Raw genomic sequence first — 56,367 nt, forward strand, 5'->3', positions numbered from 1 at the left:
AGCGCAAGGATGCCGCGCACGCCTTCCTGCGCGACGGCTACTGGGAATTGCAGGACGTCAAGGTGTTCAAGGACGGCAATATCCGTCCCGAGGCCTCCGACCGCGTGCCCACCAATCTCAAGCCGGAATTCGTGCAGGAGCGCCTGGCGCGCCCGGAAACCATCCCGTTCTACGAACTGCCCAGCAAGATCGAGGTTGCCCGCTCCTTCGGGCTCAAGGCAAATGCCTTCGCCATGCAGTTTGATTCGCTGGTGGCTCTGCCGTTCCTCCTCGTCGCCATGACGCTGATTGCGGCAACGGTTTCAATGAGATTTGCGCGAATGGGGCAGTCGGCGACGATGATTCTGGGTGGCGTCCTGGCCGGCTTTCTGCTTTATGTCGTTTCGGTACTGGTCAAGGCATTCGGGGTCGCCGGATTCGTGCCTACAATGGTGGCTGCATGGGTTCCGGTTGTCGTGGCTATGTTCTTTGGGGTGACTTTTCTGCTATACAAGGAAGACGGCTAGTGAGGGAGGCTGGTTTGCGCAGCCATAGGCAGGCCGGTTTGGCACGCCTTTATGGGGCGACAGCCTTGGCATGTCTGTTTGCCTGCGTGGTACCGACGGTACCGGCGCTGGCGCAGACTATCACGGCGAATCCCGTGCCCTCGGGCACGCAGATGCTGCTGGCCGCCGACACGCTCGTCTACAACAACGACAACCACACCGTGACCGCCGTCGGCAGCGTGCAGATCGACTATGGCGGCAACAAGCTCGTCGCCCAGCGCGTCGAATACAACCGCGACACCAAGCGGCTTGTCGCCAGCGGCGCCGTCGAGTTGATCAACAGCGACGGCACCAAGATCAACACCGACCATATCGACATCACCGACGACTTCGCCGACGGTTTCGTCAACGCCTTGCGCGTCCAGACGGTCAACGATGCCTATTTCGCTTCCGAGAGCGCCGAACGCATGGGCGGCGTTCTGACGACGTTCCACAACGGCGTCTACACCGCCTGCGAGCCTTGTGAGGACAAGCCCGATTCGGCGCCGACATGGCGCGTCAAGGCGAGAAAGATCATCTGGAACGGCGAGAAGAAGACGGTTCGCTTCGAGAACGCGAATTTCGAGTTCTTCGGCTTTCCGCTTGCCTATCTGCCGGCCTTCGAGATCGCCGACCCGACGGTCAAGCGCAAGAGCGGCTTCCTGATCCCGGGCATCGTCTACAACACCCATCTCGGCGTCGGCGTCAAAGTCCCCTATTATTTCGCGCTCTCGCCGACCTACGACCTGACCGCCACCGGAACCGGCTACACCAAGCAGGGCTTCCTCGGCGAGGCCGAATGGCGCCAGCGCTTCAACAATGGCGAATACAGCCTGAAGATCGCCGGCATCCAGCAGCAGGATCCCGACGCCTTCATCGGCACGGGCAATCGCTATACCGTCGATTCGGGCGAGCCTAACGATCCCAACAAGTTCCGCGGCATGATGGGCACCAAGGGCCAGTTCGCCATCAACGAGCGCTGGAATTTCGGCTGGGACGTGCTGCTCCAGACCGACAAGAACTTCTCGCGCACCTATAACATCGACGGCTACAACGACCTCGTCCACCAGTCGTCGATCTATCTGACGGGCCTGAGCGACCGCAATTATTTCGACGTCAGGGCGATGCGCTTCGAGGTGCAGGAAGACACGCTCTCCAGCGATCCGACGGCGCGCGCGGCCAAGCAGCCCTGGGTGCTGCCGTCATTCGACTACGCCTATATCCCCGACACGGCGGTGGCCGGCGGCCAGTTGTCGCTCAATGTCAATGCGCGCGTCATCAGCCGCGACCGGCTGGATGCAGTGCTGGCCGATCAAACCGATAAAAACTCCATCAACAATGTGCGCGGCCTCGAGGGGCAATCGAGCCGATTGACGGCCGAAGCCGAATGGAAGCGCACCTTCACCACCGATGGCGGCCTGCAGCTGACGCCGTTGCTCGCCTTCCGTGGCGACGCAGGCTATGTGTCGACCACATCCGAATCGCTGGCCGCGGTCAACCAGATGGCGGCGAATCTCGGCGAGAACGTCGACATGCGCTCGTCGCTCGCCCGCTACATGGCCACGCTGGGCCTCGAGGCGCGCTGGCCGCTCCTGTTCTCGATGCCGAACTCCAGCCACATACTGGAGCCGACGGCGCAGATCTTCGTGCGTCCGAACGAGCAATATGTCGGGGGGCTGGCGGTTCCGAACGAGGACGCGCAGAGCTTCGTCTTCGACGCAACCACGCTGTTCGAACGCGACAAGTTCTCGGGCTACGACCGCATCGAGGGCGGCACGCGCGCCAATGTCGGCTTCCGCTATTCGGGCGCCTATGACAACGGCTGGGGCACCAACGCCATCTTCGGCCAATCCTATCAGCTGGGCGGCGAGAACTCGTTCGACGCGCCGGACCTCGTCAATGTCGGCGCCTATTCGGGACTGCAGACCGCGAAATCCGACTATGTCGGCCTTGTCGGCTTCAACAGCCCGAGCGGCTTCTCCGGCTCGCTCAGCGGCCGTTTCGACGAGCAGACCTTCGAGGTCAGGCGCGCGGAGATCAAGGCCGCCTATTCCGGCCTGCCGGTTTCGCTCAGCGCCAAATATGCCTTCATCCAGGCGCAGCCGCTCTACGGCTTCACCACGGACCGCCATGAGGTGACGCTCGGCGCCTCGACGCATCTGGCCCAGAGCTGGCGAGTCTTCGGCACCGGCACCTACGATCTGGAGACAAGCGTCCTGGTCAAGGACGGCGTCGGCTTCGCCTACAACGATTCCTGTTTCACCTATGTGATGACGTTCTCGCAGACGCGCGACACGGTCACCAAGGAAGTGTCGCAGAATATCGGCTTCAACCTGTCGTTCCGCACCCTCGGCGATTTCGGCACCTCGACCAGCGCCGTCGACACGATCCAGTAAGCGGGGGAGCCAGTAAGCGACGGCAGGCACAGGCTGCGGCGTTGCGTGTCGCTTCGGGCGCAGACGATCGCGTGGACCTTGATTTGGCGCGCGAAGCTTCGAAAATGGGGCCGATTCTCGGGGACATGTGCCGGCGACATTGTTTCGCCGCATAGGACGGGCATGGGGTCGACCACATAGCGCATGCGTTCGGAGGACGTGCGGCGCCGGCGTGGCGGGTAAGAATTGGGAAGGTGAGATGAGGAAATACCTGTTTTCGGCAGGATTCGCGCTGCTGGTGGCGGCGACCTCGGTTTCGATCACGGCGATGACGCCGCCGGCGTTCGCCAGCCAGATCAAATATGTCGTCAACAACATACCGATCACCACCGGCGACATCGCGCACCGCGCCGCATTCTTCAAGCTGCAGCGCAAGAAGGGCGATGCGGCGCAGGAGATGATCGACCAGACGCTGCGCCTTGCCGAAGCCAGGCGGCTCGGCATCCGCATCACCGACCAGCAGGTCGATGCCGCCTATCAGCGCTTCGCCTCCAACAACAAGATGCCGCTGGCCAAGCTCGACGCAGTCATGTCGCAATCAGGCGTCACCAAGGAGCATTTCAAGGAATTCATCCGCGCGCAGATGGCCTGGAACCAGGCCCTTGGCGCGCGTTACCGTTCCGGCGAGGGCGGCTCGGTGACCGAGCAGGATGCGGTCCGCCGCATGCTCGACAAGGGCGGCTCCAAGCCGACCGCCATGGAATACATGCTGCAGCAGGTGATTTTTGTGGTGCCGGCCTCCGAGCGCGCCTCGACGCTCGCCAAGCGCAAGCGTGAGGCCGATGCCATGCGCGCCCGCTTCAATGGCTGCAACACCACGCGCGAATTCGCCAAGGGGCTGATCGACGTCACGGTGCGCGATCTCGGCCGGGTGCTGGCGCCGCAATTGCCGCCCGACTGGGCCGAGCAGATCAAGGCGACCAAGGTCGGCGGGGCGACGCCGACGCGCGAGACCGAACGCGGCGTCGAATTCATCGGCATCTGCTCCTCGCGCGAGGTTTCCGACGACAAGGCCGCGCAGATGGTCTTCCAGGCCGAAGGCGGCAGCAACGACAAGGACGCCGACGAGCTCAGCAAAAAATATGTCGAGGAACTGCGCAAGAAGGCCACCATCGTCGAGCGCTAGGCCGTCTCGGCGAATGACAGAGCAAGGCTCGATCCTCCCGCCCTGCCCCGAAGCAGGCAGGGCATGCCTCAGGATGCCATGAACATGCGCAGGACCGATGCGCCGCTGGCGCTCAGTGTCGGTGATCCCTCCGGCGTTGGGCCTGAGATCGCCATCGCCGCCTGGCAGGCGGGCGACAGTGCCGGCGTGCCGCCTTTCTACCTGCTCGCCGATCCAGCCCTGATCGAGGCCCGTGCGCGCGAGATCGGCGCCACCGTGGCGATCATGGAGACAGTGCCGGGGCAAGCGGCGCATCATTTTCCCCGCGCGCTGCCCGTCGTTCCGCTCTACGCCCGCCACCTGGACAGTCCCGGAAAGCCCAATCCGGCCAATGCCGCGGGCACCATCGAAGCGATCGACCGCGCCGTCGCCGACTGCCTCGCCGGCCACGCCGCTGCGGTGGTCACCTGCCCCATCGCCAAGAAGCCACTCTACGACGCCGGCTTCCGCTTCCCCGGCCATACCGAATACCTGGCGCATCTGGCCTCGCGCCGCACGGGCATCGAGGTGACACCGGTGATGCTGCTCGCCGGACCCGAGTTGCGCACCGTTCCGGTCACCATCCATATCCCGCTCGCCGAGGTGCCGAAGGTTCTGACAACGGAATTGATCGTGGCCACCGCCCGCATCACCGCTACCGATCTCAAAAGCCGCTTCGGCATCGCTCGGCCGCGGCTTGCCATTGCCGGGCTCAATCCGCATGCCGGCGAAGGCGGCGCGATGGGCTCAGAGGACCTTGCCATCGTCCTTCCGGCCGTTGAGGCGCTTCAAGCGGAAGGCATCGATGCGGTCGGACCGCTGCCGGCCGACACCATGTTCCATCCGCGGGCACGCGCCGGCTATGACGCGGCGCTCTGCATGTATCACGACCAGGCGCTGATCCCGGCCAAGACGCTGGCTTTCGACGAGGCCGTCAACGTGACGCTTGGCCTGCCCTTCATCCGCACCTCGCCGGACCATGGCACGGCCTTCGACATCGCCGGCAAGGGCATCGCGCGCGCCGACAGCCTGATCGCGGCGCTGAGGCTCGCGCGCCGGCTTGCCGACAGCGGCCGCCAGGCCGCGGCCGCATGAGGCTCGATTGAGCGGGCGCGTGACCATCGACGGATTGCCGCCGCTGCGCGAGGTGATCGAGCGCCATGGCCTGCAGGCGAAGAAGGCGCTCGGCCAGAATTTTCTGCTCGACCTCAACCTGACAGCCAAGATCGCGCGTGCGGCCGGTGACCTCGCCGAGGCGACGGTGATCGAGGTCGGCCCCGGCCCCGGCGGACTGACCAGGGCGCTGCTCTTTAACGGCGCGCGGCGCGTGATCGCCATCGAGCGCGACGAGCGCTGCCTCGAGGCGCTGGCCGAGGTGTCCAGCCACTATCCCGGCCGGCTGGAAGTCATTCCCGGCGATGCGCTGAAGACGGATTTCGCTGCCCTTGCCAGGACCGCGAATGGCGGCCCGGTGAAGATCGCCGCCAACCTGCCTTACAATATCGGCACGGAGCTTCTGATCCGCTGGCTGACGGTGGCCGACTGGCCGCCCTTCTATCAATCGATGACGCTGATGTTCCAGCGCGAGGTGGCCGAACGCATCACCGCCAGCCCCGGCAGCGACGCCTATGGCCGGCTCGGCGTGCTTGCCGGCTGGCGCACGGAAGCAAAGATCGCCTTCGACGTGCCGCCGCAGGCTTTCACCCCGCCGCCCAAGGTCACCTCCTCGGTGGTGCATTTGGTGCCGCGCGCATCGCCGCTTCCCGCCGACGGCAAGAGGCTCGGCCGCGTCACCGAAGCCGCCTTCGGCCAGCGCCGAAAGATGCTGAGGCAAAGCGTGAAAAGCCTGGGCGGCGAGGCCTTGCTGGTGCGAGCCGGCATCGACCCGACGCGGCGGGCGGAAACGTTGAGCGTGGAAGAGTTCGTAAGGTTGACGAACGCGGTGTAGCTGCGCCCTTCCCTTCTCCCTTGTGGGAGAAGGTGTCGCCGAAGGCGACGGATGAGGGGTGCTGGACGGAGTGAGGCGGGTAAATATCTAGGCGCCTCGAACCCCTGATCCTCAGACGCCTCGTTTCTTCCAACACCCCTCATCCGTCTCGGCGCTGCGCGCCGAGCCACCTTCTCCCACAAGGGGAGAAGGAAAGGCGCATCGCCCTACTCCGTCTTCTCGTCCAGCAATCCCGAAATGAAATCGAACAGGCCCGGCCGCCTATCGCGGCGCAGGCGCTCGGAGGTGACGATGGCGCGCACCTCGCCGAAGGCGCGGTCGAGATCGTCGTTGACGATGACGAAGTCATATTCCTTCCAGTGCTCGATCTCGACGCGGGCATTCTTCAGCCTGGTCTCGATGACGGATTCCTGGTCCTCGGCGCGGCGCTTCAGGCGCGCCTTCAATTCCTTCATCGAGGGCGGCAGGATGAAGATCGAGACGATGTCGGCGCGCATCTTCTCCTTGAGCTGCTGGGCGCCCTGCCAGTCGATGTCGAACAGCATGTCGCGACCTTCGGCCAATGCCAGTTCCGCCGGCTCGCGAGGCGTCGCATAGAAATTGCCGTGCACCTCGGCCCATTCCAGCAGCGCATCGGAATCGCGCAGTCGCTCGAATTCGCGCATCGTGCGGAAATGGTAGTGGACGCCTTCGATCTCCGAGCCGCGGCGCGGCCTGGTGGTGACGGAGACCGACAGCTCCAGGCTCGAATCGCTTTCCAGAAGATTGCGCGCGATCGTCGACTTGCCCGCGCCCGACGGCGACGACAGCACCAGCATCAGCCCGCGGCGGCGGATGCGGGACCCCAAATCCCTGGCAGCCGTCGGCTCCTTGGCAACCATCCCCGTCACTCCAGATTCTGAACCTGTTCGCGAAACTGGTCGACCACCGCCTTGAGCTCCAGCCCGATCGCGGTGACTGCGGCGGCGTTCGACTTCGAGCACAAGGTATTCGATTCGCGATTGAATTCCTGCGCCAGAAAATCGAGCTTGCGGCCGACGGCGCCGCCGCTTTTGAGCAGCGCACGCGCGGAAGCGACATGCGTCTTCAGCCGGTCGATCTCCTCGCGGATATCGGCCTTGGTGGCGAGGAACGCCGCTTCCTGATGCAGCCGACTGGCGTCGAGATTGGCCGACGCATCCATCAGCAGGCGGACCTGCTCGGCCATGCGCTCGCGGATCGCCGCCGGCTCGCGCGACGGGTCGGCCTCGGCCTTCAGCGTCAGCGCCTCGATTATGTCGATGTGGCCCGACAACAGCGCGCGCAATGCGGCACCCTCACTCTGCCTTGCCTGCTCCAACCCGGCAAGCGCCAGGTCCAGCGCCGACAGAATCGCGGCGTCGAGAGCGGCCCGCTCCGCCTCGGTCTCGACGGCCTCCGGAATGTCGAGCACGCCGCGCAGAGCAAGCAGCCCGTCAGCGGTCGCGGGCTGAGTGCCGAACTGTTCCTGCAAGCGCTTGGCAAGGCCCGCCAGATCCTTCAGGAAAACCTCGTTGACCACCGGTTGCACCTGCTGCGCGGCAGCGCGGCCAACGGTCAGCGTCGCCTGGAAATTGCCGCGCGCGAAGCGCTTCTGCACGGTCTGCCGTACAGCGGTTTCCAGCCGGTCGAAACCTTGCGGCAGCCTCAGCCTCACCTCGACGCTCTTGCCATTGACCGATTTCACCTCCCAGGCGACCGACGTGCCGTTGCACTCGGCAATGGCACGCGCGAAACCGGTCATGCTCTGCACGTTCATGATGCCGTCACCCCCTGTCGCAGGTCCGGGCGCGATTGCCCGAACATGCGCACCCTTGCAAGACGCCTGACCTTCGGCCGGGCGCCGGATATCCCCTCAAAACATGAATACGGCCCGGCGTCAAAGGAGGCGTGACAGATCCGGCAACCGCCGCCTACTGGCCCGCGTCGCCGCCCGCGTCGCCATTCTCGCCGCTATCGCCGGCATTGTCATCGGGAGCGGCCGGCGTCGTCGTCTGACCGGGGGCCTTGGCGGCGGCGTCCGCCTGCTTCTTCTGCACCGCGCGGTAGCGGGCCACGTTCTGGTTGTGCTCTTCCAGCGTCGCGGCAAAGACATGGCCGCCATTGCCGTCGGCGACGAAATAAAGGTCGCCGGTCTTCGACGGATTGGCCACCGCCTCGAGCGCCGCGCGGCCTGGATTGGCGATCGGCGTCGGCGGCAGACCCTTGATCAGATAGGTGTTATAGGGCGTCTGCTTGTCGATGTCGGACTGGTAGATCGGCCGGTCGGCCGGTTTGCCCTTGCCGCCGAACAGGCCGTAGATGATGGTCGGGTCGGATTGCAGCCGCATGCCCTTGGCCAGCCGGTTGAGGAAGACGGCGGCCACGCGCGAGCGCTCGTCGCCCCTGCCCGTCTCCTTCTCGACGATCGAGGCCAGGATGACAAAGTCCTCCATGTTGGCGATCGGCAAGTCGGGCGCGCGATGCTCCCAGACGTCATCGACCAGCTTCTTCTGATCGGCGACCAGCTTGTCGATCATCTGCTGCCGGGTGGCGCCGCGGGTGAAGCGCAGCGTGTCGGTTGCGATGCTGCCTTCCGGCGGCACGGCCGCCGGCATGTCTCCGGTCAACGCATCCTGCTCGGCCACGCGCTGCAGCGCCTGCTCGACCGTCAGCCCCTCTGGGATGGTCAGCGAATACATCACCGACTTGCCGCTCTTGAGCAGTTCCATGATGTCGCGCATCGAGGCGCGCGGCTTGATGGCGTATTCGCCGGCCTTCAGCGCGGAGTCATTGCCGGTGGCGCGCACGCCAAGCCTGAAGATGCGCGCGTCGCTGACCAGGCCGCGACGCTCAAGCTGGTCGGCGATCTCCTGCACGCCGGTGTTCGGCTTGACCATGAAGGTGTCGCCGTTGGCGGACGGGCCCGGCTCGACGAAGGCCTGCATGCCGAAATAGAGCGCCACGCCGGAGGCGAGCACCACCAGGATGACCAACGACAGGAAGAAATTCAGGAACACGACGACCTGGCTGCGCGAGGCGCGCGAGCGTTTCGACGGCGGCGGCGTGCCGGCCTCGGGGCGCAGCGCTTCGGCGGCTGTCTTGGGCACGATCGGTCCTTGCGTCTGACGCTGTCCAAATTCCCCGCCGCCCGGATTTGTATTCATAGCGCCCTACCGTCTCATCTCGCAAGGAATCCCCCAGTGGAAGCTAGGGGAGAATTTGGCAAAAATGACGGCAGATGGCGGGGCTGCCGGCTAGCTGTCTGTTTCTGAGCAATCCCGGACGAAAAACCGCTGCGCACTTTTCCTGGGATTGCCCTGGCAGGCCTTTCAGCCATTATAACGTTGGAAGACGAGCGAGGCGTTGGTGCCGCCAAAGCCGAAGGAGTTGGACAGCGCTACATCGATCTGGCGCTGGCGCGGCTTGTTCGGCACGAGATCGATCGCCGTCTCGCGTTCCGGATTGTCGAGGTTGATGGTGGCGGGGGCGATGTTGTCGCGGATGGCGAGGATCGAGAAGATCGCTTCCGCGGCGCCCGCGGCGCCCAATAGATGCCCGATCGACGATTTGGTCGACGACATCGAAATCTTGGAGGCGGCATTGCCGACCAGTCGTTCGACAGCGCCGAGCTCGATCGTGTCGGCCATGGTCGAGGTGCCGTGCGCGTTGATGTAGTCGATGTCGGCGGGCGAGAGCTTCGCCCGGTTCAGCGCCGCCGTCATGCAGCGGAACGCGCCGTCGCCGTCTTCGGCCGGAGCGGTGATGTGATAGGCATCGCCGGTCAGGCCGTAGCCGGTGACCTCGGCATAGATCCTGGCGCCGCGCGCCTTGGCGTGCTCGAGCTCCTCCAAGACAACGACGCCGGCGCCCTCGCCCATTACGAAGCCGTCGCGGTCGCGGTCATAGGGACGCGACGCGGTCTCGGGCATATCATTGCGCTCGGTGGAAAGCGCGCGGCACGCGGCGAACCCCGCCATGGAAAGCCGCGTGACCGGCGCCTCGGCGCCGCCGGCCACCATGACGTCGGCATCGCCCCATATGATCAGCCGGGCGGCATCGCCGATGGCGTGCGCGCCGGTCGAGCAGGCGGTGACGACCGCATGGTTCGGACCTTTCAGCCCGTGCCGGATGGAAACCTGGCCAGAGACCAGATTGATGATCTGTCCAGGGATGAAGAAGGGGCTGATGCGGCGCGGACCGCGCTCCTTCAGGATCAGCGCGTTCTCGGCGATGCCGTCGATGCCGCCGATGCCGGAACCGATCAGCACGCCGGTGGCGCACTGATCCTCATGCGTCTCGGGCTTCCAGCCGGAATCGGCCAGCGCCTCGTCCGCGGCCGCGATGCCGTAAAGGATGAAGTCGCCGATCTTGCGCAGATCCTTCGGCTCGAGCATGGCCTCGGGATTGAAGGTGCCGTTGGAGCCGTCGCCGCGCGGAACGATGTGGGCGATCTTGCAAGCAAGGTCGTCCACCTCGAACTCGGTGACGCGGCGGGCGGCGCTACGGCCGGAAAGCAGTTCTTTCCAGCTATGCTCGACGCCCATGCCGAATGGCGAAAGCAGGCCAAGGCCCGTGACGACGACACGTCTCATCGCAGGTCCTCCCGGTGATGCCCGCGGAAAGCCTCAGGCCGAGGCCTTGTCGATGTACTTTACGGCATCGCCGACAGTCAGGATGGTCTCGGCGGCGTCGTCCGGAATCTCGACGCCGAACTCTTCTTCGAACGCCATGACGAGTTCGACCGTATCGAGGCTGTCCGCGCCCAGATCGTCGATGAAGCTCGCCTGCTCCGTCACTTTGTCGGCATCGACGCCGAGATGCTCGATGACGATCTTCTTGACGCGCTCTGCGGTGTCACTCATTTGGGGCCTCGTCTTACGTTGTGTTGTCTTCGTTAGCGGGCGGAATGCCGCTAATCAAGCTGAAAGATGGTCTTGTGGGAAACGCAACGCCACAGGACCGGTTTTTGCCCGAACCGCCGGGTTGCCGGCCGCATTACACGAAAAAGGGCGGGCGTCCAAGCCGAAATGGCTGTTTTCACAAGCCAACCGGACCTTGGTCGTTTAGATCATCGCCATGCCGCCATTCACATGGATGGTCTGGCCGGTGACGTAGGCGGCTTCGTTAGAGGCGAGATAGGCGACCGCCGAAGCGACCTCGGCGCTGGTGCCCATGCGCCTGGTCGGAATCGCCGCCATGATGGTCTCTTTCTGCTTGTCGTTGAGCTTGTCGGTCATGGCCGATTCGATGAAGCCCGGGGCGACGCAGTTGACGGTGATGTTGCGGGTGGCGATCTCCTGCGCCAGCGACTTGGAAAAGCCGATCATGCCGGCCTTGGAGGCGCAGTAATTGGTCTGGCCGGGATTGCCGGTGACGCCGACCACGGAGGTGATGTTGATAATGCGGCCGTGGCGGCGGCGCATCATCGGATGGGTGAGCTCGCGGGTGAGCCGGAACACCGCGGTGAGGTTCACCTCCAGCACCTGATCCCAATCGGCGTCCGACATGCGCACGAAAAGGCCGTCCTTGGTGATGCCGGCATTGTTGACCAGGATGTCGACGCCTTCGAGGTCGGCCTCGGCCTTCTGGCCGAGCGCCTTGACCGCGTCGCGGTTCGTGAGATCCGCCGGGAACAGTTTCACGCGATCGCCGAGATCGCCGGCGAGCGCTTCCAGCTTCTCCACACGGGTGCCATGCAGGCCGACGATCGCGCCCTGTTTGTGCAGCACCCTGGCAATCGCCTCGCCGATGCCTCCCGATGCGCCGGTGACAAGCGCCTTGCGGCCGGTCAATTCGAACATTTTTTGTCCCCTTTCAGATCGGGTAATTCTGCGATCAGAACTATCTGTAGACGTCGCCTCGGTGGCCTATGGTAACGACTAGAATGACGAGCCGTCTGTCCTGCACATCGCAGATAACGCGATAGTCTCCAACCCGGTATCTCCAGAAAGTCGCCAGAGGCCCTTTCAGCGGCTTGCCTAACTCACGCGGATTGTCGAGAGCGGCAAGGCGGTTTTCGATGAAATCGCGGATACGATTGCGTGTTTGCGGATCCAGTTGTTCGACAAATTTGCGAGCCGAGCGAGCGTACTCAAGCGTCCAGGCCACGCCAGAAATCCTCGCTCTTTACGACATCTTCCTCACCTCGCCTGATCCGTTCAAGTACTTCGGCGGCAAGATAGTAGTCCTCTACATCTTCGAGCCCACGTTCAATGAGTTCGCGCAGATAGTAGGCTTTGCTGCGGCCGGTCTTGGCGGCGAGAAAGTCTAAGCGTTCTTCGATTTCAGGCGCTAGGCGGATGGATGTCGGCATGAGAGCCTCCGGTGAATACATGTATTCATGTATCGCTATGGCCCCAAAAATTCAAGAGAAGAGGGACGACTTCAGCTCAAGGCCGCCAGCGCAGCCTCAACTTCCGCCGCCGTGCCGATGGCGCCGGTCGCGATGTCGCGGTTGATGCGGCGCGCCAAGCCGGACAGCACCTTGCCGGCGCCGACTTCGTAAAGCGTCGCAACGCCGTTGGCGCCGAACCATTCCACCGTCTCGCGCCAGCGCACGCGGCCGGTCACCTGCTTGACCAGGCGGCGGGCGATCTCGTCCGGATCGCCGGTCGGCGTGACGGTAACGTTGGAGACGACTGGGACCGCCGGCGCCTGCTTCGCGACGCCCGCCAGCGCCTCGCGCATGATCTCGGCCGCCGGCGCCATCAGCGCCGAGTGGAAGGGTGCCGAAACCTGCAGCATCAGGGCCCGCTTGGCGCCTTTTTCGGTGCAGAGCTTCGCCGCCAGCTCGACGGCCGCCTTGGCGCCGGAAATGACCAGCTGGCCGCCGCCATTGTCGTTGGCGATCTGGCAGACGGAGCCTTGTCCCGCTTCCGCGCAGGCGGCTTCGACATCGGCCTGTTCGAGCCCGATGATGGCGGCCATGGCGCCCTCGCCCGCCGGCACCGCCGCCTGCATGGCATTGCCGCGAATGCGCAGCAGCCGCGCGGCATCGGCGACCGAAACGAAACCGGAAGCGGCAAGCGCTGAATATTCACCGAGCGAATGGCCGGCGACGTAAGACACCTTGTCCTTCAGCGAAAAGCCGCGCGATTCCAGCGCCCTCAGCGCCGCCAAGGACACCGCCATCAGCGCCGGCTGGGCGTTGGCGGTCAGCGTCAGCGTCTCTTCCGGCCCTTCCCAGATCAATTTCGACAGCTTTTCGCCAAGTGCGGCGTCGACTTCCTCGAAGACGCGGCGCGCTTCGGGGAAAGCGTCGGCGAGGTCCTTGCCCATGCCGACGGACTGGCTGCCCTGTCCCGGAAAGGTGAATGCGACGGCCATTTCAAGGTCTCCAGAGGCTCACTTTTCCCTGCCTCTGACGCAAGGCGGACAGCCAAGTCAAGCCCGCAGGCGCCCGTTCCGCGTCCATTTCGGCAGGGAAAACCGGTCCGAGTCCCTGTTCCGAACAGGCTTTTTGGCGATCACACCTGATGAAAACCGCTCACGAATCGTTTGCTGGCTCTTCTTATTTCCGCCACAGGCGCTAGCTTTGCGTGACATTTCGATGACAGTAGCGTGACGCGTGTGGAAGACGCGTAGCACGGGCCGGGGAAGCAAAGTGGCAAGGATCAGGAAAGGCGCGGCCAAGCCCGCGCCGCAATTTTTGGAAGACGATCCGTCCACCGGCTACCTGCCGGGGCGACCCTGGCCGACCCTACGCTACGGGCTCACAACCCTGCTTACCGCCGCGCTTCTGGTGTTTGCCATCGAATGGATCGTGCGCGGCGACTTCTTCGGCACGGTGGACTTCTTTCTGCAGCCCTTCAAGCCGGGCTGGACCACGATCATCATCTTCGCGCTGGTGCTGATCGGGCTGGACGCCTTACTTGGCCGCAGCCATCAGAGCCTGATGATCGTCGCGCCGCTGACGCTGGCGCTGGCCTTCGTCGGCCACCAGAAATCGCATTATCTTGGCGATCCGCTCTATCCGGCGGATTTCCTCTATGCGCGCCAGATCATGGCGCTGATGCCGCTTCTGGTGCGTGAGCGGCCCTGGACGGCCGTGCTGCTTGCCGCGGCGATCATCGCCGGCTTGGCGCTGCTCGTCTATGGCTGGCGGCTCTGGCGCCGGCGTGTGCCGATCCTCAGCCGCAAGGGACGGCTGGCGCGGCTGTCGCTGGCCGTGCCGCTCCTCGCCTTCTTCGTCTCGATCATGGATTACGCCACCTTCTCGTGGACGCGCGACAGGCTGCAGATCATCCCGATCATGTGGGACCAGAAGGAGAACTACGCTTCCAACGGCTTCGCGCTCGCCTTCGCGCTCAACGTGCCGATGGCGCATGTCTCCGCGCCGCCCGGCTATTCCGAAAAGACGATGGACGCGATCGCGCGTCCCGAGGTTGCAGCCTCGGTGCCCGATCAGAAGCCCGACATCGTCGTGGTGATGAGCGAATCCTTCTGGGATCCGACGGAGCTTCCCGGCGTCAGCATCAAGCCCGATCCGATCCCGACGGTGCGCGCGCTGCGCTCGGGCTCGATGTTCTCGCCGGAATTCGGCGGTATGACAGCCAACATCGAGTTCGAGGCGCTGACCGGCTTCTCCAACGCCTTCCTGCCGGCGGGCTCGATCCCCTACCAGCAATATGTGCGCACGCCGACGCCGTCGCTGGCGACCTTCCTGAAGAGCGAGGGCTACCGGGCGCGCGCCATCCATCCCGGCACCAACTGGTTCTGGAACCGCGGCGCCGTCTATGCCGATTTCGGCTTCAACGACTTCCGCTCGGAAGAGACGTTGCCGCCGATGGAAAAGCGCGGGCCGCTGGCCTCCGACGCGGCGATGACCGACGAGATCATCCGCGAGGCCGATGCCAGTGAGCAGCCGGTGTTCCTGTTCGCGGTCAGCCTGCAGAACCATGGGCCCTACGAGCCCTACCGCTATTACAATCCGACCCACAAGATCGAGGCGCCGATCAGCACCTGGGCGCGGGAATCGCTGCTCTCTTACGCCGAAGGCTCGGCCGACGCCGATCGCGGCCTGCAACGATTGATCGACTGGGCAAAGAAGCGCGCGCGGCCGACCATCATCGCCTTCTTCGGCGACCATCTGCCGCCGCTCGGCCCCGTCTATGTCGAGACCGGCTTCCTCAAGGACAATGTCGCGCCGCGCAAGGAGCCGACCCCCGAAGCGGCGCTCGAACATCACGACACGCCGCTGATCATCTGGTCGAACCGCTCCGGTCCGGTGGAGAACCTGGGCTCGGTGAGCCCTGCCTTCCTGCCCTACCATATCCTCACAACCGCCGGCATCACGCATCCCTACTACACCGGCTTCCTCGGCGCGCTGCGCGAACGCTATCGGGTGGTCGACCGCAACCTTCTGCTTTCGCCCTCCGGCGAGGCGACGCCCGACTGGGCGCGGCAGAAGAAGATCGACCCGCGGATCAACGATTTCCGGATTATCCAGTACGACATGATGTTCGGCAAACGCCGCATGGCGCCCGACTTCTTCCCCGAGACGATGGCCCCGCTCGTCGCCCATACGAGTTGATTTGGCCACCATTCCGCGGGCGCCGGGAGATTCCAGCCCTGCGGCATTGTGGGATCGTCAATCCCGGCTCATGGCCTTGCCTTCCTGGGGAATTGCTGTATAGACGCCCGCAATCTGCCGGTCCTTGCTGGGGGCTGAACGGAGGGCCGTGGCTTTTTCAAAGGCCACGTCATGAAGCCTTAAGCGCTTTTGGCCTCCCGTGTCTCCGCTCTCGACCGTCTCGTGATGCTCCTTTCTTCCCCGCTCCTTCAGGACCGGGTCGGACAAGTTGCAGAGGCTTAGCCGCGAGGGCCGGTGAGAGAAACGAAGAAAGGCAGTAAAACATAATGGCTCTTTACGAACATGTGTTTCTTGCCCGGCAGGACCTGTCGCAGCAGCAGGTTGATGCGCTTGTCGAACAGTACAAGGGCGTCATCACCGCCAACGGCGGATCGGTCGGCCGGATCGAGAACTGGGGACTGAAGTCCCTCACCTACCGGGTCAAGAAGAACCGGAAGGCTTACTACACGCTGATGGACATCACCTGCCCGCCGGCCGCGCTCAACGAAATGGAGCGCCAGATGGGCCTGTCGGAAGACGTGCTGCGCTTCCTCACCGTCAAGGTCGAGGCGCATGAGGAAGGTGCCTCGGCGATGATGCAGAAGCGCGAAGAGCGCTCCGAGCGCGGCGGCTTCGGCGACCGCGACCGCGGCGATCGTGGCCCGCGCTCGTTCGGCGACCGCGACCGCGGCGACCGTGGCCCGCGTTCGTTCGGCGACCGTGACGGCGGCGACCGTGGTCCGCGCCGTCCGCGCGAAGGCGTTGAAGGAGGTGCAGAATAATGGTCGACATCAACCAGATCCCGACCCGGCGTCCGTTCCATCGCCGCCGCAAGACCTGCCCGTTCTCCGGCGCCAATGCCCCGAAGATCGATTACAAGGACGTGCGTCTGCTGCAGCGCTACATTTCCGAGCGCGGCAAGATCGTGCCGTCGCGCATCACCGCCGTCAGCCAGAAGAAGCAGCGCGAGCTCGCCAAGGCGATCAAGCGCGCCCGCTTCCTCGGCCTGCTGCCCTACGTGGTTCGCTAAGCTGAAAGTACTGAAGCGGGCGGCTTGCCGCCCGCTTCGATCCCACGGCGACGGGCGCCGCAACAAATCCCGAGTTGAGGCCATAAACCTCTAACTGCCGAGACAGGCAGGACAGCGACACCGGCGGCGACGCCCCTTTTGCTTCCTGACCTGTTCCAAAAGAATCCGACGTCATCCCGGATGGCGCCAAAACCGAAGGAACGAAACCATGGAAGTCATTCTTCTCGAGCGCATTTCCCGCCTCGGCCAGATGGGCGAGACCGTCAAGGTGAGGGACGGGTTCGCCCGCAACTTCCTGCTGCCGCAGGGCAAGGCGCTGCGCGCCAACGAAGCCAACAAGAAGAAGTTCGAGGGCCAGCGCGCCCAGCTCGAAGCCCGCAACCTCGAGCGCAAGTCGGAGGCCAGCCAGGTCGCCGAGAAGCTCGACGGCAAGAGCTTCATCGTCGTGCGTTCGGCCGGCGAAACCGGCCAGCTCTACGGCTCGGTGTCGACCCGCGACATTGCCGAACTCTTGACCGCCGAGGGCTTCTCCGTCAACCGCAACCAGATCGAGCTCAATCAGCCGATCAAGACCATCGGCCTCTCCAATGTGGCGATCGCGCTGCATCCGGAAGTCGAGGTCACCGTGACGCTCAACGTCGCCCGCTCGGCGGAAGAGGCGGAGCGCCAGGCCAAGGGCGAAACGCTGACGACGGCCGAAGCCATCTATGGCGAGGACATCAACGACAACGCCCGGCCGGAGAACTTCTTCGACCCGAACGCCGAGTTCGAGGGCGGCGAAGAGAACGCCTGATCGACAACGTCTGATCGATAGGGCCTGATCGACAGGGCCGGAGCGCTGCTCCGGCCCGCAGGCTCTCCAGAATTTCTGGACTAACGCCCGGGCGCACGACCCGGGCATTTTTATGCCAAATGGAACTTTTCGAACCCTATATCTTGAGGCAGACTACAGCGTCGCGCGTCCTTTGGACGCACAAATGACGCCGTAGTACCTGTGGCTTTGCGCAGGACCCTCCCGAAACCGTGCCGATTTCGGGCCACGCGCGAAAGCCGGTCTGACGCTTGAGGGACGGTTGGCATGAATATCCTGTTGAAACGCATTCTCGACCGCCTGGTGCGGGTCGGCAACCTCAAGGTGACGGGGCCGAAGGGCTCGGCGGTCACGTTCGGCGACGGCAGCGGCGAGCCGGTGCACATGCACATCAAGACCAGGCATGCCGAGCGCGCCATCTCCTTCGATCCGATGCTGGCGGTGCCGGAAGCCTATATGGACGGCGAACTCGACATTCTCGAGGGTGGCGTGCTCGGCATGATGCGCATTGCCTTCCAGAACATGGGCAGCGGCGGCATCGACGCCACGTGGTCGAAAGCGATCGAGGGCCTGCGCCACGCGTTCCGCCGCCTGCAGCAGATCAATACCGCCGCGCGCTCGCGCCGCAACGTGCAGCGCCACTACGACCTGTCCGGCGAGCTCTACAAGCTCTTCCTCGATGAGGACATGCAGTATTCCTGCGCCTATTTCGAACAGCCAGACATGACGCTGGACGAAGCGCAGGTCGCCAAGAAGCGCCACATCGCCGCCAAGCTCAGGTTGAAGCCTGGCCAGACGGTGCTCGACATCGGTTCCGGCTGGGGCGGGCTTGGCCTCTATCTCGCCAAGACCTTCGACGTCGACGTGCAGGGCGTGACGCTGTCGACCGAGCAGCATGGCGTGGCCACCGACCGCGCGCATGCGATGGGTCTGCAGGACCGCGTGCATTTCGACCTCAAGGATTATCGCGCGCTCAACGAACGCTTCGACCACATCGTCTCGGTCGGCATGTTCGAGCATGTCGGCGTCAACCACTACCGCACCTTCTTCGAAAAGGCGGCTACCCTGTTGAAACCGGACGGCGTGATGCTGCTCCACACGATCGGCCGGTCCGGCGTGCCGTGGGCGACCAGCGCCTTCGTCCGCAAATACATCTTCCCGGGCGGCTACATCCCGGCACTTTCCGAAGTGATGCCGGCGATCGAGAAGTCCGGCCTCGTCGTCACAGACATTGAGATTCTGAGGCTTCACTACGCCGATACACTGAAGCACTGGGGCATGCGCTTTGCCGCCAACCGCGACAAGGCCAAGGCGATCTATGACGAGCGCTTCTGCCGCATGTGGGAATTCTACCTCGCCGCCTCGGAGGCCGCCTTCCGCTGGCAGGACCTGGTGATCTTCCAGTTCCAGATTGCCAAGAAGAACGACACGCTGCCGATGACGCGCGACTATATGGCCAAATGCGAGAAGGCGCTGGAAATGCGCGACATGGGCCATCAGGAGCCGGCTCCTGTCGCCGCGAAACCCACCCGGCGCCGCAAGGCGGTGGAGTAGAAAAAAGGCCAACTCGCTGTGGCGCGCAAAGGTTAAGCGCCGCGTTCCTTCGCGCCCCCCTCTGTCCTGCCGGACATCTCCCCCACTTGGGGGGAGATTGGCAGCTTCGTTCTTGCCGCCCATCCTGCAACGTCGGCGATTAGCGAAAGCCGGCGCGACATCCGATCTCCCCCCTTGTGGGGGAGATGTCCGGCAGGACAGAGGGGGGCGCTGTCCCGCCAGCGTGGCCAGTCTTGCCATTCCCGCCATGTCTTGTGACAAGTCCCGGCAAACGATACCGGTTCTGTCATGACATATCTCATCTACATTGCAGCCGCTCTCGCCGAGATCGCCGGCTGCTTTTCCTTCTGGGCCTGGTGGCGGCTGGAAAAGTCGCCGCTCTGGCTGGTGCCCGGTCTGGTGTCGCTGGCGCTGTTCGGTTTCCTTTTGGCGCTGGTCGACACGAACGCCGCCGGCCGCGCCTATGCGGCCTATGGCGGCATCTACATCGCCGCCTCGCTCGCCTGGCTGTGGCTGGTGGAAGGGGTGCGGCCCGACCGCTGGGATCTCGGCGGCGCCCTGCTCTGCATCGTCGGCGCCTCGGTCATCCTGCTCACGCCTCGGGGAGCCTGAATTGGAACTGCCCGTCCCGCTCCGGCAAGGCGTCGACAGCCTGCTCGAAAAGGTGCCGCTGCCGGCACTGAAACAGGCCGCGCGCACGCTTTCGCAACGCTACCGCGCCGAGCTGCGCGACGGCCGTCTGCATATGGGCGAAGACATGGCGGTGAAGGCTTACCTGGCGACCAGGCTGCCCGCCACCTATGCCGCCGTGCGCACCAGCCTCGACGCGCTGAGCGAGGCCCGACCCGATTTCGAGCCGAAAAGCCTGCTCGATATCGGCGCCGGGCCTGGCACCATGCTTTGGGCCACGGCTGACGCATATCCGGAGCTCGAGCAGGCGGTTCTGGTCGAGGCGAGTGCCGCGGTGCGCAAGATCGGCGAGTCGCTGGCCGCCGACGGGATCGCGGCCCGGACCAGTTGGATCGCCGGCGACGCCACCATCGATCTCGATGGGATCGAGCCCGCCGACCTCGTCAGCGCGGCCTATGTTCTGGACGAGATCGTACCGGCTTCGCTGCCCAAGCTTGTCGACCGGCTCTGGCGGTTGACGGCCGACACGCTGCTCATCGTCGAGCCCGGCACGCCCGCCGGCTGGCAGCGCATCCTTGCCGTGCGAACGCAGTTGATCGAGGCGGGAGCGCATGTCTCGGCGCCCTGCCCGCACGAAGCGCCCTGCCCGCTCGTTCCGCCCGACTGGTGCCACTTTGCGCGCCGCGTCGCCCGCTCGCGCCTGCATCGGCTGGCCAAGGAGGCCGACGTGCCATGGGAGGACGAGAAGTTCATCTATCTCGCCGCGTCGCGGCAGCCGGCGCCGGCGCGCGCGGCGCGGGTGGTTGCGCCGCCGAAGGGCGGTTCGGGCAAGGTCGTGCTCAAGCTCTGCCAGCCGGGCGGCCAAGCAGGCGAGCGCCTGCTCAGCAAGCGCGACGGCGAATTGTTCAAGGCGGCGCGGCGGGCGGACTGGGGCGATACGCTGGGATAGGCCGCGTAGGCCGACGACATTGAGAGAGGTCGCGTCGTCGATGCGCTGGTCGCTACTTTGGCGATTATCCGAAGCGCTCGAACTTCGTCATCCACGGGCGGAGCGACGCGAAGTGGCGCGCAGACCCGAGGATCCATTCCGTGACGGCGCAAGGGATAAAGACGGTGCAGAACGGAGGCCGTTTTGCACCGCTGCAGCGCTTGCAGGTAACAGCATGGATCCTATGGTCTGCGCCGCGTCGCTTCGCTCCTTGCTCCGCCATAGGATGACGACCTGACAAGGATTTTCGACTAACTGCGAACGTTAGCGACCCCGTACCCCATGCGCATGAGGGGCCTGCCGTGAGCGATCTCCATTAGCAACTGGCCGATCAAATTGTTCTTGCTTTGTTCCGGGCTTGCGCATAAAAATCGCCCCTTGCCGAGTCAACTGGAATCGGGTCACCGGAATACTGTCCTGTGGACGGTTCGCCGTTCCTGTGAACAACGGGCATCAAGGCCGATTGGTCGTGCAATGATGCAGAAAGGTCAGCACCGACTCATCTCGTTCTTGTTATCGAGGATAAGCGAGATCGAAATCAGGGATATCATGGCAGAGGCGGCACTGAAACTCGGCGTGGCGGAACAACCGCTCTATCGCGAGGCACCGAACAACATCGAGGCCGAGCAGGCGCTGCTCGGCGCCATCCTCGTCAACAACGACGCCTTCTACCGCGTTTCCGATTTCCTCAAGCCGGCGCATTTCTACGAACCGCTGCACCGCCGGATCTTCGAGGTCGCGGCCGAGCTCATCCGCATGGGCAAGATCGCGACGCCGATCACGCTGAAGACCTTCCTTCCCGCCGAAGAAAAAGTCGGCGACATGACGGTGGCGCAATATGTCGTACGGCTGGCCGTCGAGGCCGTCACCGTCGTCAACGCCACCGATTACGGCCGCGCCATCTACGACCTAGCGACTCGCCGGGCGCTGATCACCGTCGGCGAGGACATGGTCAACATCGCCTATGATGCGCCGGTCGACATGTCGCCCTCCGACCAGATCGAGGACGCCGAGCGGCGCCTGTTCGAGCTGGCGGAGACCGGCCGCTACGACGGCGGCTTCGAGAGTTTCAACGATGCGGTCAAGACCGCCGTCGACATGGCCAATGCCGCCTATATGCGCGACGGCCATCTGTCGGGCATCGCCACCGGTCTGCGCGACCTCGACCGTCGCATGGGCGGCCTGCAGCCCTCCGACCTGATCGTGCTTGCCGGCCGTCCAGGCATGGGCAAGACCTCTTTGGCCACCAACATCGCCTTCAACATCGCCGAGGCCTATGTGCCGGCGCAGCAGGCCGACGGTTCGTTCAAGGCCGCCAATGGCGGCGTCGTCGGCTTCTTCTCGCTCGAAATGTCGTCGGAGCAGCTCGCCACCCGCATCATCTCCGAGCAGACCGAGATTTCGTCGTCGAAGATCCGCCGCGGCGAGATCACCGAAATGGATTTCGAGAAGCTGGTCGCCTGCTCGCAGACGATGCAGAAGATCCCGCTGTTCATCGACCAAACCGGCGGTATCTCGATCGCGCAGCTTTCCGCCCGCGCGCGGCGGCTGAAGCGCCAGCGCGGCCTCGACCTGATCGTCATCGACTATATCCAGCTGATGCAAGGCTCGTCAGCCCGCGCCTCGCAGAACCGCGTGCAGGAAATCACCGAGATCACCACGGGCCTGAAGGCACTGGCCAAGGAGCTCGGCGTGCCGATCATCGCGCTGTCGCAGCTGTCGCGTCAGGTCGAAAGCCGCGACGACAAACGCCCGCAGCTGTCGGACCTGCGCGAATCAGGTTCCATCGAGCAGGACGCCGACGTGGTGCTGTTCGTCTATCGCGAGGAATACTACCTCAAGAACCGCGAGCCGAAGCTCGGCACCGATGAATACATCAAGTGGGAAAACGAGATGAACGAGGCGCGCGGCAAGGCCGAGTGCATCGTGGCCAAGCAGCGCCACGGACCGACGGGCACCGTCAGCCTCGCCTTCCACGGCGAATTCACGCGGTTCTCGGATCTGGCGGAAGAGCATCATCTGCCGGAAAGGTTTGAGTAGGCTCGTGGTCGCGACCGTAGCAACAGCAGCAGGAATAGCAGGCCATGGCGCTCTACGGCGCCCCCCTCTGTCCTGCCGGACATCTCCCCCACTGGGGGGGAGATTGGCTGTCGCGCCCGCCGGCATTCTTTTCTGCGACGCTGAAAATTGGCGAAAGCCGTCGTGTCGTCTGATCTCCCCCCTTGTGGGGGAGATGTCCGGCAGGACAGAGGGGGGCGCGAAGGAACGCGACGCCCGCCGGAAGCCGAAAAGGTAACAGCGTGGCCAAATCCCGCGTTCAGTTCATCTGCCAGAATTGCGGATCGGTGCATCAGCGCTGGGCCGGCAAATGCGATGCCTGCGGCGAGTGGAACACGCTGGTCGAGGAAGGCACGGCCGGCGGCATCGGCTCGGGGCCGGCGAACACGCGCAACGCCCGCAAGGGCCGCGCCGTGGTGCTGACCAGCCTGTCGGGCGACATCGAGGACGCGCCGCGCATCGTTTCGGGCATCGGCGAGCTCGACCGCGCCACCGGCGGCGGCTTCGTGCGCGGCTCGGCACTTCTGGTCGGCGGCGACCCCGGCATCGGCAAGTCGACGTTGCTGACGCAAGCCGCCGCCGCGCTTGCCTCGAAAGGCCACCGCATCGTCTATGTTTCGGGCGAGGAGGCGGTGGCGCAGATCAGGCTCAGGGCGCAGCGCCTTGGCGTCGCGTCGACGCCGGTCGAGCTCGCCGCCGAGACCAATGTCGAGGACATCCTTGCAACGATCGCCGACGGCAAGCGGCCGGACCTCGTCATCCTCGATTCCATCCAGACGCTGTGGACCGACCTTGCCGATTCGGCGCCGGGCACCGTCACCCAAGTGCGCGCCGCCGCCCAGGCGATGATCCGCTATGCGAAATCCACGGGTGCCGCGATCGTGCTTGTCGGCCATGTCACCAAGGAAGGCCAGATCGCCGGGCCGCGCGTAGTCGAGCACATGGTCGACGGCGTGCTCTATTTCGAAGGTGAGGGCAACCATCACTTCCGCATCCTGCGCACGGTGAAGAACCGTTTTGGGCCGACCGACGAGATCGGCGTCTTCGAGATGTCGGACAAAGGCCTGCGCGAGGTCGCCAATCCGTCCGAGCTGTTCCTCGGCGAGCGGCACGCGAAGTCGCCGGGCGCCGCGGTTTTCGCCGGGATGGAGGGCACGCGGCCGGTGCTGGTCGAGATCCAGGCGCTGGTGGCGCCTTCCTCGCTCGGCACGCCGCGGCGCGCCGTCGTCGGCTGGGACGGCGCGCGGCTCTCGATGGTGCTGGCGGTGCTGGAAGCGCATTGCGGCGTGCGTTTCGGCCAGCACGATGTCTATCTCAACGTCGCCGGCGGCTACCGCATCTCGGAGCCGGCGGCCGATCTTGCGGTCGCCGCGGCACTTGTTTCCTCGCTCACCGGTCTTGCCCTTCCCGCCGATTGCGTCTATTTCGGCGAAATCAGCCTTTCGGGCGCTGTGAGGCCGGTTGCGCATGCGCAGCAGCGTCTCAAGGAGGCCGAAAAGCTGGGTTTCGGAAGCGCGGTGCTGCCGCTCGGCAGCGAGGAAGTCGTTGGCGGTAATGGGGCCGGGGGAATCGCGGCCGGCGCTTTCCAGCCCACCGAGCTTTCCGACCTCGTGGCGCGCATAGCCGGCTCACGGCGCAGCCGCGCCGACGGGGGGGAGTGATGCGGCTCATGATGTGGGGCGAAAGACATGCCGATTACGCTGCTTGACGGAATTCTCGTCGGCTTCACCCTGGTCTCGGCGATGCTTGCCATGGTGCGCGGCTTTTCCCGCGAGGTGCTGTCGGTGGTCTCCTGGGCAGCGGCGGCGGCGGCGGCCTTTTTCTTCTACAAGCCGGTGCTGCCCTACGTTCAGCCCTATGTCGACAACGACAAGATCGCCATGGCGGCGGCAGCCGGCATTGTCTTCGTCATCGCGCTGATCGTGGTTTCGGTGATCACCATGAAGATCGCCGACTGGATCATCGATTCGCGCATCGGCGCGCTCGACCGGACGCTCGGCTTCCTCTACGGCGCGGCGCGCGGCGTCCTGGTCGTCGCGGTGGCGCTTTTGTTCTTCAACTGGCTGGCCGGCGCCAAGGCGCCCGCGTGGGTCGCCAATGCCAAGTCGCGGCCGTTGCTCGAGACCATCGGCGCCAAGCTCGAAAGCGTGCTGCCCGAGAACACGGAAGAGCTGGTCAACAAATATACGCATAAGGGCACGGCCACGACCGAGGCGCCGGCGACCACCGACCAGCCCACGGCCGAACCGCCGGCGACCGGCGAAGACAACGCGCCGGCGCCCGACGACAGCGAAGGCGAGGCTCCGGCCGACAACGAGCCGGCCCCTGCCACTCCGGCACCCGCCCCTGCTCCAGCGCCAGCAAACTGAATCCAGGCCAGCGCCAAAGCGCGTCACGCTGAAACGGATTCAGACGACGCGCTTTAAGGCTTTGTTTTGATGCATGTCGTTTTCTCAAAACCGCTGCGCACTTTTGGGCGACATGCATTCGCGCTGGCCTGAGGCATTTTGTGAATGCTGATCGGTGTGCGTTGCTTTCGACGAGCGACCGCCTTATATGGCGATTTTAGCGGAGCTTGAGCCCCACATGGCAGTTTCGAAGGCAGACGCAGACGACGTGCTTTCCGCCGAGGCCGATGATCATTTCCACGACGAATGCGGCGTGTTCGGCATTTTCGGCCGGCAGGACGCGGCGGCCATCGTCACGCTCGGGCTTCACGCTCTGCAGCATCGTGGCCAGGAAGCAGCCGGCATCGTCTCCTATGACGGCACCCAGTTCCACGTCGAACGCCATGTCGGCCTGATCGGCGACACCTTCACCAAGCAGCGCGTCATCGACAGCCTGCAGGGCAACCGCGCCATCGGCCACACGCGCTACGCCACCACCGGCGGCGCCGGCATACGCAACATCCAGCCCTTCTTCGCCGAGCTCGCCGAAGGCGGCCTCGCCGTTGCCCACAACGGCAACCTCACCAATGCGCTCACCGTGCAGCGCGCGCTGCAAAAGCAGGGCTCGATCTTCTCCTCGACCTCCGACACCGAGACGCTGCTGCATCTGGTGGCGACCAGCAAGGAGCGCGATTTGAATTCGCGCTTCATCGACGCGGTGCGCCAGGTCGAGGGCGCCTTCTCGCTGGTGGCGATGACGGCCAAGAAGATGATCGGCTGCCGCGACCCGCTCGGCATCCGGCCGCTGGTGCTGGGCGATCTCGACGGCGCCTGGATTCTCGCTTCCGAAACCTGCGCGCTCGACATCATCGGCGCCCGCTTCGTGCGCGACATCAAGCCCGGCGAGATGGTGGTCGTCACCGCCAAGGGCATCGAGAGCCTGTTCCCGTTCGAGCCGCAGAAGACCCGCTTCTGCATCTTCGAATATGTCTATTTCGCGCGGCCGGATTCCTCGGTCGAGGGCCGCAACGTCTACGAGGTGCGCAAGCGCATCGGCGCCGAACTGGCGCAGGAAAGCCCGGTCGAGGCCGACATCGTCGTGCCGGTGCCGGATTCCGGCACGCCGGCCGCGATCGGCTTTTCCCAGGCCGCGGGCATTCCCTTCGAGCTCGGTATCATCCGCAACCACTATGTCGGCCGTACCTTCATCCAGCCGGGCGATTCCATCCGCCACATGGGCGTCAAGCTCAAGCACAACGCCAACCGGCGCATGATCGAAGGCAAGCGCGTGGTGCTGGTCGATGATTCCATCGTGCGCGGCACCACCAGCCAGAAGATCGTGCAGATGGTGCGCGACGCCGGCGCCAGGGAAGTGCATATGCGCATCGCCTCGCCGCCGACCCGCGCGTCGTGCTTCTACGGCGTCGACACGCCGGAGAAGTCGAAGTTGCTTGCATCGCGCATGTCGGTCGAGGAGATGGCCGAGTTCATCCGCGTCGATTCGCTCGGCTTCCTGTCGATCGACGGGCTCTACCGCGCCGTTGGCGAGGCACGCCGCGACAATGACCAGCCGCAGTTCTGCGACGCCTGCTTCACCGGACAGTACCCGACCCGCCTGCTCGACTTCGAAGGCCACGACAATGTGCGCACGCTGTCGCTGCTGGCGTCGAGCGGGTCGTAGGGCTGCCAGACTACCGTTGTATTCGCCAAGCTACCCCCCTCTGTCCTGCCGGACATCTCCCCCTCAAGGGGGGAGATCGGCTGAACTCGAGGCTTTCGCCAATTGCCAAGGCCGCAGAGCAAGCGCCAGCGCTGGTGAAATCCAATCTCCCCCCCTGAGGGGGAGATGCCCGGCAGGGCAGAGGGGGGTGCTTCACGCCGACCTCACGGAATCTCTCACATGACCCTCGACCTTTCCGGCCGCGTGGCGGTCGTCACCGGCGCCTCGCGCGGCATCGGTTATTTCATCGCCAGGGAACTGGCCGCCGCCGGCGCGCATGTGGTTGCCGTTGCCCGCACCGTGGGCGGGCTGGAAGAGCTCGACGACCAGATCAAGGCCGATGGCCGCGGACAGGCGACACTGGTGCCGCTCGACCTTACCGACATGGTGGGCATCGACCGGCTCGGCGGAGCGATTCATGAGCGCTGGGGCAAGCTCGACATTTTGGTGGCCAATGCCGCCATCCTCGGCGTGATCTCGCCGATCGGCCATGTCGAAGCCAAGACCTTCGAGAAGGTGATGGCGATCAACGTCACCGCGACCTGGCGATTGATCCGCTCGGTCGACCCGCTGCTCAGGCTCTCCGACGCCGGCCGCGCCATCATCATGTCCGCCTCCTCCGCCCATTCGGCGCGCGCGTTCTGGGCGCCCTACGCGGCCTCCAAGGCGGCGGTCGAGACGATGGCGCGTTCCTGGGCGAAGGAGACCGAGAGCCTGCCGCTCAGGATCAATGCCGTCGATCCAGGCGCGGTTCGCACCGCTATGCGCGCGCAGGCCATGCCCGGCGAGGACCCGGAGACGCTGCCGCATCCCTCCGAGATCGCCAGGCGCATCGTGCCGCTGGCAAGCCCCGAGCTGAAGGAGACCGGCCTGATCTTCCAGGCCAAGCACAACCGCTTCGTCGCCTACCGACAGCCCGAATAATTCCGGTTTAGAGGCGGATTAAACAGGCCTCCGGCTACGTTCTTCGAATGTAAAACATTCGAAACCGGAGGACCGACATGCGCAGACTTCTTCTCGTTGCCGCCACCGCCGCTGCCGCCGCACTCGCCGCCACGGCAGGCGCGGCGCTGTCGCAAGACGCCAAGATGAGTTTCTTCGTCACCAGTGTCGGCTCCGGCAAGGGCGCCGATCTCGGCGGGTTGAAGGGCGCTGACGCGCATTGCGCTTCGCTCGCGGAAGCGGCCGGCGTCACCGGCAAGACCTGGCACGCCTATCTCTCCTCCAGCACCGAGGATGCGCGCGACCGCATCGGTAAGGGTCCTTGGTTCAACGCCAAGGGCGAGAAGATCGCCGACGATGTCGCCTCGCTGCACAGCGACGCCAACCTCGTCACCAAGCAGACGGCGCTCAACGAGAAAGGCGAAGTGGTCAACGGCCGCGGCGACAAGCCCAACCGGCACGACATGCTGACCGGCTCGAAGCCCGACGGCACGAAGATCGCCGACCAGACCTGCGGCGACTGGACGATGAGCGGCGCCGAAGGGGTGGCGATGATGGGCCATCACGACCGCACCGGGCTGGACGATTCGGTAGCGGCGAAGTCGTGGAATTCTTCCCACGCCTCGCGCGGCGGCTGCAGCCAGGACGCGCTGAAGGGCACCGGTGGCGATGGCCTGTTCTACTGCTTCGCCGTCGAGTGAACACGGGCAGGAACAGGCTGTTCACGGGTCTGTGAACGGGTCGGCGGAAGCGTGTTCCGCCGCCCTGCTTTCGCCATCTGTGGGGAGTTGCTAGGATCGGTCCGACTCCGACACAGCAAAGAGGAATTTCCATGGCTGCCACTCCCAGCGTAGCGTTGGTCTGGTATCTGGTCATCGCTGGCCCGCAAGGCGGCATGGTGGTGCTGCCCAGCACCTTCGACACCCGCGAACAGTGCACCAACGCCATCACCGAATATCAGAAGCAGCCGACACCGCAGGGCTGGGCCGTGCAATGCGTGCCGAGCGCCTCGCCGTTTACCGATGAAGGGGACGCCGAGGAGCCGTCGGCGCAGTAGCGCGAGGCGTGGCAACTGCTGATCTCCCCCCTTGTGGGGGAGATGGCCGGCAGGCCAGAGGGGGGCGCGAAGGAACGCCGACCTCAGTCGACTATCTGACGCTTGTATCTGAAAATTTTAGAGTTTTGCCTGCCGAATGTTTGAACGCCGGCGGGACAGCGCCCCCCTCTGCCCTGCCGGGCATCTCCCCCACAAGGGGGGAGATTGGCAGCGTCAGCGCCGTGCGCTGACCGACAACACCGGTCTGTTGTTGATCGTCTGGAACACCACGCAGTAGCGCTCGGTGAGTTTTAGCAGCGAATCGATACGCTCCTGCGGCTCATCGGTGTCGAGATTGAACTTCAGCCGGATCTCCCGAAAACCGACCGGCGCGTCACGGGCAACGCCGAGCGTGCCGCGAAAATCGAGGTCGCCTTCGGCCTCGACCGAAGCGTTGCCGAGCTTGAACTCCAGCGCCGTCGCCACCGCCTTCAGCGTCACGCCGGCGCAGGCGACCAGCGCTTCGAGCAGCATGTCGCCCGAGCAAAGCTCAAGCCCCGAGCCGCCGGTGGCCGGATGGAGCCCTGCCACGGCAAGCGCCCTGCCCGTCTCCACCTTGCAGGCGATCGACTGATCGTCGAGCGTTCCGCGCGCCCTGAGCGTGATCAGTGCCCGCGCGGCATCGTCGCGATAGGCTTCCTTCAGCGGCGCCTGCATGGCCTTGAGCGCTGTTGCATCCATTTTTTCTGTTCCCGGTCGAAAGCTTCCTAGGGCTGATAGCACTCTCTCAGGCGGACGCGAAGGAACGCCATACCAGCAATTAGGGCAACGGCGCGAAGAATGCCCTGTCGGATCGGGCGAAACCTGAACGTCCTTCGGTCGTTGTCAGACAGGAAGGAGATCCAGCATGGCCAAGGTGACCTCGCATCTGTGGTTCGAAAAGGACGCGCGGCAGGCGGCGGAATTCTATGTCGCCACCATTCCCAACTCGGCGATCGGGCGTATGACCGACGTGGCGGCGGACAATCCGAGCGGCCCCGCCGGCAGCGTCAAGATCATCGAATTCGTGCTCGACGACCAGAATTTCATCGCACTCGAAGCCGGTCCGCTCGACCCGTTCAACCATTCCTTCTCGATCCTGGTCGAACTCGAGAGCCAGGCCGAGATCGACCGCATCTGGAACGCCTTTCTCGACAATGGCGGCAAGCCCGAGCAATGCGGCTGGCTGAAGGACCGCTGGGGCCTGTCGTGGCAGATCGTGCCAAAAATCCTCGGCGACATGGCCGCGCATCCCGACCGCGAGCGCGCCAAACGCGCCACAGAGGCGATGCTTGGGATGGTGAAGATCGATGTGGTGGCGCTGGAGCGGGCGTTTGCGGAGGGGTGAGTTCGCTGCTCAAAGGTAGCATCATCAAATAGCCAAAGGCTGGCGGGACAGCGCCCCCCTCTGGCCTGCCGGCCATCTCCCCCACTTGGGGGAGATCAGACGTCGCCCTGGCTTTCGCCAATCTCCAACGTTGCAGTAGCGAGCGGCGCGCCGAAGCTGCCAATCTCCCCCCTTGTGGGGGAGATGTCCGGCAGGACAGAGGGGGGCGCGAAGGAATGCGACGCTCGCAAAGACGAGACACTCATCCGCTCCCCCCTTTGACTTCGGCCGCCCCGGCCATACCTTTGCGGAGGTCGTTCCTGCGGAGGCCTCATGCGGTCCAAGCTCTTCCCCATCATTCTCCTAGCGCTCACAGCCTTCGCGCAGCCAGCCCTCGCCGAAACACCCGAACGGCCGGCACCCGCCGGCGGCGTGCTGTCGCTTTTGCCGCCGCCGCAGGTGACCGAGCATTCTGTCACGCTCGGCGGGCGCAAGCTCGACTACCAGGCCAAGGCCGGCACGCTGTCGCTGCTGTCCGGCAAGGGCGAGGTCACGGCGGAAATCTTCTACGTCGCCTACACACAGCAGTCGCCCGCCCCGGCGAAGGAGCGTCCGATCACCTTCGTCTTCAACGGCGGGCCGGGCGCGGCTTCGGCCTATCTGCATCTCGGCGCGATCGGCCCGCGCATCGTCGCGACCGCGGCCGACGGCGAATTCCTGCTGCCGCCGCAAAAGCTGATCGACAATCCCGACAGCTGGCTCGACATGACCGATCTCGTCTTCGTCGATCCGGTCGGCACCGGCTATAGCCGCGAGGCGCCGGGCCAGGACACGAAGGCGTTCTGGGGCGTCGACCAGGACGCCAGCTCGGTCGGCGCCTTCATCCGGCTCTATCTCGCGCAGAACGGCCGCACCGCTTCGCCGCTCTTCCTCGCCGGCGAAAGCTATGGCGGCTTCCGCGCCGCGCTGCTTGCCAGGACGCTGCAGGAGGATGTGGGCCTCAGCCCCAGCGGCATCGTGCTGATCTCGCCGGCGCTGGAGTTCATGCTGGTGCGGCCGGACCAGTTCGACCAGTTGCACTGGGCGCTCGAACTGCCTTCGCTGGCGGCGGCGCGGTTGAAGACCGACGGCGTCACCGGTGACGCTTTGCGCGACAAGCTTGCCGAGGTCGAGCGCTACGCGCTTGGCGACTACCTGACGGCGCTCAACAGCGGCCTGGAGCAAGGCGGCAAGCTCGCAAGCGGGCGCGTGGCCGAGATCACCGGCCTGCCGCTCGACCTCGTCGAGCGCAATTTCGCCCGCGTCCCGACAGGCCTCTTCGCCCGCGAGTTCAAGCGCGCCAAGGGCAAGGTGCTCAGCCCCTATGATGCCATGGTCAGTACCGCCGATGTTGCGCCTGAAAGCGCGCGCATCGAGGGGCCCGACCCGGTGCTCGACCGCAGCGTGCCGGTGCTGACCTCGGCCTTCGTCGCCTATGCGCGCGACGAGCTGAACTATCGCACCGATGTCAGCTACCGGCTGCTCAACGGCGAGATCAGCCACAACTGGGACTACGGCACTTCGGGACAAGGCTATGCCGGCGTGATGGACGACCTGCAGCGCGCGCGCTCGCTCAACCCGTCGCTCGGCGTCGTCATCGTCAATGGCTACACCGACCTCGTCACGCCCTATCTCGCCACGCGCTATCTGGTGAACCAGATCCCCTCGCTCGCCGACGCCAAGCCGATCCGCCTCGACGTCGTCGAGGGCGGCCACATGATGTATCTCAGACCGGATAGCAGGCGAGCGCTGAAAGAGGCGGCCTCAGAGCTCTACCAGGCGACGCAGTGAGCGCCTGACCCAGCCTTACCAGTTCGCCCCCCGGAGCCCCCTGCCCCAACGCAAGCGCCGCGCTGGAACAGCGCCGAACACGCTTTCGCTCGTATAGCTGGCACAGCGGGCCCGATGGGGCGGAGCCGCCTCTACGCGAACCCAGCCGGACCGCATGGCCGACGTCGTCATCCTCGAAAGCCGCGAAAGGGTGCATCGGCGCCGGCCTGATGATCGTCGGCAACGAACATTTCCGCAAACGGGTGTAGGGCTCATGACAGAAGGTTGTCAGCAGAAACGAAATAGTCTGGTGTCATGACCGATACGCTCGAGGCACCGGAGAAATTCGAGACTGCTGCAGCCGACCCCGCTGCCGAACGCACGCTAGGCATCATCCTCGTGTCGGCTTCCGCCGTCGCCTTCGCGCTCACCGGCGCGCTGACCAAGTCGATCCATGCCGATCCGCTCACCATCACTTGCTGGCGCGGCTTCTTCGGCTCGATCCTGATCACCCTTTATGTGCTGTGGCGGCGGCGCCGTTCGGGCGGGCGCGAGAGCCTGAAACTTGGCTGGCGCGGCTGGCTGCTGGCGGTCGAAGGCGCTGCCGCCAGCATCGCCTTCATCTCGGCCTTCAAGTTCACCTATGTCGCCAATGTCGCGGTCATCTATGCGACCTCGCCGTTCATCGCGGCGCTGCTTGCCTTCCTGCTGGTGCGGGAAAAATTCCGGCTGCAGACGATGCTGGCGGCGGCCGTGTCGCTCTGCGGCGTCGCCATCATGGTGGGCGGCGGCCTCGGCAGCGGCCACCTGTTCGGCGACGGGCTGGCGCTGCTGATGACCACCGGCAGCGCCCTCTACATGATCATGGTGCGGGCCTTCCGCGACTCGCCCGTCGTCTGGGCCGGCGCTGTATCGGCCTTCCTGCTCTTCGTGCTCGGCTGGTTCGTCACCGACCCGTTGGCCGTCTCAACCCGCGACGTGGTGCTGCTTGCTGCCTTCGGCTGCTCCTTCGCGCTGGCCTCGATCCTGTGGACGGAAGGCTCGCGACTCATCCCTGCCGCCGAATCCGGCCTGCTCGGCTCGGCCGAAGTGCCGTTCGCCATCCTGTTTGCCCTGCTGTTCCTCGGCGAGATCCCGCCGATCGCCAGCATCATTGGCGGCGCCATCGTGCTTTGCGCAGTTTTTGCGCATGCCGGACGCGACTGGATCAGAGCGAAATCGGCGGGCTCGTAAAATTATTTTTTTGAATCACGGAACCATCATCCGACTCAGGCATTGTTAGCTCGACGGGTCACCCCCCAAGTCCCCCCAAACCCCTCGACCCGTCCGACTAGAAGCCGACCCGCAAAAAGGTCGGCTTTTTCTTTGGGGAATTCCTGGCGGGTTTTCGTTCATGACGGCAATGCCAGGCCGCTGCCGAGAAGCTCCGCCAGATCCCGCGCCGGCCGGCCGGCCTCGCGGCCAAGCCGGATGGCGAAGTCGGCCACCGGCAACGGCGGGAGGTCGAGATCGGGAGACGCCTCGACAATGCCGGAATGGGCGAAACGCCGGGTGCGCGGCGTCAGCGCGATGCCGGCATTGACCGCAGTGCGCAGGCCGGCAAGGCTGGCGCTGCCGGCGGCGATGCGGTAGCGGCGGCCAGCGGCATCGAGCGCATTGAGCGCAGCCTCCCTGAAGCCGCAATAAGGGTCGAGCAGCGCCAGTGGCACCGCCTCCTGCCGCGTCGCCAACCCTTTTTCCGAGCAGAGCCACAGCATCGGCTCGCTGATCAGGGCCGCTTCATCCGGAGATGGGGCATGGCGCATGGTGATCGCGAGGTCCAATTGGCCTGCCTGCAGCGCTGATCCGAGTTCCTGGGAGCGGCCGACGCGCAATTCGATCCGCACACGCGGATGGCTGCCGGCAAAGGCCCGCAACAGCTCCGGCAGGCCATGATCGGCAAAATCCTGCGTGGTGCCGATGGCGATGCGGCCACCGGCCCGCGCGCCCTTCAGCGCCAGCCAGGCCTCGGTGTGGACGGCAAGGATGCGCCGCGCGTGGCCGACTAGGTCCTCGCCGGCCGGCGTCAGCCCGCGCCCCCTGCCCTGGGGGCTAAGCAGCGGCTCGCCGACGATCTCTTCCAAGCGCTGCATCTGCGCGGTGACCGCAGAGGGCGAGCGGCCGACAGCCGACGCCGCCCTGGCCAGCGAGCCGCCGTCGACGAAAGCGAGAAAGGTTTTGAGCAGGTCGGGATCAAGCGTTTCCATAATTCTATATTATCGAAGCATTTATCAAAAACAATTCGATTTTTCTGACGCGTAGATAATGACATGGTCCTTCCATCGACGGCGCGAGACCGTCAAACCCGAAGGAGAAAGAAATGCCGATCATCAATGTCAGCGTCACCGGCGAGCCGGACGCCAAGCTGTCCGCCGCGATCGCCAAGGACATTACGGAGATCACGGCGACGCATCTGCGCAAGGACCCGACCATCACCGCGGTCGCGGTCTCCTATATCGACCCGCAGCACTGGTTCGCCGGCGGCAAGTCGCTCGCCGAGCATGGCACCAACACCTTCTGGCTCGACATCAAGGTCGTCGACGGGACCAACACCAAGCTCGAGCTCGAAGCCTATCTCAAGGCGGTCTTCGAGGCCTTCGGGCGCCTGCTCGGCGGCGTGCATGAGGAAAGCTATGCCCTGGTCCATGAGGTGCCGGCGGCGGCTTACGGCTTTGGCGGCAGGTCGCAGGAGTTCCGGTTCATCAGCGGGAGGCTGAAGGCGGCGTAGCGCTGACGCCCAACCTTCTCCCCTTGTGGGAGAAGGTGGATCGGCGCGCAGCGCCGAGACGGATGAGGGGTATTGGAAGAAATGAGGCTTCGAAAAATCAAATGCTTTGAGGCGCTTACATCTTCAGCGTAGCGATCCGTCCAACACCCCTCATCCGACCGAGCTTCGCTCGGCCACCTTCTCCCACAAGTGGAGAGGGTCAGGTCGCACCTCCCACATTGACGTCGCCCGCACTTCCGCTACCCTCTGCCACCGAGCGGCCGCCAAGAGCCGCGACCTGGAGGACGTTGGGAGAGAGCGGCATGATGCTGACATTGGCGCTGCTTGCGGGCCTTGTCTTTGCCTGGCTGCTGATCGGCGTGATCGAGACGTTCCGGCTCGACATGCGCTTCACCCAGGCGCTGCTCTATGTGCCGTTCAAGCTTGCTTACCGCGTTGCCGACAACCGCATCCGCATTGCTCGCAATGCACGGACGCCGGTCATCTATGTCGTCTCGCACCAGTCGCGCATCGAGCCGGCGCTGATGCTGTCGCTGCTCCCGGACGACACGCTGCACATCCTGGACGAGGCCTCCGCGCGCTCGCCGTGGCTGGAGCCGTGGCGCGAGCTTGGCCGCACCATCGCCTTCAACGCCGAGCATGTCTTCGTCAGCCGCCGGCTGGTGCGCGTGCTGAAAGGCAAGGGGCGGCTTGCCGTCTATCTTCCCGACACGGTCGAGCCCGACGTCAAGTCGTTCCGGCTGTTTCGCGCCATCACTCGCATTGCCATGCAGGCGGACGCGCGCATCGTGCCGATCTTCGTCGCCGGCGCGCGCGACCTGCCGGTGTCGCTGACGCCGAAGGACAAGGCGCCGCGCCATTGGTTCCCGCGCCTGTCGCTCAGCGTGCTGGAGCCGATGACGGTCGCCGAGCTCGTAGCCCGCAATCCCGACATGGCCTCCAACACCAACGCGCTGTTCGACCGTTTTGCCGAAGCGCGGCTCTATGGCAGCAATCTCGATCGCGGCCTGTTCCTCGCCATTCGCGACGCCGCAACCAGAGTCGGCGCCTCGCATCCGATCATCGAGGACGTCATTTCGGGCGCGCTCAGCTATCGCAAGATGTTCATCGGCGCGCGCGTGCTCGGCCGCCGCTTCGAGGCGGTGACGGCGCCCGGCGAAGCGGTCGGCCTGCTTTTGCCCAACGCCAACGGCGTGGTGCTGTCCTTCGTCGGGCTGATTTCGGCCGCCAGAGTGGCGGCGATGATCAACTACACAGCCGGCCCGGCGAGCGTGACAGCGGCGATCCGCACCGCAGTGATCCGTACCGTGGTTTCGTCTCGCGCCTTCATCGAGAAGGCCGGCATCGACGACATCGTCGCCGCGGTCGAGGCAGGCGGCGCCAAGATGCTGTGGCTGGAGGACGTGCGCGAGAGCGTGACGGCATTGGACAAGGTCGCCGCCGCGCTTTTCTGGCGTTTTCCGCTGCAGCGCCAGGATGCGGCCAAGCCGGCGGTGATCCTGTTCACCTCGGGCTCGGAAGGCACGCCGAAGGCGGTGGTGCTCTCGCACCGAAGCCTGCTTGCCAACGCCATGCAGGCCGAGGCGCGCGTCACCATCTCGCCCGCCGACATCCTGCTCAACGTGCTGCCGGTGTTCCACTCCTTCGGACTGACCGGCGGCACCATCCTGCCGTTGGTGACCGGGGTGAAACTGTTCCTCTACCCCTCGCCGCTGCACTACAAGATCATTCCCGAGATCGCCCGCAAGGTGAAGCCGACCGTCATGTTCGGCACCGACACCTTCCTTGCCAACTACGCCCGCACCGCCAATGACGGCGACTTCTCCAGCCTGCGCTTCGTGGTGGCCGGCGCCGAGGCGGTGAAGCCTGAGACGCGCCGCACCTATCGCGACCGCTTCCAGGCGTCGATCATCGAAGGTTTCGGGCTGACCGAGGCGGCGCCCGTTGTGGCGGTGAACACCGCCATCCATAACCGCGACGGCACGGTCGGGCGGCTGCTGCCGGCGATCCGCATGAAGCTCGAGCCGGTCGAGGGCATCACGGATGCCGGCCGGATGTGGCTCGACGGTCCGAACATGATGATGGGCTACATGACCGCCGACCGTCCGGGCGAATTGCAGCCGCTCGAGGGCTGGCACGACACCGGCGACATCGTCTCGGTCGACCGTGACGGCTTCATCACCATTCGCGGGCGGGCAAAACGCTTCGCCAAGATCGCCGGCGAGATGGTGTCGCTAGGCGCGGTCGAGATGCTGGTCCAATCGCTGTGGCCGGAAGAACGCCATGCGGCGGTGGCGGTGCCCGACAAGCGGCGCGGCGAACGCATCGTTCTGGTCACCACCGCCGACGACGCCAATGCCGAGGAACTGCGCCAGTTCGGCAAGAAAGCGGGCGCCGCCGAACTGATGGTGCCCAACGACATCATCAAGGTGGAAGAGATTCCGGTGCTGGGCTCCGGCAAGACGGACTATGTCTCGGCGCGCAAGCTGGCGATCGACAGGTTGGGACTGAGCGCGGCGGCTTAGGCCGGAAGGTGGGAGGGCAGTATCCTCAGCGCTGGCGGGACAGCGCCCCCCTCTGTCCTGCCGGACATCTCCCCCACAAGGGGGGAGATCGGATGTCGCCTCGGCTTTCGCCAATCGCCAACGTTGCAGGATGGGCGGCAAGAGGGGGGCGCGAAGGAACTCGGCGACTCGAAGTCGCGCGTCTCCAACAAACTCAGCCGATATCCGAGGGCGGCACCTTCTCGCCTTCGCGCATGGCCCGCTTCGAATAGGCGCGGACCGAGAACGGCAGGAACAGCAGATACCCGGCGACAGAAGCGGTCAGCGTGTACCAGGGATAGGTCATCAGCAGCAGGATGTAGAGCACGACGCCAAGGATGACCGGCAACACCCTGTCGCCAGGCACCTTGACGCTTTTGCCCGAATAGACCGGCAGGCGGCTGACCAGGAGGAAAGCGACCAGCACGGTGAAGCCGGTGGCGACGAAGGCCGCCGGCCGGCTTGGCTCAAGCCCCAGCCGCAGGAAATAGAGATAGAGCGGCAGCATGACCAGCACCGCGCCCGCCGGCGCCGGGACGCCGACGAAATATTCGGTCTGCCAGGCGGGCTGGTCGGTGTCGTCGGCCAGCACATTGAAACGGGCAAGCCGCATACCACAGGCGATGGTGAAGAGGAGCGCCGCGATCCAGCCCGGCGAGCCGGCGCGGTCGAGCAGGAAGGCGTAGAGCACCAGCGCCGGCGCGACGCCGAAATTGACGATGTCGGCCAAAGAATCCATCTGCGCGCCGAACTTCGAGGTCGCCTTCAGCATGCGCGCCAGGCGGCCGTCTATGCCGTCGAGGAAGGCGGCGAGCAGCACCATGACGACGGCCGGCTCGAAACGATCCTCGAAGGCGAAGCGGATGCCGGACAGGCCGGCGCAGATGGCGAGCACGGTGACCAGATTGGGCAGCACCATACGCATCGGTATCTCGCGGATGCGCGGACCGCCGCTGGCATGCGCCTCGAATTTCTTGAAGGGCGCGCCCACCGCTCAGGAAATCCTGACCAGCGGGGCGACGGCCGCGCCGCCAAATTCGGCAAGCACCGTCTCGCCGCCCACCGCGGTCTGGCCGACGGCGACGCGCGGCACCGCGTTCGTCGGCAGGAAGACGTCGACGCGCGAGCCGAAGCGGATCAGCCCAAAACGCTCGCCGATGCCGATCGAGCCGCCGGCCTCGGCCCAGCAGACGATGCGGCGCGCCACTAGGCCGGCGATCTGTACGGCGGCAATCGTGCCGTTGGGACTATCGATCACCAGCCCGTTGCGCTCGTTCTCGGAGCTTGCCTTGTCGAGCTCGGCATTGAGGAATTTGCCCGGACGATGCTCGATCCGCGTGATCCTGCCGCGCACCGGCGCGCGGTTGATGTGGCAGGAAAAGACATTCATGAAAACCGAGATGCGGGTCATCTCGCCCGAGCCCAGGCCAAGCTCGCGCGGCGGCACCGCAGGCCCGACGGCCGAAATCACGCCGTCGGCCGGGCTCACCACCAGCCGGTCGTCGACCGGCGTGACGCGCTCGGGATCGCGGTAGAAATAAATGCACCAGGCGGTGAGGATCAGCCCGATCCAGAACAGGGTCGAGGAGAAATAGCCGAGGAAAAGCGTCGCCGCGCCGAAGGCGGCGATGAAGGGATAGCCCTCGCGATGGATCGGAACGAACGTATTCTTGACCGAATCGAGAAGCGTCATCGGGCTTGGGGCGGTCCCTGTTTCAGGTTCGGCCTCAATAGCCGAAAGCCCCCCTCCCCGCAACGCAACAATGGGGGAGGATGGGGCCGGCGGAGTTGGACGACCTAGCCGGCAGCAGCGGAGCGATCAAAGTGCTCGTCGAGTTCAGGCATCGTAGCCTCGGCGAGCTTTTCGTCATCCTTGCCACGCAACAGCACACCGCCATTCGGCGAAGACAGGAAAAGAAAGGCCCGGTTAGACGCCAGTACCACCCAATTCACGACTGGCCCTTCCGCCGTCTGAACTATTGAGTTCGCGGATACAACGGTACCCGTTGGGTCGAGCCCGGCCTTGCGCAGCAGAAGGTCAACAGCGACAGGAGCATGGTACCGCTCGGCCAATTCGATAACCGTCTTGATCTCCGCCCCATCAGCATGGCCAAGCCGGACGCCGACCCGCGGTGCGCTTGCTCCCAACGGGTTCTCACCCGGGCGTATGACCGGAGGGTCTTCAGGGGCGACATATTCGTAAACGGCAACGTGTGTCTTTGTTGCAGCGCATAGCCGAAGATCTTTCGCACTGGTTCGAAGCTGGAAGACCAGCTGCTTTTCACCTTCGAGATCCAGCATCCTTGCCATACCGAACGCCAACTTGATTTCCGATGGCGATATCTTTGCGCAGGCGAGGCCGGCGCCGACCTCGCGCTGGCTGAGCATCTGGCTCGCCAGTTTGCCAACAGACTCATGAAGAAGCCTGCTGTCGCGCTGGGGGTTGGACAGCACTAGTTGGTTGATCGCTTCGTCGTAATCGTCATCATCGACAATTTGCAGTTCGGGCCAAGAAGCGATCCAACGCGCAAGCAAATCCTCCATCGGTACGGCTTCATCCGCTTCGTAGAACGCATCATCGAGCGTATCCAGGAAATCGTCGCGGCCACCTTCGAAGCCCGTTTGCTTCGCGGCTTTGTCAGGATGCTTGGCGACCCAGGCTGACATCTTTTCTAAAGTCGCCAACTGCCCTTTTGCTCCGCACGCGCTGAGTCCGGCTCTGGCGTTGGCAGTCATGGTGTCGATTTCCCTGCCCGCATTGTGGATGAATTGGCTATGGCCGCCGTTCTTTACCTCTGAGGAATACCAGTCCGCATGAAAGACCTGCATCGCCTTAGCGCTGATCTCCGGATAGCGATAGAGCCCTTTGGAAACCATCGCCACAGTGAATTGCATGACAGCCAAGACGAGACGAAAAGGGCTTCCGCCAGGTTCTTCGACCTTTGAACGAGGCACAATAATCATGGGTACGAGGAGGCTGGCATTCTTGTTCGCGGAAGCTAGCGCTTTCTTCTCGGAGGCTCCTTTGGACTTGCGCGAGAAAAACCCAAACATCGAAAATGTTTCCGTAATCCAAAGCAACTGCGGGCTGGTTATTTTCGACGTGACAATACCATCTGTTTCTAGATTTGAAAGGCACCCAGATGTGGTCAGATTTGGCGGGCTATCGCCGCGCAGTAGGCCTTTTAAAATTGTCGATCGCTATGTCGGCAAGCCCCACGATCGGCCGTCCTTGGTAGGATAGCGCCGCACGACGCCTCTGGAAGGTGACGAAGCGCGAACGGCCACGCAGCCAAGGAGCCAACCAATGCCATCTCCGAGATCCGCCACCGAGAACGCCAAAGTCATCACAGAGGGCCTCGCCTTCGGCGAGTCGCCGCGCTGGCGTGACGGCCATCTCTGGCTCTGCAACTGGGGCACGGGCGAGATCGTCGCCGTGGACGAAGATGGCAAGAGCAAGGTGATGCTCACCGTGCCGGCCGTCCTGCCCTATTCGATCGACTGGTTGCCCGACGGGCGGCTGCTTGTCATCTCTGGACGGGAAGGCCTTCTGCTCCGGCAGGAAGCGGACGGAACGCTCGCCACCCATGCCGATCTCCGGGGGTTGTCCAAGAACCCCTGGAACGAAATCGTCGTCGACGGACGCGGCAACATCTATGTCAATGGCGGCGGACCGGCGCCGGCGCCGGGCGAGCATTTCGGGCCAGGCACCATCGTGCTGATCATGCCGGACGGCGCGGTCCGGCAGGTGGCCGAGAACATCGCCTTCGCCAACGGCATGGTGGTGACGCCGGACAACAAGACGCTGATCGTCGCCGAATCCCACGCCAGGCGGCTGACTGCCTTCGACATTGGCGATGACGGCGATCTATCCAACCGGCGCGTCTGGGCCGATCTCGGCAATGATTATCCCGACGGCATCTGCATCGATGCCGAAGGCTGCGTCTGGTATGCCGACGTGCCCAACCGGCACTGCGTCAGGGTGAGCGAAGGCGGCGCGAAACTCGACCGCGTCGAGGTCGATCGCGGCTGCTTTGCCTGCATGCTTGGCGGAGCGGATGGCAAAACGCTGTTCGTCGCCGCCGCCGAGTGGCGCGGCTTCGAGCATATGGTGAGCGACGCCCGCACTGGCCAGGTGCTGAGCGCCGCTGTTTCGTCGCCTGGGGCGGGATGGCCGTCCTACAATTCCGGCACGCGTTGATAGTTGGCGATGTCGGCCTTGACGCCGAGGCGCGCGATGGTTTCCTGCGGGTTGAAGGCGATGCGTTCATGCGCGGCCTTGACGATCGGCACCACCCTATCGACGGCCGCCTGGCTTTCCCATTCGACCATGGTGACGATGTTGAATTCGCCGGGGCCCGAAAACTGCTCGAGCAGGAAGTCCTGCACGAAGCCCTCCTGCTGGCGCAGCAGTTCATGCGTCATGCGGACCTTACCCAGGATCTCGTCGCGCGCTTCCGCCGGGACGACGAACTTGTCGACCCGGAACACGCTGCCATCGCGTTGATTTATCTTGCTCATTTCGATCTGTCTCCGTTCTTGAACGAGGTGCTTAGCAGGGGCTCGGAGACGGTTTGCAAGCTCAAGATAGGTTGAGGTCAAGGGGAAATTTGCGGTGACGATTGCGCGGCGGCGAAGCTGCTGATCTCCCCCCTTGTGGGGGAGATGTCCGGCAGGACAGAGGGGGGCGCGAAGGAACGCCACCCTTTGAGCTATCCAGCGATCAGGCACGAACCGGCCGAGGTATATGCGGCTGCAAGGCGCTGATAGGTCGGCGGGACAGCGCCCCCCTCTGCCCTGCCGGGCATCTCCCCCACAAGGGGGGAGATTAGCGCTCTACCGCCCCTACGAAACCTCCGAAGTCCTTCTCCGCACGACAACACCCAGCTCGTCGCCTTCGCGGGCGATGCGCAGCCGCTCCTCGGCTTCGGTCGCTTCGCGCTGGCGGTCCCACATCGAGGCGTAGAGGCCCTGCTTGCGCAAGAGCGCGGCATGGGTGCCGCGCTCGGCGATCTGGCCGTCCTTCAAGACGATGATCTCGTCGGCCGAGATCACCGTCGACAGCCGGTGCGCGATGACGATGGTGGTGCGACCCTTGCTGACGAGGTCGAGCGCGGCCTGGATCTCCTGCTCGGTCTGGGTGTCCAGCGCCGAGGTCGCCTCGTCGAGCATCAGGATCGGCGGCGCCTTGAGGATGGTGCGGGCGATCGCCACGCGCTGCTTCTCGCCTCCCGACAGTTTCAGCCCGCGCTCCCCGACCATCGAGCGATAGCCCTCGGGCAGCTTGGCGATGAACGGCCCGATCTGGGCGAGTTCGGCCGCCTTGCGCACCTCCTCCTCGCTGGCGCCGACGCGGCCGTAGCGGATGTTATAGGCGATGGTGTCGTTGAACAGCACCGTGTCCTGCGGCACCATGCCGAGCACGGCGCGCAGGCTTGCCTGCGTGACATCCCTGATGTCCTGCCCGTCGATCAGCACCTGGCCGCCCTGCACGTCGTAGAAGCGGAACAAGAGCCTGGAGATGGTCGACTTGCCGGCACCGGAGGGGCCGACGATCGCCACCGTCTTGCCGGCCGGCACGTCGAAGGAGATGCCCTTCAGGATCTTGCGGTTCGGATCATAGGAGAAGTGGACGTCGCGGAACTCGACCTTGCCGTGGCCGACTTTCAACGGCCTGGCGTCCGGCTTGTCGACGATCTCCTGAGGCACGTCGAGCAGGTCGAACATGTGCTCGATATCGGTCAACCCCTGGCGGATCTCGCGGTAGATGAAGCCGATGAAGTTGAGCGGCACGGAAAGCTGCATCAGCATGGCGTTGATGAAGACGAAATCGCCGACCGACTGCGTGCCCGCCTGCACTTCCAGCGCCGACATGCACATGACGATCACTGTGCCGAGGCCGAAGATGAAACCCTGGCCGAAGTTCAGCCAGCCGAGCGAGGTCCAGGTTTTCGTCGCGGCGGCCTCGTAGCGGGCCATCGAGCGGTCGAAGCGCTCGGCCTCCATGCGCTCGTTGGTGAAATATTTGACCGTCTCGAAATTCAACAGCGAGTCGATCGCCTTGGTGTTGGCGTCGGTGTCGCTGTCGTTCATGTCGCGGCGGATCGAGATGCGCCAGTCGCTGGCCTTGACCGTGAACCAGACATAGATCCACACCGTGACCGCGACCACGGCCACATATTTCCAGCCATAGGTGTAGGCGAAGATGCCGGCGGTCAGCGCGAATTCGAGAATGGTCGGCGCCGTGTTCAGCATGACGAAGCGCACGATCGTCTCGATGCCCTTGGTGCCGCGCTCGATGATGCGCGACAGGCCGCCGGTGCGGCGCTCGAGATGGAAGCGCAGCGACAGCTGATGCATATGGACGAAGGTGCGGAAGGCGAGCTGGCGCACGGCATACTGGCCGACGCGGGCAAAGAGCGCATCGCGGAGCTGGTTGAAGCCGAGCTGCACCAGCCTCAGCACATTGTAAGCGATGACCAGCATCACCGGCGCGAGCATGAAGGCGGGCAGCGGCGGCGGCGTTTTCGAACCGTGGGCCAGCGCATCGGTCGCCCATTTGAAGAAATAGGGACCGGCGACCAGCGTCACCTTGGCGACGACCAGGAGCAGCGTCGCCCAGGTGACGCGGGCTCTCAAGTCGGCGCGGTCGGCCGGCCACATATAGGGCCACAGGTTGCGCAGGGTCGCGAGGGTGCCGGTTTCGGCGGAGACGGTCTTGTCGGCCACTAGTCTTGCCTTTTGGGTGAGTGGGTCAGCGGCTGGAGCAGCAGGAGTTGACGAGTTCATGAAGCGAGGCCGACACGCCGGCGAGCGCGGCATGGTCGACCGCATAGCGCGAGCGCTGCCGGTCGGGCTCGAAGCGGACCAGCCCGGCCTCGACCAGGATTTTCAGATGCTGCGAAACGGTGGATTGCGCGAGATCGAGATGGTCGACCACCTCGCGGCAAGAGCAGCAGCGGCTGGCCGAGAGATGCTTCAGGATCTCGATGCGCGCCGGATGTGAAAGCGCCGCAAACCGCGCTGCGATGGTGCGGCTGTCGGGGGCGCGGTTGTCAGAGAGGGATTCGATCATCGTTCATCGTCTATCGCCGATGAACGATGAGAGGGCAAGCTAGGCGGATGGGTAGATCGTCGGAACTGCTAATCTCCCCCCTTGTGGGGGAGATGGCCGGCAGGCCAGAGGGGGGCGCGAAGGATCGCAGCCTTGCTCGGTCAGGGCAGTTTGCCAAACCGGGATGACTGATAGGTCGGCGGGACAGCGCCCCCCTCTGCCCTGCCGGGCATCTCCCCCACAAGGGGGGAGATCAGCCAACCGCCACCCTACTCCGTCTTCGGCGTGGTCATCTGGTCGCCCATGGCCTTCATGTCGGCCGGCTCGCCTTCCTTCGACTTGCCGGGAACCTTGAAGACCTGGCCGGGCCAAATGCGGTTCGGATCGCGGATCTGGTCCTGGTTGGCGAGATAGATGGTCGAGAAGCGAGTGCCATGGCCATAGACCCGGCGTGAGATGCGCCAAAGCGTATCCTTGCGGCGGATGATGACGGAGCCGTCGGTATGTTCGAGCTTCGGTGCGACCGTCTCCGGCACATCGGCCGATGGCTTCGCTTCCGCGACCTTGGCCGGAGCCTCGGCAGCCGGTACCGTCGTGTCGGCGGGCTTGGCTGCTTCCGCGGCCGGCGCCGTTGGCTCGGCGGGCTTGGCCTGCCCCGCCAGAGACCCGGCACCCTGGACCTGCGTGAGCTTGGTTCCAGCCGGTTTGGCCTCGTTCGGCGCGACGGCGGCGATCGACTCGCCGGGCTCGCGCTCGAATGGCACGGCGGCGCGGGCGACGACCTTCACGCCGTCGTCGGCAAGGCCGTCGACATGGATGGTATAGTTGCCGACCGGGATATCGCGCTTCGCCTCGATCAGGAAATGGCCGTCGGGCGAGGTCTTGGCCTCGCCGAGCAGAATGTCGTTGGCATAGGCACGCACCTTGCGGCCGGGATCGGCGGTGCCGGCGACGAAGATTTTGCTGCCGTCGATCTCGACCGCCTCGACGGCGATCTTGGGCTCGCCTGCGGCGGCGGGGGTCTGCGTTGCGGGGGCGGCAGCCTGGTCGGTGGCGGCCGGAGCAGTCGCTGCCGGCGCTGCCTCGGTGTTGGACGTCGCCGGGGCGGTCGCGGCCGGCGCCTGAGCGGCTGGCTTCTCAGCGGCAGCCGGCGCGGCCGGCTTGGCTTCCGGCTGCGGCACGGTGAGCAATTCGGACGGCTTGCCCGGCTCCTCGACCATCGCCAGCACCTGGCCGGTCGGGCTCTGCGGCACCGAGACGACGGCGGTCTGCGCCGAGGCGACCGCGACGCCGCCGGCGGTGGCGCGCAGCGTGATGGTATAGTCGCCGGGCATCAACGGATCGTCGAGCACGATGGCGAAGGCGCCGTCGGGACCGGCATCGGTCGAGCCGAGCACGGTGCCGCCGTTCAAGATCTCGACCTTGGCGTTGGGCACGGCACTGCCGGCGACGACGATCGACCCATTGCCTTCGACGCGCACGACATCGAAGGTCGGCAATATCGGCCCGGCGACGGCGGGCGCCTGAGCGGCCGGCGCGGATGCCGCCGGGGCCGTCGCGTTGTCGGCCGGTGCCATCGCGTTGTTGGCGGGCGCCATTTTGTTGGCCGGGGCCATCGTGTTGTTGGCGGGGGCCATCGTGTTGGCCGGGGCTTGCGTCGGCGGCAAGCGCCCCTCGGTGGACGTGCTGTTGGATTCAGCCGGCTTCGTGCCCGCTTGCGGAAGTGCCGCGACCTGCGCCGGTTTCTGGTTGTTGATGTAAGGGTCGAGCGCGCCCGACCCGTAGGCGACCGCCGCGACGACGGCAACGCCGCCCGCCGCGAACAAAAACGCCTTTGAAGGATTGATAGCCATAATCTTTTCTGCCCCCTTAGCCACCTAACGCCGGTCTAGCGTGTTTTGCCGAGTCCGACAAGAAAAAGCCCGCCCCCGGGCTTGACCGCGCCGACCGTCCCTATCACCAATCATCCTCATGAACACGATTCGATCCGTCTGCGTCTATTGCGGTTCGTCTCCGGGCCGCGACGAGGCCTATATCAAGGCCGGCCACCTGCTCGGCCGCTCGCTGGCGAAATCCGGCCTGCGCCTGATCTATGGCGGCGGCACCAAGGGGATCATGGGCGCCGTCGCCGAAGGCGCGCTCAAGGCCGGCGGCAAGGTGACCGGCATCATCCCGCGCTTCCTGATCAACCGGGAAGCGACCGAGAGCGCTCTCGACAAGCTCGACGAGCTGTTGATCACCGACAACATGCACGAGCGCAAGCACAGGATGTTCGAGAAATCCGACGCCTTTGTGGCCCTGCCGGGTGGCATCGGCACGGTCGAGGAGATCGTCGAGATCATGACCTGGGCGCAGCTCGGCCATCACCGCAAGCCGATCGTCTTCGCCAACATCAAGGGCTTCTGGGATCCGATGCTCACGCTCATCGAGCATATGTCGGACGAAGGCTTCATCCACACCGCACATAGGGTGAAGCCGCTGGTCGTCAACGACCCCGAGGCCATCGTTGCCGCCATCATGGTGGCGGGCTCGTCGGTGGATGCGCCGACGGAGGGTGTGCAGGCAGTGATAGACAAGATGTGAGGGAATAGGGGAGTAAGGGAGTATGTGGTGACTGCCAGCTGATGAGGCGTTCCCCTACTCCCCTACTCCCCTACTTGCCGCCTCCCTCAAATCCCCGATCACCACCCTCCGGTCATTGCGCCGCCAGGCGAGATGGATCTCAACACTGCGCTTGAACCAGGGCATATCGCGGAAAACGATGCCCGGCGGCGCGGCGCTTTGCAGGCTCTGCTGCACCGTGGCGAGGCCGAGGCCGGCGCTGACCAGGCCGAGCGAGGTTAACGGGTCGGCGGTCTCATAGGCGATGTCGGGCACGAAGCCGGCCTCGACGCAGGCCGCCAGGAACTGCGCCCGGTTGGTGTCGTCGGGCTGGCGCACGACGGTGATCAAGACACGGCCGTCGAGATGGCCGGGTCGGATGTCGGTGACACCGGCAAGCGGATCGCCCTCGGGGATTGCCAGGACCAGCGGCTCGCGCCGTACCAACATGCTGTCCAGGTCCGGATCGCCCCTCGGCGCCGGCGCATAGACGAAGCCGAGGTCGAGCGCTCGGCTTCGCAGATCCTCGAACTGTGCCGCGGTGCGGCGGCTGCGCAATTGCAGATGAAAATCCGGCCGCTCACGGCGGAATTCGCGCAGCATGTCGGCGACCAGCCCGGCATGCACCGCGCCCTCGACATAGCCGATGGCGAGGCTGCCGGCGGCGCCGCTGGCAAGATTGCGGCCGAGTTCTTCCAGCCGCGCGGCATTGGCAAGCAGCGCGCGGGCCTCGGCAAGGAACGCCCTGCCCTCGGCGTTAAGATGGACGCGCTGCTTCGCCCGCTCGAACAAACTGACGCCGAGCTGCTCTTCGAGCTGCATGATCTGCCGGCTCAAGGGCGACTGCGAGATGTGCAGCTGCTCGGCGGCGCGGCCGACATTGCCGGCCTCGGCGACGGCGACGAAATATCTTATCTGGCGCAGGTCGAGCATTTTTGCTCCTGGGTTCAAGTCCTTAAAGGTCTCAACTTTAGCCTAATCAGTCTTGGACAGTCTGACCAGACGGTGATATCTCCCGCATCAACCGCCCACAAAGGAGACCGCCATGCAGTTCTTTGCCCTTCTCACCCGCAACACCGAAAAGTTCAGCGATGCCGATTTCGCGCCGCTGCTGCCCGGCGAGGCCGAGCAGCGGCGCACGCTTTACGCGCAAGGCGCGGTACGCCAGGTCTGGAACCGCGGCGACATTCCCGGCAGCGGCATGATGTTCGAGGCGGCGGACGAGAAGGAAGTGCGCGGCCATCTCGCCACGCTGCCTCTGGTCGAGGCCGGCATGATGGACATCGCGGCAATCGTGCCGCTCAATCCGTATCCGGGCTTTGGGCCGAAGCGCTGAGGCGAGGCCGCCAGCCGACGCGATCGCGGCGAATGCCTTGCACTTCATCGAGCCGCGCGGCACGCTGGCGGCTGCCGGCGAGCTTGCCGACGACAATCGATGAAGGTGCAAATTTGCGTTCGACTGACTATCTCGGCCGCCTGTTCAGCCTCGAGGGCAGGCATGCCTTCATCACCGGCGCCAGCCGCGGGCTGGGGCTCGCCTTCGCGCAAGCGCTTGCCGGGGCCGGCGCGCGCGTTACGCTCGGCGGCCGCAAGGCGGACGAGCTGAAGGCTGTCGGCGACCGCCTGCGCGGCGAAGGCTACGGCGTTGCGGAAGCGGTGATCGATGTGACCGACACGCAGTCGGTCGACAGCGCGATCGCGGCGGCGGAAGCCGGCACCGGCCCGATCGACATCCTGCTCAACAACGCCCGGCATCCAGCGCCGCGCGCCGCTGGAGAGTTTCAGCGACGCCGACTGGGACGCGCTGATGGCCACGAACCTCGACGGCGTGTTCAAGGTGAGCCGGGCGGCGGTGAAGGGCATGATCGCGCGCCGCAAGGGCGTCATCATCAACGTCTCCTCGGTGCAGAGCGTGCTCGCCCGCCCCTCGATCGCGCCTTACGCGGCGAGCAAAGGCGCGATCACCATGCTGACCAAGTCGATGGCCGGCGAATGGGGCCAGCACGGCGTGCGCGTCAACGCCATCGCGCCCGGCTATTTCAAGACCGAGCTCAACGCCGCCCTCGTCGCCGATGAGACATTCTCCGGCTGGCTCACCGGCCGCACGCCGATGCGGCGCTGGGGCGACGTCGAAGAACTCGCCGGCGCCCCCGTGTTCCTGGCGTCCGACGCTGCGAGTTTTGTCACCGGACAGACGCTGCTGGTGGATGGCGGGATCACCAGCGTGTTGTGAGGGGTGCCCGTCAAACCGGCAAACTCGTCCCGCTCATCGACGGATGCTGCTCGACGGGCGCATCAATCTTGGCAGTTTCACGAATCTGGCGAGCACCCTGTCCGCCGACAGCCTGCCGGAGCCGGCGAGCGCCAGGATGAACATGCCGCCGGCAATCGCAAGGTCCTTCTCGAAATGCAGCAGCTCGTTCTGGCTGGCGAAGTTGGTGTGGAAGAGGCTCGCCGTCATCAGGCAGAACAGGCCGAGCGCCACCGCGCCCGGCCGCGCCAGGATGCCGAGCGCGACAGACAGGCCGGCGCCGAGCTGCAACGCGATAGTGGCAATAAGCAGCGGCGTGCCGACGCCTAGCGCGGCCATCGCCTTCTCAGCGCCCTCGAAATGGGTCGCGAGCTGCAATCCCTCATGCAGGAAGATCAAGGACAGAAGCAGACGGCCGGCAAGCAGGACTACATCGTTTGCATGAAGGTTCATGGCGCGTTCGGTTGGTGACATGGTCGGCTCCGTTGAGGTTGTGTCGGCTGATGGGATTTGTCGCTAAGGCAGGCAACTTTCCCCAATGGTCGGCGCCGCCCCTCACCTGCCTGCCGGCATCCTCTCCCCGTATAGAGACGGGGAGAGGGGCGCTCTCTTCAAGGATTTCGCCAATCACCAGCGTTGCAAGAAAGGCGCCAAGGGCGCGGCCAGCCTTCCTTCTCCCCGTCACTATACGGGGAGAAGGTGCCGGCAGGCGGATAAGGGGCGGCGCGGACCTTTGCGGTTGACTACGTTTTTTCCGAACGCCGGTTGCTTCGCTCTCCCCGCTTCGCGCGCGAGGAGCGCGGCACTTTACTTCGTCACCTTGGTATCGATGGCCTGCTTGAGGTCGGAAAGCTCCTCGCAGCCTGACGGGCAGAGTTTTTGCAGCGAGGCGAGCTGCTCATTGGCCTTGGCCATGTCGCCGGTCTCGACATAGAGCTCGCCCAGATATTCGTGGGCGGCCTTGTGGTCGGGCTTAAGCTCCAGCGCCTTGCTGTAATAGGTCAGCGAGGTCTGGTAGTCGCCGGTCTTGCGCAGCGTGAAGCCGAGCAGGTTGTAGACGTCGGCCTGCTGGGCGTCCTGCGCAAGGTCGCGCAGGTCGGCCAGAGCGCCCTTATAGTCCTTGGCGTCGATCTTGGCCTTTACGGCCGTCAGGTCAGGCGCGTCGGCGCCTTCGATGTCGTCCACGGCATAGGCCGGCACGGCGATGGCGATCGGAGCCGCGGTCAGCACCACAACGGCGCCGAGCACCGCGAAAAGTGCATGTTTCATTGGCGTTGTCGCTTTCTGTTCAGAATGAGATTCAAATCCGGAGACCGGGTCAGATCTGGGTTGGGGTGAAGGCGTAAGCGCTGCCGTCCTTGACGAAGCTGCCGGTGCCGGGGAACGGGAAGTGCGAGCCGCAGATGCGGACGTTGTCGGCGATCACCTGGTCGATGATCTTGTGGCGCGTGGCGATCGCCATCGGCCCGTCCTGGTCGTAGGCGCCCTGCCATTCGGGATGCGGGGCCAGCAGCGCCGGCACATACATGGTGTCGGCCGAGACGAGGAACTGCTCGGAGCCGGCGTCGACATGGTAGACGGAGTGGCCGGGCGTATGGCCGGGCGCCCCCATAATGCGGATGCCGGGCACCACTTCCGCGCCGTCGTCGACCAGCTTCCAGTTCTTCCACGTCGGGAAGTTTTCGGCGATGCGCTTGCCCGCCGGCTTGCGGCCTTCGGGAAGCTTGGCGAGCCGGCTGGGGTCGGTCCACCAATTGTATTCGGTGGCGTTGACGATCAGCTCGGCATTCGGGAACACCGGCGCGTTGGTGCCTTTCTCCATCAGGCCCCAGACATGGTCCGGGTGGAAATGCGAGATCATGATGGTGTCGATCGCCTTGTAGTCGATGCCGGCGGCCTTCATGTTGGCCGGCAGATGCGTGGCGTTGGCCTGCCACTGGCCGACGCCGGAGCCGGCATCCATCATGATGGTGCGGCCGTTCATCTGGAGCACCACGACAGTGAGCGGAATGGGCATGAACTCAGTGGAGAGCCCCGCCTTGGCGAGCGCCGCCTTGGTGTCGTCGACCGAGACATCCTTGATGAAGGCCGGGTCATGAGGCTTGCGCCAGATGCCGTCATAGACGGCGGTGACCTCGAGCGAGCCCACCTTGTATTTGTAGAAGCCGACCAGCGGCTCGACCGGGATTTCGGCGTGAGCCGCGGGCGCGAATTCCAGCTTGCCGGCAATGCCGAAGGCGGCCGCGGCGGCCGCGGATCCGAGCACCATGCGGCGCGTCATGTTGAACATCAGAAGTCTCCTCTAGTGGCCATGAGTGGCTGCGGGTTGCGGACGGAAGCTCATTGGTTTTGCTGCCTTGGGAGAATGGCCTCGCTACACAGCAAGACCCGGGAGCCCCGGGCTTTATTCCCGGACCAGCGCAGAATTTTTTTTGGAGGCATGGAGGCAGGCTGGAGCGCCGGCCGTCATCGAACTGTCACACGCAAACGGGATGGCTCATGCTAGAAACGGCGCCTGGCCGCCCCCGCGACCCCGACCGCATCAAGACCGGCGAAGCCGCCATGAACATCGCTGTCCCCAACGAAGGCACCGACCTGTCGCCCTATTTGCCCGACGAGCACGGACTGTTCTTCATCTATCATTTCACCGCCGAGGGCCTGCGCACCAAAGACCCCGCCGAGGCGCACTGGACGTGGCGCAGCTACCAGATCACCGACATGCGCGCGCGCAAGGAGATCGGCGCCGAGCAGGCCCTGCCGGCGCCGGTGCGCGAAGCCTTCCTGTCGCCCAGCCATGGATGCCATATCGATTTCGAGGATGATTTCCTCTACGGCGATCTGCCCGACCTCAGGCACGACTTCGCCGAGGCGCGCGGGCTCACGCATTTCCGCTTCGCCTTCAACGAGAAGATGCTGATCGGCGCCCGCAAGCAGCCGCTGGAATCGGTCGACAAGATCCGCAAGCTGGTCGAAAGCGGGTCGCGCAAATTCCGCTCGCCGGCCGAGCTGATCGAGGCAGTGATGGGGCAGTCACTCGACGGTATGTCGGGCGAGCTCGACAAGATGGGCGATACACTGGACGGCATCGAGGACCGCATCGTCTGCGACGCCTGGCACAGTGAGCGGCAGGCCCTGGTCGACGCGCGCCGGCATCTGGTGATCATCCATCGGCAGATGGCGACGCTCAGCAACCTCTTCCGCCATCTCGACCATTCGCACCGCGATGACCTGCCGGACCCGATCAACGACATGGCCACACGCCTCTCGCACCGGGCGCACACGCTGCACCACGACGGCGAGCAATTGCAGGCGCGAACGCGGCTCTTACAGGACGAGCTGATGGCGAAGCTGACCGAGCAGTCGAACCAGCTGCTCTACATCCTCTCCGTCATGACGGCGGTGCTGTTGCCGATGACCATCATCTCCGGCCTGTTCGGCATGAATGTCGGCGGGCTGCCGCTGGTCGACACGCCGATGGGTTTCTGGGTGGTGACGGCGATTTCGGTCGTCGTCGCCGGCATCGTCTATATGATCGTGCGGCGGCTGGGGCGCGTGTAGAGCAATGCCGGACTTCCGTCCGGAATTGCGAAAAAACAACAACTAGGCCGTTGCGCGCAGATCCTCGACAATCGTTCCTGTGGCACTGACCTCGGCTTCGTGGTCCGGCTCACGCCATGTCTCGGCGAGGCCAGCCGCATACCATTCGCGCATTGCCGGTAGGTCGAGCAATCGCTTGGGATAGGCCGCGGCGGCGCCTTCGAACGCCAGGCCATAGGACCGTGCCCGGAAGGCCACCGGGGCGAAGAAGGCATCGACCGCGGTGAAACGGTCGCCGGCGAGGAACGGTCCGCCGAAACGGGCGAGGCCGTCATTCCAGAGGTCGTCGAGGCGGAAGAGATCGTGTTTCAATGCATTGGACGTCGGCAACGATACGACGCGCACGCCGCAGCTCATCGGGCAGAGGTCGCGCAGCGCGGTGAAGCTCGAATGCATTTCGGCGGCGGCCGAACGCGCCCAGGCGCGGGCCTTGGCGTCCGTCGGCCAGACGCTCTGATGGCGCTCGGCCAGATATTCGACGATGGCGAGCGAATCCCAGACCGCCCAGCCGTCGTCGACCAGGCAGGGCACGCGGCCATTCGGCGAGAACGACCGGAAGAGGCTGAAACTCGATCCGGTCGGGAACGGCGTCAGCCGCTCCTCGAAGGGAATATCGAGGGTACGCATCAGCACCCACGGCCGCAGCGACCAGGACGAATAGTTCTTGTTGCCGATATGCAGCACGTACATCGGATGCCTCTCCTTCCTGTTTACGCAATTCCGGACGGAAAACCGCTCACACTTTTCCTGGAATTGCTCTCCAGTTTGACGCAATTCCGGACGGAAAACCGTCTCACGCTTCCTGGAATTGCTTACCTTGTCGCGGGTGCCGCCGGGCGGACCTCGCGGCCCTTGAACATCGACCAGCTATACATCGCCAGCGCCGTCCAGATCAGCGCAAACGCGATGGCCTGGGTGGTTCCGAACGGCTCGTCGAAGATCAGCACGGCGATCAGAAACACCATGGTCGGCGCGATGTATTGCATAATGCCGATGGTGGAGAGGCGGAGCAATCTGGCGCCGAAGGCAAAGAGCAGAAGCGGCACTGCCGTAATCGGGCCGCAGCCGATCAGCAGCGCGGTGTCTTTCGCGGTGCTGGAGATGAAATGGTCCTGCCCGGTGGCGATCAGATAGGCGATGTAGCAGAGCGCCGGCACCGACAGCAGCAGCACTTCGAGCAGAAAACCCTGGCTCGGGCCGATCGGCAGCGTCTTGCGGAAGAAGCCGTAGGCGGCGAAGGAGAAGGCGAGCGCCAGCGACACCCAGGGCAATTTGCCGGCCTCGACGGTGAGCACCGCCACCGCGATCGCGGCAAGCGCCACCGCGGCGATCTGCAGCCGGTCGAGCTTCTCGCCGAGCAGCACGGCGCCGACCACGACGCTGACCAACGGGTTGATGTAGTAGCCGAGCGCGGTCTCGACGGTGCGGTCGACCGCGATCGCCCAGACATAGATGCCCCAGTTGACCGAGATCAGCACCGCCGTCAGCGCGGCCATGGCGATGCTGCGAGGCGAGCGGATCGCCGCCTTGAAATCGGCGGTGCGGCCGGCCCAGATCAGCACGCAAGCTGCAATCGGTACCGACCAGACGACGCGGTTGGCGATCACCTCGGCGAGCGGCAAATGCGCCACCGCCTTCATGTAGAACGGCAGCAGCCCCCACAGGAAATAGGCGCCAAGCGCCAGCAGGAAGCCGCGGCGGGCCTTGGCGTCTTGATCGAGATCGGCTGTTGCGGTGACCATGGCCCAACGCTATGGCCCAGCCGGATGGCCAACACCATCGCAAAATTGTGATGGATCAACGGACTTTTGATGATGGTTCAAGGGGGCGAGGAAAGGAGCCCTACTCCGCCGCCACCAGCCCGGCCATCTCGCGGTTCTTCATCAGCTTGTAGATGATCGAATCCATCAGCGCCTGGAAGGAGGCGTCGATGATGTTTTCCGACACGCCGACGGTCCACCAGCGGGCTCCGGTGGAATCGTGCGATTCGATCAGAACGCGGGTGATGGCCTCGGTGCCGCCGTTGAGGATACGCACCTTGAAGTCGGCGAGCTCGAGATCGACGATCTCACTCTGGTACTTGCCGAGGTCCTTGCGCAGCGCAATGTCGAGCGCATTGACGGGGCCGTGACCTTCGGCCACCGACATCTTCTCCTCGCCGTCGACCTCGACCTTCACGATCGCCTCCGACACCGTCTTCAGATTGCCGTTGGCGTCGAAGCGGCGCTCGACCATGCAGCGGAACGAGGTGACGGTGAAGAATTCCGGCAGGCCGTGCAGCATCTTGCGCGCCAGGAGCTCGAAGGAAGCGTCGGCGCCCTCATAGGCGTAGCCTTCGGCCTCGCGCTCCTTGACCACGGCGATCAGCGCGTCGAGCCGGTGATCGTCCTTCGGCACGTCGATGCCGCGCCGCTTCAGCTCGGCGAGGAAATTGGCCTTGCCGCCCTGGTCGGAGACCATGATGCGGCGGCGGTTGCCGACGGCTTGCGGCTCTACGTGCTCGTATGTCGCCGGCTCCTTGGCGAGCGCCGAGGCATGGATGCCGGCCTTGGTGGCAAACGCCGAGGAGCCGACATACGGCGCCTGCGCTTCCGGCGCGCGGTTCAGCAATTCGTCGAAGGCGCGGGAGAGCCGCGAAATGCCGGTCAGCGCTTCGGCCGAAATGCCGGTCTCGAAGCGGTCGGCGAAGGCCGGCTTCAGCGATAGCGTCGGCACGATTGAGATGAGATTTGCATTGCCGCAGCGCTCGCCGATGCCGTTCAGCGTGCCCTGGATCTGACGCACGCCGGCCTCAACGGCGGCGAGCGAATTGGCGACCGCCTGGCCGGTGTCGTCATGGGCATGGATGCCGAGATGGTCGCCCGGGATGCCGCCGGCGATGACCTTCTCGACAATGGCACGCACTTCCGAGGGCTGCGTGCCGCCATTGGTGTCGCACAGCACCACCCAGCGTGCGCCGGCATCATAGGCGGTCTTGGCGCAGGCCAGCGCGTATTCGGGATTGGCCTTGAAGCCGTCGAAGAAATGCTCGCAGTCGACCATCGCCTCCTTGCCGGCGGCGACCGCCGTCTCGACCGAGGTCCTGATCGACTCGAGGTTCTCCTCGTTGGTGCAGCCGAGCGCGACGCGCACATGATAGTCCCAGCTCTTGGCGACGAAGCAGATGGCGTCGGACTTCGACTGCACGAGCGCCGCCAGCCCCGGATCGTTGGACGCCGAAACCCCTGCCCGCTTGGTCATGCCGAAGGCGACGAAGCTGGCATTGGTCGTGCGCTTCTGCTGGAAGAAGGCGGTGTCGGTCGGGTTGGCGCCGGGGTAGCCGCCCTCGACATAGTCGATGCCGAACTCGTCGAGCAGCTTGGCGATGGCGATCTTGTCCTCTACGGAAAAGTCGATGCCCGGCGTCTGCTGGCCGTCGCGGAGGGTGGTGTCGAAGAGGTAGAGGCGTTGCTTTGTCATGGCAGTAGCTCGAAAGGCCGCGATCCTTCGCGCCCCCCTCTGTCCTGCCGGACATCTCCCCCACTTGGGGGGAGATCAGCCGTCACTCCCGCTTTCGCCAATCTCCAGCGTTGCTGGAGGAGCGGCAGAGCCGAAGCTGCCA

53 protein-coding genes and 1 pseudogene (1 of these 54 only partly in view) are annotated in these 56,367 nt (G+C 64.8%); 29 read left to right on the top strand and 25 right to left on the bottom strand.

Annotation, left to right across the window (positions count from 1 at the left end; all coding sequences use genetic code 11):
* From lptG to rsmA, 5 genes are all read left to right on the top strand, one after another.
* Nucleotides 1-506, top strand: the final stretch of a protein-coding gene (gene lptG / locus AC4FWB_RS03600; protein ID WP_491024401.1) for an LPS export ABC transporter permease LptG. Its footprint begins 577 nt before the window's first position; only the last 506 of its 1,083 coding nucleotides appear in the window; the start codon falls outside the window, past its left edge; its stop codon occupies nt 504-506.
* A complete protein-coding gene (locus AC4FWB_RS03605) occupies nt 506-2,920 on the top strand; it encodes an LPS assembly protein LptD (protein ID WP_491024402.1) in 2,415 nt (804 codons plus the stop codon). The genes lptG and AC4FWB_RS03605 overlap by 1 nt, the downstream gene beginning before the upstream one ends.
* 238 nt (nt 2,921-3,158) lie before the next feature.
* Nucleotides 3,159-4,085, top strand: a complete 927-nt coding sequence (locus AC4FWB_RS03610) for a peptidylprolyl isomerase (protein WP_491024403.1) — start codon at nt 3,159-3,161, stop codon at nt 4,083-4,085.
* Between the two features lie 84 nt (nt 4,086-4,169).
* Nucleotides 4,170-5,198 (top strand): 4-hydroxythreonine-4-phosphate dehydrogenase PdxA, encoded by a 1,029-nt coding sequence (pdxA, locus tag AC4FWB_RS03615; RefSeq protein WP_491024834.1) that lies wholly within the window; start codon nt 4,170-4,172, stop codon nt 5,196-5,198.
* A gap of 19 nt (nt 5,199-5,217) precedes the next feature.
* The gene (gene rsmA / locus AC4FWB_RS03620) at nt 5,218-6,051 is read left to right on the top strand and encodes a 16S rRNA (adenine(1518)-N(6)/adenine(1519)-N(6))-dimethyltransferase RsmA (RefSeq protein WP_491024835.1); all 834 of its coding nucleotides are present in this window, start codon (nt 5,218-5,220) and stop codon (nt 6,049-6,051) included.
* A 206-nt stretch (nt 6,052-6,257) separates the two neighbouring features.
* Here rsmA and gmk read toward each other — a convergent pair whose 3' ends face one another.
* The 9 genes from gmk to fabD form a co-directional block, all read right to left on the bottom strand.
* Complete coding sequence (gene gmk, locus AC4FWB_RS03625) at nt 6,258-6,932, bottom strand: guanylate kinase (protein WP_491024404.1); 675 nt, start codon at nt 6,930-6,932, stop codon at nt 6,258-6,260.
* 5 nt (nt 6,933-6,937) lie between these two features.
* Nucleotides 6,938-7,828, bottom strand: a complete 891-nt coding sequence (locus tag AC4FWB_RS03630; protein ID WP_491024405.1) for a YicC/YloC family endoribonuclease — start codon at nt 7,826-7,828, stop codon at nt 6,938-6,940.
* 154 nt (nt 7,829-7,982) lie between these two features.
* On the bottom strand, nt 7,983-9,215 hold the full coding sequence (gene mltG / locus AC4FWB_RS03635; RefSeq protein ID WP_491024406.1) for an endolytic transglycosylase MltG: 1,233 nt from the start codon (nt 9,213-9,215) through the stop codon (nt 7,983-7,985).
* Nucleotides 9,216-9,380: 165 nt separating this feature from the next.
* Nucleotides 9,381-10,643 carry a beta-ketoacyl-ACP synthase II gene (gene fabF / locus AC4FWB_RS03640; RefSeq protein ID WP_491024407.1) on the bottom strand — a complete coding sequence of 421 codons (1,263 nt, stop codon included), beginning with the start codon at nt 10,641-10,643 and terminating at the stop codon, nt 9,381-9,383.
* A 33-nt stretch (nt 10,644-10,676) separates the two neighbouring features.
* Nucleotides 10,677-10,913, bottom strand: a complete 237-nt coding sequence (locus AC4FWB_RS03645; RefSeq protein ID WP_006203723.1) for an acyl carrier protein — start codon at nt 10,911-10,913, stop codon at nt 10,677-10,679.
* Between the two features lie 201 nt (nt 10,914-11,114).
* Nucleotides 11,115-11,852, bottom strand: coding sequence for a 3-oxoacyl-[acyl-carrier-protein] reductase (gene fabG / locus AC4FWB_RS03650; protein ID WP_491024412.1), 738 nt, complete (start codon nt 11,850-11,852; stop codon nt 11,115-11,117).
* Nucleotides 11,853-11,892: 40 nt separating this feature from the next.
* The gene (locus AC4FWB_RS03655) at nt 11,893-12,159 is read right to left on the bottom strand and encodes a type II toxin-antitoxin system RelE family toxin (RefSeq protein ID WP_491024413.1); all 267 of its coding nucleotides are present in this window, start codon (nt 12,157-12,159) and stop codon (nt 11,893-11,895) included.
* Nucleotides 12,143-12,364 carry a type II toxin-antitoxin system RelB family antitoxin gene (gene relB, locus AC4FWB_RS03660; protein ID WP_127864915.1) on the bottom strand — a complete coding sequence of 74 codons (222 nt, stop codon included), beginning with the start codon at nt 12,362-12,364 and terminating at the stop codon, nt 12,143-12,145. Before relB ends, AC4FWB_RS03655 begins: the two co-directional genes overlap by 17 nt.
* A 71-nt stretch (nt 12,365-12,435) precedes the next feature.
* Nucleotides 12,436-13,377, bottom strand: a complete 942-nt coding sequence (fabD, locus tag AC4FWB_RS03665; RefSeq protein ID WP_491024414.1) for an ACP S-malonyltransferase — start codon at nt 13,375-13,377, stop codon at nt 12,436-12,438.
* 277 nt (nt 13,378-13,654) lie between these two features.
* On the opposite strand from fabD, the gene AC4FWB_RS03670 reads away from it, so the two are divergent.
* From AC4FWB_RS03670 to AC4FWB_RS03735, 14 genes are all read left to right on the top strand, one after another.
* Entirely contained in the window at nt 13,655-15,583 is a 1,929-nt protein-coding gene (locus AC4FWB_RS03670) for an LTA synthase family protein (RefSeq protein ID WP_491024415.1), read from the top strand.
* 326 nt (nt 15,584-15,909) lie between these two features.
* On the top strand, nt 15,910-16,404 hold the full coding sequence (rpsF, locus tag AC4FWB_RS03675) for a 30S ribosomal protein S6 (RefSeq protein WP_491024416.1): 495 nt from the start codon (nt 15,910-15,912) through the stop codon (nt 16,402-16,404).
* On the top strand, nt 16,404-16,652 hold the full coding sequence (gene rpsR / locus AC4FWB_RS03680; RefSeq protein ID WP_006203718.1) for a 30S ribosomal protein S18: 249 nt from the start codon (nt 16,404-16,406) through the stop codon (nt 16,650-16,652). The genes rpsF and rpsR overlap by 1 nt, the downstream gene beginning before the upstream one ends.
* 208 nt (nt 16,653-16,860) lie before the next feature.
* Nucleotides 16,861-17,445, top strand: a complete 585-nt coding sequence (gene rplI, locus AC4FWB_RS03685) for a 50S ribosomal protein L9 (protein WP_491024418.1) — start codon at nt 16,861-16,863, stop codon at nt 17,443-17,445.
* 285 nt (nt 17,446-17,730) lie between these two features.
* On the top strand, nt 17,731-19,017 hold the full coding sequence (locus AC4FWB_RS03690) for a cyclopropane fatty acid synthase (RefSeq protein ID WP_491024419.1): 1,287 nt from the start codon (nt 17,731-17,733) through the stop codon (nt 19,015-19,017).
* 288 nt (nt 19,018-19,305) lie between these two features.
* Nucleotides 19,306-19,629: a YnfA family protein gene (locus AC4FWB_RS03695; protein WP_491024420.1), complete on the top strand. Its 324-nt coding sequence runs from the start codon at nt 19,306-19,308 to the stop codon at nt 19,627-19,629.
* A 1-nt stretch (nt 19,630) separates the two neighbouring features.
* Nucleotides 19,631-20,596, top strand: a complete 966-nt coding sequence (locus AC4FWB_RS03700) for a small ribosomal subunit Rsm22 family protein (protein WP_491024422.1) — start codon at nt 19,631-19,633, stop codon at nt 20,594-20,596.
* A 588-nt stretch (nt 20,597-21,184) separates the two neighbouring features.
* Nucleotides 21,185-22,675 (top strand): replicative DNA helicase, encoded by a 1,491-nt coding sequence (locus AC4FWB_RS03705; protein ID WP_491024423.1) that lies wholly within the window; start codon nt 21,185-21,187, stop codon nt 22,673-22,675.
* Nucleotides 22,676-22,935: 260 nt separating this feature from the next.
* Nucleotides 22,936-24,354, top strand: coding sequence for a DNA repair protein RadA (radA, locus tag AC4FWB_RS03710; protein WP_491024424.1), 1,419 nt, complete (start codon nt 22,936-22,938; stop codon nt 24,352-24,354).
* Nucleotides 24,355-24,381: 27 nt separating this feature from the next.
* Entirely contained in the window at nt 24,382-25,062 is a 681-nt protein-coding gene (locus AC4FWB_RS03715; protein WP_491024425.1) for a CvpA family protein, read from the top strand.
* A 217-nt stretch (nt 25,063-25,279) separates the two neighbouring features.
* Complete coding sequence (gene purF, locus AC4FWB_RS03720; protein ID WP_491024426.1) at nt 25,280-26,761, top strand: amidophosphoribosyltransferase; 1,482 nt, start codon at nt 25,280-25,282, stop codon at nt 26,759-26,761.
* 219 nt (nt 26,762-26,980) lie between these two features.
* Nucleotides 26,981-27,724, top strand: coding sequence for an SDR family NAD(P)-dependent oxidoreductase (locus AC4FWB_RS03725; RefSeq protein ID WP_491024427.1), 744 nt, complete (start codon nt 26,981-26,983; stop codon nt 27,722-27,724).
* Nucleotides 27,725-27,801: 77 nt separating this feature from the next.
* Nucleotides 27,802-28,443: a hypothetical protein gene (locus AC4FWB_RS03730; RefSeq protein ID WP_491024428.1), complete on the top strand. Its 642-nt coding sequence runs from the start codon at nt 27,802-27,804 to the stop codon at nt 28,441-28,443.
* Between the two features lie 131 nt (nt 28,444-28,574).
* Nucleotides 28,575-28,799 carry a hypothetical protein gene (locus AC4FWB_RS03735; RefSeq protein ID WP_040984608.1) on the top strand — a complete coding sequence of 75 codons (225 nt, stop codon included), beginning with the start codon at nt 28,575-28,577 and terminating at the stop codon, nt 28,797-28,799.
* A 213-nt stretch (nt 28,800-29,012) separates the two neighbouring features.
* Here AC4FWB_RS03735 and AC4FWB_RS03740 read toward each other — a convergent pair whose 3' ends face one another.
* Entirely contained in the window at nt 29,013-29,519 is a 507-nt protein-coding gene (locus tag AC4FWB_RS03740) for an OsmC family protein (protein ID WP_491024430.1), read from the bottom strand.
* Between the two features lie 166 nt (nt 29,520-29,685).
* Here AC4FWB_RS03740 and AC4FWB_RS03745 point away from each other — a divergent pair, with 166 nt between their 5' ends.
* From AC4FWB_RS03745 to AC4FWB_RS03755, 3 genes are all read left to right on the top strand, one after another.
* Nucleotides 29,686-30,165: a VOC family protein gene (locus AC4FWB_RS03745; RefSeq protein ID WP_491024431.1), complete on the top strand. Its 480-nt coding sequence runs from the start codon at nt 29,686-29,688 to the stop codon at nt 30,163-30,165.
* A 312-nt stretch (nt 30,166-30,477) separates the two neighbouring features.
* Nucleotides 30,478-31,974, top strand: a complete 1,497-nt coding sequence (locus tag AC4FWB_RS03750; RefSeq protein WP_491024432.1) for a S10 family peptidase — start codon at nt 30,478-30,480, stop codon at nt 31,972-31,974.
* 294 nt (nt 31,975-32,268) lie between these two features.
* Complete coding sequence (locus AC4FWB_RS03755; protein WP_491024433.1) at nt 32,269-33,186, top strand: DMT family transporter; 918 nt, start codon at nt 32,269-32,271, stop codon at nt 33,184-33,186.
* A gap of 158 nt (nt 33,187-33,344) precedes the next feature.
* On the opposite strand, the gene AC4FWB_RS03760 is transcribed toward AC4FWB_RS03755, so the two are convergent.
* Complete coding sequence (locus AC4FWB_RS03760; protein ID WP_491024434.1) at nt 33,345-34,199, bottom strand: LysR substrate-binding domain-containing protein; 855 nt, start codon at nt 34,197-34,199, stop codon at nt 33,345-33,347.
* A 113-nt stretch (nt 34,200-34,312) separates the two neighbouring features.
* Between AC4FWB_RS03760 and AC4FWB_RS03765 the strand changes: the two genes are divergently transcribed.
* Together AC4FWB_RS03765 and AC4FWB_RS03770 are read left to right on the top strand one after the other, a co-directional pair.
* Nucleotides 34,313-34,720: a tautomerase family protein gene (locus tag AC4FWB_RS03765; protein WP_491024435.1), complete on the top strand. Its 408-nt coding sequence runs from the start codon at nt 34,313-34,315 to the stop codon at nt 34,718-34,720.
* Nucleotides 34,721-35,022: 302 nt separating this feature from the next.
* The gene (locus AC4FWB_RS03770) at nt 35,023-37,245 is read left to right on the top strand and encodes an AMP-binding protein (protein ID WP_491024436.1); all 2,223 of its coding nucleotides are present in this window, start codon (nt 35,023-35,025) and stop codon (nt 37,243-37,245) included.
* Nucleotides 37,246-37,438: 193 nt separating this feature from the next.
* Here the strand turns inward: AC4FWB_RS03770 and AC4FWB_RS03775 are convergent, their stop codons facing one another.
* From AC4FWB_RS03775 to AC4FWB_RS03785, 3 genes are all read right to left on the bottom strand, one after another.
* Nucleotides 37,439-38,254 (bottom strand): CDP-alcohol phosphatidyltransferase family protein, encoded by an 816-nt coding sequence (locus AC4FWB_RS03775; protein ID WP_126101164.1) that lies wholly within the window; start codon nt 38,252-38,254, stop codon nt 37,439-37,441.
* 3 nt (nt 38,255-38,257) lie between these two features.
* Nucleotides 38,258-38,995, bottom strand: coding sequence for a phosphatidylserine decarboxylase (locus AC4FWB_RS03780; protein WP_491024836.1), 738 nt, complete (start codon nt 38,993-38,995; stop codon nt 38,258-38,260).
* 65 nt (nt 38,996-39,060) lie between these two features.
* Nucleotides 39,061-40,317 (bottom strand): DMP19 family protein, encoded by a 1,257-nt coding sequence (locus AC4FWB_RS03785; RefSeq protein WP_491024437.1) that lies wholly within the window; start codon nt 40,315-40,317, stop codon nt 39,061-39,063.
* Between the two features lie 253 nt (nt 40,318-40,570).
* Here AC4FWB_RS03785 and AC4FWB_RS03790 point away from each other — a divergent pair, with 253 nt between their 5' ends.
* Complete coding sequence (locus AC4FWB_RS03790; RefSeq protein ID WP_491024438.1) at nt 40,571-41,464, top strand: SMP-30/gluconolactonase/LRE family protein; 894 nt, start codon at nt 40,571-40,573, stop codon at nt 41,462-41,464.
* Here the strand turns inward: AC4FWB_RS03790 and AC4FWB_RS03795 are convergent.
* The 4 genes from AC4FWB_RS03795 to AC4FWB_RS03810 all read right to left on the bottom strand — a co-directional run bounded on the left by AC4FWB_RS03795 (nt 41,443) and on the right by AC4FWB_RS03810 (nt 46,170).
* Nucleotides 41,443-41,784: an antibiotic biosynthesis monooxygenase gene (locus tag AC4FWB_RS03795; protein ID WP_491024440.1), complete on the bottom strand. Its 342-nt coding sequence runs from the start codon at nt 41,782-41,784 to the stop codon at nt 41,443-41,445. The genes AC4FWB_RS03790 and AC4FWB_RS03795 overlap by 22 nt on opposite strands.
* Before the next feature lie 324 nt (nt 41,785-42,108).
* A complete protein-coding gene (locus tag AC4FWB_RS03800; protein ID WP_491024441.1) occupies nt 42,109-43,992 on the bottom strand; it encodes an ABCB family ABC transporter ATP-binding protein/permease in 1,884 nt (627 codons plus the stop codon).
* 25 nt (nt 43,993-44,017) lie between these two features.
* Nucleotides 44,018-44,338 carry an ArsR/SmtB family transcription factor gene (locus AC4FWB_RS03805; RefSeq protein ID WP_491024442.1) on the bottom strand — a complete coding sequence of 107 codons (321 nt, stop codon included), beginning with the start codon at nt 44,336-44,338 and terminating at the stop codon, nt 44,018-44,020.
* 248 nt (nt 44,339-44,586) lie between these two features.
* The gene (locus AC4FWB_RS03810) at nt 44,587-46,170 is read right to left on the bottom strand and encodes a LysM peptidoglycan-binding domain-containing protein (protein WP_491024443.1); all 1,584 of its coding nucleotides are present in this window, start codon (nt 46,168-46,170) and stop codon (nt 44,587-44,589) included.
* Nucleotides 46,171-46,288: 118 nt separating this feature from the next.
* Here AC4FWB_RS03810 and AC4FWB_RS03815 point away from each other — a divergent pair, with 118 nt between their 5' ends.
* Nucleotides 46,289-46,900, top strand: a complete 612-nt coding sequence (locus AC4FWB_RS03815; RefSeq protein WP_491024444.1) for an LOG family protein — start codon at nt 46,289-46,291, stop codon at nt 46,898-46,900.
* A 54-nt stretch (nt 46,901-46,954) separates the two neighbouring features.
* Here the strand turns inward: AC4FWB_RS03815 and AC4FWB_RS03820 are convergent, their stop codons facing one another.
* Complete coding sequence (locus tag AC4FWB_RS03820; protein WP_491024445.1) at nt 46,955-47,851, bottom strand: LysR substrate-binding domain-containing protein; 897 nt, start codon at nt 47,849-47,851, stop codon at nt 46,955-46,957.
* A gap of 112 nt (nt 47,852-47,963) precedes the next feature.
* Between AC4FWB_RS03820 and AC4FWB_RS03825 the strand changes: the two genes are divergently transcribed.
* Nucleotides 47,964-48,254, top strand: a complete 291-nt coding sequence (locus AC4FWB_RS03825; protein WP_320221353.1) for a muconolactone Delta-isomerase family protein — start codon at nt 47,964-47,966, stop codon at nt 48,252-48,254.
* A 113-nt stretch (nt 48,255-48,367) separates the two neighbouring features.
* Nucleotides 48,368-49,151: pseudogene (locus AC4FWB_RS03830) on the top strand (glucose 1-dehydrogenase).
* 33 nt (nt 49,152-49,184) lie between these two features.
* Here AC4FWB_RS03830 and AC4FWB_RS03835 read toward each other — a convergent pair.
* The 3 genes from AC4FWB_RS03835 to AC4FWB_RS03845 all read right to left on the bottom strand — a co-directional run bounded on the left by AC4FWB_RS03835 (nt 49,185) and on the right by AC4FWB_RS03845 (nt 51,459).
* Nucleotides 49,185-49,643: a DoxX family protein gene (locus tag AC4FWB_RS03835; protein WP_491024447.1), complete on the bottom strand. Its 459-nt coding sequence runs from the start codon at nt 49,641-49,643 to the stop codon at nt 49,185-49,187.
* A 333-nt stretch (nt 49,644-49,976) separates the two neighbouring features.
* Nucleotides 49,977-50,438, bottom strand: a complete 462-nt coding sequence (locus AC4FWB_RS03840; protein ID WP_491024448.1) for a tetratricopeptide repeat protein — start codon at nt 50,436-50,438, stop codon at nt 49,977-49,979.
* Between the two features lie 49 nt (nt 50,439-50,487).
* Entirely contained in the window at nt 50,488-51,459 is a 972-nt protein-coding gene (locus AC4FWB_RS03845; protein ID WP_491024449.1) for an MBL fold metallo-hydrolase, read from the bottom strand.
* A gap of 272 nt (nt 51,460-51,731) precedes the next feature.
* Here AC4FWB_RS03845 and AC4FWB_RS03850 point away from each other — a divergent pair, with 272 nt between their 5' ends.
* The gene (locus AC4FWB_RS03850; RefSeq protein ID WP_491024837.1) at nt 51,732-52,727 is read left to right on the top strand and encodes a transporter; all 996 of its coding nucleotides are present in this window, start codon (nt 51,732-51,734) and stop codon (nt 52,725-52,727) included.
* Nucleotides 52,728-52,769: 42 nt separating this feature from the next.
* Here the strand turns inward: AC4FWB_RS03850 and AC4FWB_RS03855 are convergent, their stop codons facing one another.
* The 3 genes from AC4FWB_RS03855 to cimA all read right to left on the bottom strand — a co-directional run bounded on the left by AC4FWB_RS03855 (nt 52,770) and on the right by cimA (nt 56,225).
* Nucleotides 52,770-53,456 carry a glutathione S-transferase family protein gene (locus AC4FWB_RS03855; RefSeq protein ID WP_491024450.1) on the bottom strand — a complete coding sequence of 229 codons (687 nt, stop codon included), beginning with the start codon at nt 53,454-53,456 and terminating at the stop codon, nt 52,770-52,772.
* A gap of 122 nt (nt 53,457-53,578) precedes the next feature.
* Nucleotides 53,579-54,508, bottom strand: coding sequence for an EamA family transporter RarD (gene rarD / locus AC4FWB_RS03860; RefSeq protein WP_491024451.1), 930 nt, complete (start codon nt 54,506-54,508; stop codon nt 53,579-53,581).
* A gap of 100 nt (nt 54,509-54,608) precedes the next feature.
* Nucleotides 54,609-56,225 (bottom strand): citramalate synthase, encoded by a 1,617-nt coding sequence (gene cimA / locus AC4FWB_RS03865; protein ID WP_491024452.1) that lies wholly within the window; start codon nt 56,223-56,225, stop codon nt 54,609-54,611.
* Between the last annotated feature and the right edge of the window lie 142 nt (nt 56,226-56,367).

The organism is Mesorhizobium sp. LEGMi-168a (assembly GCF_058312955.1).

What these genes read in the sequence shown, in the direction of transcription:
- AC4FWB_RS03610 (WP_491024403.1), top strand. Translation starts at nt 3,159, where the DNA reads ATGAGGAAATACCTGTTTTCGGCAGGATTCGCGCTGCTGGTGGCGGCG.
- pdxA (WP_491024834.1), top strand. Translation starts at nt 4,170, where the DNA reads ATGCGCAGGACCGATGCGCCGCTGGCGCTCAGTGTCGGTGATCCCTCC.
- gmk (WP_491024404.1), bottom strand. Translation starts at nt 6,932, where the DNA reads ATGGTTGCCAAGGAGCCGACGGCTGCCAGGGATTTGGGGTCCCGCATC.
- AC4FWB_RS03630 (WP_491024405.1), bottom strand. Translation starts at nt 7,828, where the DNA reads ATGAACGTGCAGAGCATGACCGGTTTCGCGCGTGCCATTGCCGAGTGC.
- mltG (WP_491024406.1), bottom strand. Translation starts at nt 9,215, where the DNA reads ATGAATACAAATCCGGGCGGCGGGGAATTTGGACAGCGTCAGACGCAA.
- fabF (WP_491024407.1), bottom strand. Translation starts at nt 10,643, where the DNA reads ATGAGACGTGTCGTCGTCACGGGCCTTGGCCTGCTTTCGCCATTCGGC.
- AC4FWB_RS03645 (WP_006203723.1), bottom strand. Translation starts at nt 10,913, where the DNA reads ATGAGTGACACCGCAGAGCGCGTCAAGAAGATCGTCATCGAGCATCTC.
- fabG (WP_491024412.1), bottom strand. Translation starts at nt 11,852, where the DNA reads ATGTTCGAATTGACCGGCCGCAAGGCGCTTGTCACCGGCGCATCGGGA.
- relB (WP_127864915.1), bottom strand. Translation starts at nt 12,364, where the DNA reads ATGCCGACATCCATCCGCCTAGCGCCTGAAATCGAAGAACGCTTAGAC.
- fabD (WP_491024414.1), bottom strand. Translation starts at nt 13,377, where the DNA reads ATGGCCGTCGCATTCACCTTTCCGGGACAGGGCAGCCAGTCCGTCGGC.
- rpsF (WP_491024416.1), top strand. Translation starts at nt 15,910, where the DNA reads ATGGCTCTTTACGAACATGTGTTTCTTGCCCGGCAGGACCTGTCGCAG.
- rpsR (WP_006203718.1), top strand. Translation starts at nt 16,404, where the DNA reads ATGGTCGACATCAACCAGATCCCGACCCGGCGTCCGTTCCATCGCCGC.
- rplI (WP_491024418.1), top strand. Translation starts at nt 16,861, where the DNA reads ATGGAAGTCATTCTTCTCGAGCGCATTTCCCGCCTCGGCCAGATGGGC.
- AC4FWB_RS03690 (WP_491024419.1), top strand. Translation starts at nt 17,731, where the DNA reads ATGAATATCCTGTTGAAACGCATTCTCGACCGCCTGGTGCGGGTCGGC.
- AC4FWB_RS03695 (WP_491024420.1), top strand. Translation starts at nt 19,306, where the DNA reads ATGACATATCTCATCTACATTGCAGCCGCTCTCGCCGAGATCGCCGGC.
- AC4FWB_RS03705 (WP_491024423.1), top strand. Translation starts at nt 21,185, where the DNA reads ATGGCAGAGGCGGCACTGAAACTCGGCGTGGCGGAACAACCGCTCTAT.
- AC4FWB_RS03715 (WP_491024425.1), top strand. Translation starts at nt 24,382, where the DNA reads ATGCCGATTACGCTGCTTGACGGAATTCTCGTCGGCTTCACCCTGGTC.
- purF (WP_491024426.1), top strand. Translation starts at nt 25,280, where the DNA reads ATGGCAGTTTCGAAGGCAGACGCAGACGACGTGCTTTCCGCCGAGGCC.
- AC4FWB_RS03725 (WP_491024427.1), top strand. Translation starts at nt 26,981, where the DNA reads ATGACCCTCGACCTTTCCGGCCGCGTGGCGGTCGTCACCGGCGCCTCG.
- AC4FWB_RS03730 (WP_491024428.1), top strand. Translation starts at nt 27,802, where the DNA reads ATGCGCAGACTTCTTCTCGTTGCCGCCACCGCCGCTGCCGCCGCACTC.
- AC4FWB_RS03735 (WP_040984608.1), top strand. Translation starts at nt 28,575, where the DNA reads ATGGCTGCCACTCCCAGCGTAGCGTTGGTCTGGTATCTGGTCATCGCT.
- AC4FWB_RS03740 (WP_491024430.1), bottom strand. Translation starts at nt 29,519, where the DNA reads ATGGATGCAACAGCGCTCAAGGCCATGCAGGCGCCGCTGAAGGAAGCC.
- AC4FWB_RS03745 (WP_491024431.1), top strand. Translation starts at nt 29,686, where the DNA reads ATGGCCAAGGTGACCTCGCATCTGTGGTTCGAAAAGGACGCGCGGCAG.
- AC4FWB_RS03750 (WP_491024432.1), top strand. Translation starts at nt 30,478, where the DNA reads ATGCGGTCCAAGCTCTTCCCCATCATTCTCCTAGCGCTCACAGCCTTC.
- AC4FWB_RS03755 (WP_491024433.1), top strand. Translation starts at nt 32,269, where the DNA reads ATGACCGATACGCTCGAGGCACCGGAGAAATTCGAGACTGCTGCAGCC.
- AC4FWB_RS03760 (WP_491024434.1), bottom strand. Translation starts at nt 34,199, where the DNA reads ATGGAAACGCTTGATCCCGACCTGCTCAAAACCTTTCTCGCTTTCGTC.
- AC4FWB_RS03765 (WP_491024435.1), top strand. Translation starts at nt 34,313, where the DNA reads ATGCCGATCATCAATGTCAGCGTCACCGGCGAGCCGGACGCCAAGCTG.
- AC4FWB_RS03770 (WP_491024436.1), top strand. Translation starts at nt 35,023, where the DNA reads ATGATGCTGACATTGGCGCTGCTTGCGGGCCTTGTCTTTGCCTGGCTG.
- AC4FWB_RS03785 (WP_491024437.1), bottom strand. Translation starts at nt 40,317, where the DNA reads ATGTTTGGGTTTTTCTCGCGCAAGTCCAAAGGAGCCTCCGAGAAGAAA.
- AC4FWB_RS03790 (WP_491024438.1), top strand. Translation starts at nt 40,571, where the DNA reads ATGCCATCTCCGAGATCCGCCACCGAGAACGCCAAAGTCATCACAGAG.
- AC4FWB_RS03795 (WP_491024440.1), bottom strand. Translation starts at nt 41,784, where the DNA reads ATGAGCAAGATAAATCAACGCGATGGCAGCGTGTTCCGGGTCGACAAG.
- AC4FWB_RS03805 (WP_491024442.1), bottom strand. Translation starts at nt 44,338, where the DNA reads ATGATCGAATCCCTCTCTGACAACCGCGCCCCCGACAGCCGCACCATC.
- AC4FWB_RS03810 (WP_491024443.1), bottom strand. Translation starts at nt 46,170, where the DNA reads ATGGCTATCAATCCTTCAAAGGCGTTTTTGTTCGCGGCGGGCGGCGTT.
- AC4FWB_RS03815 (WP_491024444.1), top strand. Translation starts at nt 46,289, where the DNA reads ATGAACACGATTCGATCCGTCTGCGTCTATTGCGGTTCGTCTCCGGGC.
- AC4FWB_RS03820 (WP_491024445.1), bottom strand. Translation starts at nt 47,851, where the DNA reads ATGCTCGACCTGCGCCAGATAAGATATTTCGTCGCCGTCGCCGAGGCC.
- AC4FWB_RS03825 (WP_320221353.1), top strand. Translation starts at nt 47,964, where the DNA reads ATGCAGTTCTTTGCCCTTCTCACCCGCAACACCGAAAAGTTCAGCGAT.
- AC4FWB_RS03835 (WP_491024447.1), bottom strand. Translation starts at nt 49,643, where the DNA reads ATGTCACCAACCGAACGCGCCATGAACCTTCATGCAAACGATGTAGTC.
- AC4FWB_RS03840 (WP_491024448.1), bottom strand. Translation starts at nt 50,438, where the DNA reads ATGAAACATGCACTTTTCGCGGTGCTCGGCGCCGTTGTGGTGCTGACC.
- AC4FWB_RS03845 (WP_491024449.1), bottom strand. Translation starts at nt 51,459, where the DNA reads ATGTTCAACATGACGCGCCGCATGGTGCTCGGATCCGCGGCCGCCGCG.
- AC4FWB_RS03850 (WP_491024837.1), top strand. Translation starts at nt 51,732, where the DNA reads ATGAACATCGCTGTCCCCAACGAAGGCACCGACCTGTCGCCCTATTTG.
- AC4FWB_RS03855 (WP_491024450.1), bottom strand. Translation starts at nt 53,456, where the DNA reads ATGTACGTGCTGCATATCGGCAACAAGAACTATTCGTCCTGGTCGCTG.
- rarD (WP_491024451.1), bottom strand. Translation starts at nt 54,508, where the DNA reads ATGGTCACCGCAACAGCCGATCTCGATCAAGACGCCAAGGCCCGCCGC.
- cimA (WP_491024452.1), bottom strand. Translation starts at nt 56,225, where the DNA reads ATGACAAAGCAACGCCTCTACCTCTTCGACACCACCCTCCGCGACGGC.